Raw genomic sequence first — 54,777 nt, forward strand, 5'->3', positions numbered from 1 at the left:
TAGGCGAGGGCGAACGCGAACGCCTTCTCGTCCGACTCCCGCACCCCGGGCACGGCCGCGGCCATCACGGCCATCCCGAACATGGCGACGATGACGACGAGTGTGCGCGCCCGGTCCTGGGCCACGTTGGCGTACATCGTGAACATCACCCACGTCAACCAGAACGCCAGGAACAGCAGTCCGTACTCGCCCAGTGCCGCCCAGGACGGACCGGTGTGCAGCAAATGGGCCAGCTGCCCCACCCCCGCGACGACGATCAGGTCGAAGAACAGCTCCAGCCAAGAGGCGTGGCGTTCGTGGACGGGTTCGTCCACCGCGTCGAGAGAATCCGGCATAGCGGAATTATCCACACAAACAGCACGCTTGGCGTGGAGTCTCGCGTGCCGTTTCTCCGCCGCGTTCTGGCATGTGCCATCTGCGAAGTCCGCACCCTGGACGGCGGTCATGGCCAAACCTTCACGGAGCGGGTTCGCCGGATTGATGAATCCGCTGACCAGACACGGCAGTTGACGTATGGTCACCCAATGGACGGAGCGCAGTGGTTGGCCTCCTGTCACCGAAAGCCGAGCGACGCATATGCCGCATGGGACCGGTCGCCGTATCTGGCGAAGCTCCCTGCGGGCCGCGACTGGGACGCCTTACGCGTGCAGCAGCCGCTCGGTCTGACGGTGTTGTGGGAGCTGGGCGATGAGGCGGACGCCGTGCCGGTGCTCGAGGAGCATGCCAAGCCGCGCCCGGTGTTCTACATCCTCACGCGCCCGGACCTGGCGGGCGCCCCGGTCTGGCCCGAGACGGAGGACGTGCGGATGCTCACCGCCGGCGAGGACCTGTCCATGCCGTCCCCCGACGCCGACGGCATCACGGGTGTGCGCCACCACTCGTTCCTGTGGCGCACCGCGCCGGACGGCAGCGGCAAGCTCGTCGACCCCGAACTCTTGCGCACCGCCCTGAAGTCGGCCCTCGACCCCGGTCGGCAGGCCGAGCGGATAAGAGCGGCCCGCGCCGTCTTCTGGGCGAGCAAGCGGCACAGCCACTGAGCTCCCCACTCCCTGGACACCCGCGCGGAGGGCCACCGCGGCGGACAACTGTACTGTGCACTGGTATTCAGTTGATCCAGGAAGGATGATCCGCCATCGCCACCAGCAGGACAGTGCAGATTCCCACCGCGGACGGCCGGGCCGACGCCTTCGTCGCCTTCCCGGACGACGGCGCCCGGCACCCGGGCGTACTGCTCTACATGGACGCCTTCGGCGTGCGGCCCGTGATCGAGGAACTGGCCCGCGAGCTGGCCGGGCACGGCTACTACGTGCTCGTGCCCAACGTCTACTACCGGCGCGGGGCCTCGCCCGTCGTCGAGCTTCCCGAGCACATCAGCGAGGAGAACCGGCCCGAGGTCTTCGGCAAGCTGATGCCGCTGCTCCAGGAGCACACCGCCGAGCGCGTCCTGAGCGACGCCGAGGCGTACGTCGACTTCCTCTGCGCCCAGCCCGAGGTCGCCGAGGGCCCCATCGGTACGACCGGCTACTGCATGGGCGCCGCGCTGGCGCTGCGCACCGCCGCGGCCCACCCCGACCGGGTCGGCGCCGTCGCCGGCTTCCACCCCGGCATGCTCGTCACCGACGCCCCCGACAGCGCGCACCTCTCGGCCGGCAAGGTCGCCGCCCGCGTACACCTCGGCCTCGCCGAGGGCGACCTTGCACCCGAGGCCGTCGCCGAGCTCAACAAGTCCTTCGAGTCCGCCGGGGTCGAGCACTCCATCGAGCTCTACCCCGGCACCGTCCACGGCTTCACCATGGCCGACACCTCCGCCTTCTCCGCGGAGGCGCTGAAGCGCCACTGGGACCGGCTGCTGCCACTCCTCGACGACGCCCTGCGGGCCGGCTGAGAGCTTCACACGGTACGGGCGCGGCGTCCGGCGGCGTACACACTTCGCCGCCGGCGCCGCGCCCAGCCGTCAGTACTCCTCCGCCGCTCCCAGATACTGCTCCGCGAACGCCGTCGCCGCCGCCCGCGACGTGCACAGGCGGCGCAGCCTGGCCAGCGTCGTGCCCGTGCGGAACGGGTCACCGAACGACGCTCCGTGGTAGACCTCCGACAGCCACTGCGAGAACTCCTGGTAGTCCCATACGCGCCGCAGACATGCCTCGCCGTACCCGTCGAGACCGCCGCTGTCACCCGCCGTGTGCGCCACGATCGCGTCCGCCAGGAGGAACGCGTCGTGCAGGGCGAGGTTGAGGCCCTTGGCCGCGATGGGGGCGACGAGGTGGGCGGCGTCCCCGGCCAGGAAGAGGCGCCCGTACGTCATGGGTTCCGTGACGTAGTCGTGCATGTCGAGGACGCGCTTCTCGATCAACTCGCCCTCGGTCAACGGCATGGCACCCTCGGCGGCGAGGCGCCGGCGCAGCTGCGTCCACACCCGTTCGTGCGACCAGTTGTCCGGGTCGTCGCCGGGCGGACACTGCAAGTAGTAGCGGGTGACCTCGGGGCTGCGCGGCATCTGCCCGGCGAAGCCCTCCTCGTGCATGCCGAACAGGACGCGGTCCGCCGACGGCGGCGCCTGGGCGAGCAGCGCCAGCCACCCGATGCCGTAGTCGTGCCGCGCGACCCGGACTCGGCCGGCGGGGATCGCCTCGCGCGTCACCCCGCGGGCCCCGTCGCACCCGGCGACGAACTCGCAGTGCAGCAGCCTCCGTTGACCGGTTTCGCCGCAGGTGTACGAGACACTGGGGCGCTCGCCCTCTAGGTCGTGCAGGCGTATGTCGCGGATGCCGAAGCGGATGTCCCCGCCGCGCACGTCGGCGTACTCGCGCACCAGATCGGTCACGAGCAGCGGCTGGGGGTAGACGAAGTGGTGGTGTCCGGTCAGTTCGGTGTACCCGAAGCGGTGTCGCTCGCCCGCGAAGCGGAACTCGCACGCCGTGTGCCGCTCCGCGCGCTTGAGCAGTTGCGCGGCGAGTCCACGCCGGTCAAGGGCCCGCACCGCCCACTCCTCGATGACGCCGGCCCGCGGCCGCCGCTCGATGAACGTACGGCTCTCGCACTCCAGGACCACGCAGCCGACGCCCGCGGCCCGCAGGACGTTCCCGACGGTGAGCCCGGCGGGGCCCGCGCCGACGATCACCACCGAAGTCCTTTGCGAAGACGACGAGTTGGGGCCGGTCTCCGCGTCGGTCATGCGGCCCATTATGGGTCAGGTGACGTCCCCGCGGTCCACCGTCTCCGCGCCCTCCAGCGGCGCCCGCTCCAGGAACGCGACCGCGTCGGGCTTGCGCTCCCTCAGGCGTCGGAAGCCGGCGGCGGTGAGGGTGCGGCAGCGTGTGTCGCGTTCGGCGAGGACCTTGCGGGTGCGGCGGGGCGGGAAGTCGGCGGGGGTGAGGGCGGCGCCGGGGCCCGCCGACCAGGTGCGACGGGTCGCCGTGACCGTGTCGGTGGTGTCGGCGCACACGGCGAGCCGTCCGGACTCCACGTACCAGAGGACGATCCGGTCGAGCGGTACCGTCTGCGGCGGCGCGACGGACTCGCCGGCCGCCAGGTCCAGGGTGTCGAAGGCCTCGGCGAGCGCCGCGCGCAGGCCGGGGTCGGCGGCACCGAACAGATCGCAGTCCGCGAGCGGCACGGGGGCGTCCGGGTCGAGCCCGATGCCCGTGAGCAGCTCGTCCTCGCAGGCCTCCAGAGCCCGGCCGAGGTCGGGGAACTCGTCCGTGGTGCGGGTCAGCGCCTGCCGCTCGTCCGGGTCGGCGAGCACCATGCGCAGGTCGCGCGTGCGCAGCTCGTCGGCGAGACCGCGCAGCAGGTCGGCGGCGACCGGTTCGATGCGGCCGACGCGGGTGAGGTCGAGCACGAACCAGCCGACGGCGTCCGGGAGTTCGAGGGCGGCGCGCAGGGTCTGCTCGGCGGTGGCGAAGTCCAGATCGCCCTGGAGGACGTGGACGCGGATCCGCTCGGTGCGGGCGTCGAGTGCGGCCCGCTGGGCGCGGGTGCGGTGTCGCAGGGAGCGCAGCGGCGTGGGGTGCAGGGAGCGCGGCGGCAGCGGCCGGCGCTCGGGAGCCGTGGCACGCATCAGGTGCAGCCCGAACTGGTCGGAGATCAGGTGGCAGGCGGCGATGCCGCGCACGCTGTTGCCCTTCTCCTCAAGGGGCGGGCTGAACACGCCGATCCCGAACTGGCTCGGCAGCGCCACCCCGATTCCGCCGGACACCCCGCTTTTGGCGGGCATCCCGACGCGCAGCATCCACTGCCCCGACGCGTCGTACATGCCACAGGTGGCCATGACGGCGAGGACGTGCTGGGCGTGCCGGCTCGCGACGACGCGTTCGCCGGTGACCGGGTTGATGCCGCCGCCCGCGAGGGTCGCGTGCATCACGGCGAGGTCGTCGCAGGTGACGAGGACGGAGCACTGGCGGAAGTAGACGGCGAGCTCCGCCTCGACGTCTCCGGTGAGCGAGCCCGCGTTGTGCATGAGGTAGGCGAGGGCGCGGTTGCGGTCGCCGGTGGCGCACTCGGAGGCGTACACGGCCTCGTCGACGGCGAGGGTCCGCCCCGCGAAGGCGCCGAGCCCGCTCAGGATGCGCTCGAAGCGGGCCTTCGGGGTGTCGCCCGCGACGAGTGAACTGGTCACGATGGCACCGGCGTTGACCATCGGATTCGGTGGCCGCCCGGTGCCGGCCTCCAGGCGGATCGAGTTGAACGCCTCACCGCTCGGCTCCGCACCCACCCGCGACAGGACGTTCTCCAGGCCGTGGTCGGCGAGCGCGAGCGCGAACACGAAGGGCTTCGACACGGACTGTGCGGTGAACCGGACGTCCGTGTCCCCGCTCCCGTAGACCCGCCCGTCGAGGGTGCACAGGCTGAGGCCGAACAGGCGCGGGTCGACGCGGCCGAGTTCCGGGATGTACGAGGCGGGCTCGCCGTCGTTCAGATCGCGCAGCCGCAGCCGCACGCCGTCGAGGAGTGCGGTCAGCGGATCGTGTGCGGAGGCTTCCGGCTCGTGTCCCATCCCGTCCATCGAAGCCCATGAGGTGCGTCGCTGCCTGTCGAAAACCTCTGTTCCCCGCCTGTCCGAGGCAGCAGAGTGAGCGCATGACCGACAGCGATCACAAGAACGATCTCCTGCGCTATCTCCAGGAGGCCCGCGACGCCCTGCTGTGGAAGCTCGACGGGCTCTCCGAGTACGACGCCCGGCGCCCGCTGACGCCCACGGGCACGAACCTGCTGGGCCTGCTCAAGCATCTGGCCGGGGTGGAGCTGGGCTACCTCTGCGACACCTTCGGCCGGGCGCACGGCGAGCCGCTGCCCGACCTCACGGACGCCGCGGACCAGAACGCCGACATGTTCGCGACCGCCGACGAGTCCCGCGAGGCGATCATCGAACGCTATCGGCGGGCCTGGGCGCATGCGGACGCCTCGGTCACGGAGCTACCCCTGGACACCGTCGGCACGGTGCCGTGGTGGCCGAAGGAGCGCAACCAGGTCACGCTCCACCACGTCCTGGTCCGGGTCCTCTCCGACACGCAGCGCCACGCGGGCCAGGCCGACATCCTCCGCGAGGGCCTGGACGGCCTGATCGGCTACCGCCAGGACAACGACAGCCTGCCCCCACTGGAGTGGGAGCGGCACCACGCCCTCCTGGAGGAGATCGCCCGCAAGGCCGCCGACAGGCCCTAGTTCGGCGCGTGCTGCGCCGCGAGTCGAACCGGCGCGTTCTGCGCCCCGTATCCCTCGTACCCGCCCTCGCGCTGGGCCAGTTCGAAGAAGACACGTCCCACGGTGCGGGTGTAGCAGTGCCGGAAGGTGCCGTGGGCGTCGCGGTCGTAGAGGATGCCGAGTTCCTGGTACGTCTCCAGCTCGCCGGGGGCGAACTCGAAGCGCGCGGCCAGGTCGTCGTAGTAGTTCCCCGGCATCGGCAGCAGGTCCCCGCCCGCCGCGCGGAAGCGGCGGGCGGCCGCGACGACATCGCTGGTGGCGAGGGCGATGTGCTGGGCCCGGTCCTGGTCCTCACCGGGACCTGGGCCCGCCCCGAGGGCGATACGGACCGCGCCGTCGGCGGTGGCGACGGCGCGGCTGCGCAGCAGTCCGTACGGATCGGCGACGTCGACGCTCGCCCGTGGTTCGAGGCCGAGCACGCTGCGGTGGAACAGGGCGGCCTCGTCGAACTGGTGCCAGGGCTGGGTGAGCTGGAGATGGTCGATGCCGGTGATGTCGGTCTCGGCGGGCCGCTCCCCCGTGGGCTCGAAGTCCCGGATCCAGCTGGGGAGTTCGGGGCGGTCGGTGGCGCAGAAGAAGAGTTCGGTGCCGTCGGGCGCGGCGACGGCATCGAGGAGTACGTCGCCGGTACCTCGGCGGCGCGGCAGAACGGGGGCGAGCAGGGCCTCCGCGCGGCGGGCGGCGGCGGCCGGGTCGGGGGACTCCAGGCCGACGGCGGCGAGGACGGTGCCGTCGCGGCGCGCGGCGGGCCCGGTGTTGAGCAGCACGCGGGCCTCGCCCTGCTCCCACAGGTCGACCGGCTTGCCGCGGTGGCGTCCTGTGCGGGTGAAGCCGAGGGCGGCGAGGAGGTCGGCGGCCGGGGCGACGTCGGGGGTGACGAGTTCCGTGAAGGCGACACCGGTGGGCACCACGGGCGCGGGCAACTCGCCCTGCCCCACGACCTCCTGAAGGCCGACCGCCTCCTGAAGGGCGAGCAGCGAGCGCAGCGCGTCCACGGCCGCGGGCCCCGCCTCGGCCTGCCGGAACACGTCGTTGAAGATCTCAAGGGACAGCGGCCCCCGGTACCCGGCCCGCAGCACGTGCCGCAGCAGGCCCGCGACGTCGAGGTCGCCCTGTCCGGGGAAGCAGCGGTAGTGGCGGCTCCAGCGCAGGACGTCCATGTCGAGCAGGGGCGCGTCGGCGAGCTGGAGGAAGAAGATCTTGTCGCCCGGGATGTCCTCGATACCTTCCAGGTCCTTGCCCTCGGTGCCGCGGGCGAGGATGTGGAAGCTGTCGAGGCAGGTGCCGAGCGCCGGGTGGTCGGCGGCCTCGACGATGCGCCAGGCGTGGTCGTACGTGTTGACGTGCCGGCCCCAGGCGAGCGCCTCGTAGGCGACGCGTACGCCGAAGTCGCCGGCCCGCTCGGCGAGTCGGCGCAGTTGCTCGGCGGCGAGCGCGTCGTCGCCGATGGAGAGCGGCGAGACGCTGGAGCAGACGAGCACGGTGTCGGTGCCGAGGCGCTGCATGACCCGGAACTTGTGCTCGGCGCGCCGCAGGTTCTGGGCGAATACGTCCTCGGGCACGGCCTCCATGTCGCGCATCGGCTGGTACAGGTCGATGCTCAGGCCGAGGTCGGCGCAGCGGTCACGGACCTCTTCGGGGGTGAGGGGGCTGGCGAGCAGGTCGTTCTCGAAGATCTCGACGCCGTCGAAGCCCGCGCGGGCGGCGGCGGTGAGCTTCTCGGTGAGCGATCCGCTGAGCGAGACGGTGGCGATGGAGGTGCGCACGGGGCTCCTTCCGGAGGGGGCGGGTCGGCGGGGCGGGCGGCGGCGGGGGTTGAAAAGATCGGGGCTCTGCCCCGTACCCCGCTGCTCAATCGCCGCAGGGGCTTAATGAGCTCAATCGCCGCAGGGGCTTCATCAGCTCAATCGGCGCAAGGGGTTGATGTGGCTGTTTGCAGCGTGCCCTCCGCGCCCGCCAGTTCGGCGAAGTGGGTGAGCATCCGGGCGGCGTCCGGCTCGCGCCCGGTGAAGAGGCGGAACGCGTCGGCGGCCTGGAAGACGGCCATGCCGCCGCCGTCGAGGACGGCGCAGCCCAGGGCGCGGGCGGTGCGTACGAGTTCGGTCTCCAGCGGCCGGTAGACGACCTCGGCCACCCACAGGGCGGGGTGCAGCAGTTCGGCGGGGAACGGGAGGCCGGGGTGGGCGGCCATGCCGGTGGGGGTGGCGTGCACGATGCCGTCGGCCTCGGCGAGGTGCGCGGCGAGTTCGTCCGGTCCTGCGGGCACGGCGCGGCCCTCGCCGAAGTGCCGGTTCAGGGCGGCGGCGAGGGCGGCGGCCCGCTCCGGCAGCGCGTCGACGAGCACGATGCGGCCGGCGCCCAGGGTGAGCACCGCGTGCGCGACGGCGGCGCCCGCTCCCCCTGCGCCGAGCTGGACGACGCGCTCCATGCGGGCCTCGGGCAGTCCGCGGGCGAAGGAGGCGGCGAACCCGGTGACATCGGTGTTGTGGCCGATGGCGCGGCCGCCGTCGAAGACCACGGTGTTGACGGCGCCGAGCGCCGCGGCCTGCGGCGACAGTTCGTCGAGGTGCTCGATGGCGAGCTGCTTGCAGGGGTGCGTGATGTTCAGACCGTCGAATCCGACGGTGCGGGCGGCCCGCAGCAGCTCCCCCACGTCCTCGGGCCGTACGCCGAGTTCGCCGATGTCGAGGCGCCGGTACAGATACCGCAGGCCCTGTCGGTCGGCCTCCCGCTCGTGCAGGGCCGGGGAGAGCGAGGGACCGATGCCCTCGCCGATCAGACCGACGAGATAAGAGTCCTGGGGAGAGTCCTGGGGCACGGGGGTCCTCCTGGCCGAGCGTCACGCTTAATGTACGAACTGGTTCGTTACTCATATCAAGCCCCGCCCCCTCCTGGGAAGGGCCGCACGGCAAGGGACTGATCCGAACAGGTCCCCGAACGGCTCCTACAATCGCCGGATGACCACTGTCGAAGAGCCGGCGCGTCGCGCGGGGCGCATCCGCGACGCGGCCCGCACCAAGGCCGAGATCCTCAAGGTCGCCACGGAGGAGTTCGCCCGCGCCGGGTACACGGGCGCCCGCGTCGACGAGATCGCGGCCCGCACCCGCACCACGAAGCGGATGATCTACTACTACTTCGGCGGCAAGGAGCAGCTGTTCACGGCCGTCCTGGAGCGCAGCTACGCGGTGATCCGGCACGCGGAGCGGGACCTGGACGTCGAGGACCTCGACCCGGTCGCCGCGATCCGGCGGCTCGCCGAGCTGACCTTCGACCACCACGAGCAGCACCCCGACTTCATCCGCCTCGTGAGCATCGAGAACATCCACGACGCCGAGCACATCACGGCGTCGGAGACGATCGGCTCGCTCAACTCGCCCGCGATCGACGTGATCGGCCGGATCCTGGAGGAGGGCCGGGCCGAGGGCATCTTCACGGCGGACGTGGACGCGGTGGATCTGCACGCCATGATCAGTTCGTTCTGCTTCTTCCGGGTCTCCAACCGGCATACGTTCGGCGCCCTGTTCGGCCGCGACCTGACGGCGCGGGACCGCCGCGAGCACTACCGCACGATGCTGGGCGACATGGTGATCGCGTACCTGACGGCGGGCGGCGAGCGGCGCTGATCGGCGCGTACGTCCTCGTCGCAACCTCTTGACAGGCGGGAAACACGGGCGCAACATCGCTGGCCATCAGCTACTAACTATCCAGTGGGTTAATTAATCCGGCCGACTCCGGTCCGCCGGGTTGATCCGCCCAGCCCTCAAGGAGCCCGCGTGTCCGTCCCCGCAGCCTCGCCGCGCGCACCACAGGGCCAGCCCCGCAAGGCGGCATTCGCCGCCTGGAGCGGCAGCGCCCTCGAGTACTACGACTTCTTCATCTACGGCAGCGCCGCCGCGCTCGTCTTCCCGAAGGTGTTCTTCGACGAGTCCGATCCGGCCGACGCCACCCTGCTCTCGCTCGCCACGTTCGGCGTCGCGTACGCCGCGCGGCCCGTCGGCGCGTTCTTCCTCGGTCACATCGGCGACCGCCTGGGCCGCCGCAAGATCATGGTGTTCACGGTCGTCCTGATGGGCCTGTCGACGTTCCTGATCGGCTGTCTGCCCACGCGCGAACAGGTCGGCGGGTTCGCGCCGTTGCTGCTGGTGCTCTGCCGCATCATGCAGGGAATCTCGGCCGCCGGTGAGCAGTCCAGTGCCGGTTCGATGACCCTGGAACACGCGCCGGAGGACCGGCGCGCGTATTTCACCAGTTTCACCCTCAACGGAACCCAGGCCGGGCAACTCCTCGCCACCATCGTCTTCCTGCCGATCGCGGCGCTGCCCGAGGACCAACTCCTGTCCTGGGGCTGGCGGATCCCCTTCTGGCTGAGCCTCGGCGTCGCCGTCGCCGGCTACGTCATCCGGCGCTCGCTGGACGAGACTCCCGAGTTCGCCCGCAAGGCACAGTCCGGCGAAGTCGCCAAGATGCCGCTGGCGGTGCTCTTCCGCGACCACTGGGTGGACGTGCTGCGCGTGATCGGCGGCGCGATGGTCGCGTCCGTGAGCACCATCTTCACGGTGTGGGCCCTGTCGTACGCGACGAGCGACGCGGTCGGCATGGACCGCTCCGCGATGCTGTGGGTCGGCGCGCTCGCCAACCTCGTGGCGCTCGCCGCGATCCCGCTGTGGGCGCGTCTCGCCGACCGCATCGGCCGCCGCCCCGTGTTCATCACGGGCGCCGCGGGCAGCGCGCTGCTGATGTTCGGCTACCTGTGGGCGATCTCCACGGGCTCGTACGCGCTGACGTTCGTGCTCGGCATCCTGGCGTTCGGCGTGGTCTACAGCGCGGCCAACGCCGTGTGGCCGGCCTTCTACGGCGAGATGTTCCCCACCCGCGTACGGCTCTCGGGCCTGGCGATCGGCACCCAGATCGGCTTCGCCATCTCCGGTTTCGCGGTGACGTTCGCGGCGCAGATCGCGGGCCCGGGCGGCGACAACTGGGGCGCGGTGGCCCTCTTCACGGCGGCGCTGTGCGTGCTGCCGGTGGTGGCGGGGCTCACGGCGCGTGAGACGGCGAAGGTACCGACCGCGCAGCTGGGCGAGCGGGACGCGGATACCGCCCCGCTCAAGGAGGCTCCGGGCGCGGCGGTCTGACCGCGTCCGCCGCCGGCGCCGGGCTTCACGGAGTGGGGGTCCGGCGCTCTCCTGTGCCGATGCCCGCCTTGCGCGCGGCGCTGTGCAGCGCCGTCAGGGCCACCAGCAGTACGCCCATGTCGTCGAGGTAGATCGGGTCCGGCAGCAGGTCGATCGGGGAGATCGTGTAGACGACCGCGGCCCAGAACAGCGCCTTGTTCTGCAGCGGGATGCCCGCGTCGGCGAGCAGTTTGCGCGCCTTGAAGACCCGGACCAGGAGCACGGCGGCGGCCACCAGCATCGCGAGTGCCGCGATCGCGCCGACAACGATCCACGCGGTGCTGTCCATCTTGGTCCCCCTCGAGCCGAAAGAGCGAGTACTCCCAGGCTAGAGGGTACGGAGCGGGGCCTCCCCCACGTGCGACGTACGGCTCGCCGGGCGAGGATGTGATCCGAACACACAAGCGGGGGTCGTGAGGAGGAGGGGCCGGCAGTGCTGATCTTCGTGGCCATGATCCTTGGAGGGATCGGCGTGGTCTGCATAGGCATCACGGCGCGGCGGATGGTGACGGGCGATGTCGCCCTCGGCCCGCCGCTCCTGGCACTGGTGACGGCCTTCGCCGCGGCCGCCCTGATGCTGGCCGCGACGGCCCTCGGCCAGTGACCCGGGGCGCGGTCCCCCGCGGACCTCAGGTCTCTTCGTCGTCCACCACGTGCATGGCGGCCTCCTCGGCCGATGCCGCGCCCCCGCCGTAACCGGCGTCCCTGGCCAGCATGTCCTTCTCGGCGTCCTCATGGGCGCCCTCGTCCGGTGCGACCAGGCGGCCCGCGCGCTCCGTGCCCACCTCTGAGTCCTGAGGTTCGCCGTCGCCTTCGTTCAGATCGCCCACGCCGTCGCCGTCCTCCCCACCGGACTCCAGCGTCTCGTACGCGTCGACGACGGGGTCGGGCCGCTCCTCGGCGAGGCGCTCGTCGAGCGTCTCGCCGGCCTGCCGCTCCGCCGCCGTGTTGCCGCTGTGCTCGACGGCCAGTGGGCGCTCGGGCGGCGACCATCCCTCGTCGTACGGGTCGACGCCACGGTCGTTCAGGGTGTCCTCGACCTCGAGGATGCCCTCGTCGTCCCGCACGTCGGGGCCCGAGGGCTGATACACCTCGTCGCCCATGGCCGAGGAGTCGCTGCGCTCGGTCATGTCGAATCTCCTCGTGTCGTCGTCTGCGTGCTCCGTGTCACATATCCAGCGTGCACCCATAAGCGCCGCCCGGCCGCTTCGGGGGGGGGCCTCGCGCGCGTGCGCGACAATGCGCCCGCGCGCCGGGCCTGTCCCGCCGACGCCACCGGTTCGGGGACAGCACTGTCCCTCGGGGGTGGGGCCGACGGCCGAATGCTCGGGTCCGGCCGCGATGGCGGGAAGGGATCCTCTGTCCATCCCATCGATCCGACGGAACGAGGTCGTCGCATGCGCCGCACCGGATTCCTCTCTCTCGCCGCCGCCCCGCTCCTGGCCTTCGCCCCCATGGCCGCACCGGCCCAGGCCCTGACCGTCACGGAGCCCGCAGCGGACTCCGTGCACACAGCGGGCGCCAGCATGTTCGTCACCTGGCACAATCCCACCGGCCAGAAGCTGGACATGTGGCTCGTGCGGGGCGATGCCGACCGCGTCGTACGGCTCGCGTCACGGCTGACCGCGGCGCCTCGCAGCGAGACGTCCACCGTCCTGCCCAATGTGCCGGACGGCAACGGCTACGCGATCGAGCTCGTGAGCCGCGACGGCGCCGAGCACGGCTTCAGCCCGTCCTTCGCCGTGGGCTGACCTCCTGCCGCGCCTCGTCCCGCGCGCGCAGCGGCAGCACACCGACGACGAGTCCGGCCGCCGCCGCGACCATGCCGGTGACCACGACGCCCGGCCAGCCGCCCGCGGCCCACGCCACGGTGCCGACCAGTGAGCCGAGCGCGATCCCGAGGAAGCGCAGCGTGAAGTACACGGTGTTGAGGCGGCTGTGCACGGCCGGGTCGAGGGCGAACAGGACGGTCTGGCAGACGGCCTGGCCGCCCCACACGCCGACGTCGAGCACGATCACGCCGACGACGAGCGCCACGAGCGAGCCGCCCCCGGCGGGCAGCATGACCAGCCAGCCGACCAGCACGAGCGCGGTCAGCAGGGCGATCGCCCCGCGCCTGCCGAGCCGTTCCGCGCTCCGGCCCGCGTACGGCGAGGCGAGCGCGCTCACAGCGGCGACGAGGCCGAACATCCCGGCGGCGGTCGACCCGAGCCCATAGGTGTCCGTGACCAGGAACGTCAGGGTCGTCCAGAAAGCGCCGAACGCGATTCCCACCAGCGCCCCCGACACCACGACCCGCGCCACGAGTGGATGGCCGGCGAGGCCGGGCAGCGAGGCGAGCGCCGCCCGGTACGAGGCGGGGGCGCGCCCCTGCGTCCTGGGCAGCCGGCGGGTGAGCACGCCCATGAGCACCAGCGTGAGCAGGCAGGACGCGACGTACACGGTGCGCCATCCGGCGATCTCGGCAAGGGCACCGGCGTACGCGCGCGAGGCGAGCACCCCGACGAGCAGGCCGCCCTGCACCGCGCCGACGGTGCGGCCGCGGCCCGGCCCGCCCGTGCCGTCGTCCGCCAGGGCGACCGCGAGCGGGGTGATCAGCTGCGGCACCGGCGAGCACAGCCCGACGGCGAAGCTCGCCACCACGAGGAAGGTCACCGAGGGGGCGAGGGCGCAGGCCGCGAGGGCGACGGCGGAGGCCGTGCCGAGGGAGAGGATGATGCGGCGCCTGTCGTGGCTGTCGCCGGCCGGGACGACCAGCAGGATGCCGAGCGCGTAGCCGAGCTGGGTGGCGGTCGGCACCGCGCCCAGCGCGTCGGGGGATGTGCCGAGGGAATCGGCGACCGGGCCGAGGATCGGCTGGCAGAGGTAGACGTTCGCGGCGGTCGCGGCGCAGGTGACCGCGAGGAGGACGGTCAGGGCTTGGGTTCTGGGAGGTGCGGCGTTCACATACCGCGACGTTAGGGCGCCGATCGATGGCACACTTTCGTCATCTGGCCAATACCTATCGAGAGTGCGCCATGTACGGCAAGAGCGAGAATCGGGACGACTACCAGGACGTGCCGCGGCCCCTGGCCGCGATGGCCCGTGACCTGGCCGACGGGCATCACATCCCGCCGCACCAGCACCGTCGCGCTCAACTGATCTACGGCATGACGGGCGCCATCACCGTCACCACCGGGCACGGCACCTGGGTCGTCCCCGCCACTCGCGGCGCGTGGCTTCCGGGCGGGCTCATCCATGCGATGACCTGCGCGGGAGCCGTGGCCATGCGGACTCTGTACATCGCCACCGACACGGCCGTGAGCCTGCCCGACACGCCCACCATCGTGTCGGTCTCGCCGCTGCTCCGCGAGCTGATCGACGAGGCGACCCGGATCCCGGTGGAGTACGACCGCGAGGGCCGCGACGGCGTCCTGATGAACCTCCTGCTGCACGAGCTCGCCCCGCATCCGGTGCCCGCGCTGCACCTGCCGACGCCGAAGGACGACCCGCACCTGGACGCGCTGTGCGCGGCGATCCGGGAGCGGCCGGACGAGCGCTGGACCACGGCGCAGGCGGCCGCGCACACGCATCTCAGCGCGCGCAGTCTGCAGCGCCGGTTCGCCGCCGCGACGGGAATGAGCCTGGCCCGCTGGGTCCAGCAGGCCAGGCTCATCCACGCGGTGACGCTGCTCGCCAGGGGCGTGCCCGTCACGACGGTCTCCGGAGCGGTCGGCTACGCGACGCCCAGCGCGTTCACGGCGATGTTCCGCCGAGCGCTGGGCACACCGCCGACCGCGTACTTCACGTGAGTACGCACGCGTACGTCACGTGAGCACGCACGCCTACGTCACGTGAGCGCGTACATGTACGTCACTTGAGAGCGACCAGCGACGCCAGGCCCATCAGGCCGACGAGGACGCCGCCGCAGAGGCCGACGCAGCGCGCCTTCAGGCGCTCGTAGCGCTTGTCGTACTCGGTGCGCAGCTCCGCGGCCCGCGCCACGATCTGGCCGAGCGCGGCCCGGTGGAAGACGAGGCGCTCCTCGACGAAGACGCGCCGCACCTCCTCGCGCTGCGCCCCGGTGAGCCATTCGAGCCGGTCGGTGAACGCCTCGGCCTGCGTATGGGCCTCGGTGACCTTCGAGTTCCACAGCAGATAGCCCTCCATCTGCTGGATTCCCGCGCTCACGTCGTGCTCGGTGCCGGTCATGCGGACGCGTCCTCGTGCCGGTTCTCGGCGTGGTCGAGGGCGGCGACGCCGGGGTGGTGCAGGTCGAAGGCCGGTGACTCTGAACGGACGCGGGGCAGGGTGGTGAAGTTGTGCCGCGGCGGCGGGCAGGACGTCGCCCACTCCAGCGAACGGCCGTAGCCCCACGGGTCGTCGACCTCGACCTTCTTGCCGTACTTGGCCGTCTTCCAGACGTTGTAGAAGAACGGCAGCATCGACAGGCCCAGCAGGAACGCGGAGATCGACGAGATCGTGTTCAGCGCGGTGAAGCCGTCGGCCGCGAGATAGTCCGCGTAACGACGCGGCATGCCCTCGACACCCAGCCAGTGCTGCACCAGGAACGTCCCGTGGAAGCCGACGAACAGCGTCCAGAACGTGATCTTGCCGAGACGCTCGTCGAGCATCTTGCCGGTCATCTTCGGCCACCAGAAGTGGAAGCCGGCGAACATCGCGAAGACGACGGTGCCGAACACCACGTAGTGGAAGTGCGCCACCACGAAGTACGAGTCCGAGACGTGGAAGTCCAACGGCGGGGCCGCCAGGATGACACCGGTGAGACCACCGAACAGGAACGTCACGAGGAAGCCGACCGACCACAGCATCGGTGTCTCGAAGGACAGGGAGCCCTTCCACATCGTTCCGATCCAGTTGAAGAACTTCACGCCCGTTGGCACGGCGATCAGGAACGTCATGAAGGAGAAGAACGGAAGCAACACACCACCGGTGACGTACATGTGGTGCGCCCACACCGTGATGGACAGACCGGCGATCGCGATGGTGGCGCCCACCAGGCCCGAGTAGCCGAAGATCGGCTTGCGCGAGAACACCGGGATGACCTCGGAGACGATGCCGAAGAACGGCAGGGCGATGATGTACACCTCCGGGTGCCCGAAGAACCAGAAGAGGTGCTGCCAGAGCAGCGCGCCGCCGTTGGTGGCGTCGAAGACGTGGGCACCGAACTTGCGGTCCGCCTCCAGGGCGAACAGCGCGGCCGCGAGGACCGGGAAGGCCAGCAGGACCAGCACACCGGTCAGCAGCACGTTCCACACGAAGATCGGCATGCGGAACATCGTCATGCCGGGCATGCGCATGCAGATGATGGTCGTGATGAAGTTGACCGAGCCGAGGATCGTGCCGAAGCCGGAGAAGGCCAGGCCCATGATGGCCATGTCGGCACCGATGCTCGTCGTGTGGATCGCGTCCGACAGCGGCGCGTACATGAACCAGCCGAAGTCGGGACCGCCCTGCGGGGTGAGCAGTGCGGCGGCCGCGATCAGCGAGCCGAACAGGTAGAGCCAGTAGGCGAACATGTTCAGCCGCGGGAACGCGACGTCGGGGGCGCCGATCTGCAACGGCATGATCCAGTTCGCGAAGCCGGAGAACAGCGGCGTCGCGAACATCAGCAGCATGATCAGGCCGTGCAGCGTGAACGCCTGGTTGAACTGCTCGTTCGCCAGGATCTGCAGGCCGGGGCGGGCCAGTTCGGCGCGCATGAAGAGCGCCATGATGCCACCGACGACGAAGAACGCGAACGAGGTGATCAGATACAGCGAGCCGATCGTCTTGTGGTCAGTGGTGGTGAGCCACTTGATCACCACCGCACCGGGTCGCCGCGCGTGTGCGGTCTCCGAATCCGGTGCCTCGGCACTCGCCGCCGCGCTCTCCAGGGACGTCATCAGGTAGTCGCTTCCTTGGCCGGTGTATGACAGGACACCACCACGACTAGCGGACGCCGGAACGGGAAGCGGGGACACGCGCGCCCGCGTGTCCCCGGTTCCCTCGAATGCAGCAGCGGACCGTCAGTGCGACAGTCGGATGTCGTGCTGTACGACGCCCAACGTGTCCTCCACCCTGACCAGTTCGGCGCGCGGTGTGTGCTGCGACGCAGAGATCACGAGGGTGTGGGTGCCCGCGGGCAGCCCCTCCACCGCGTAACTCCCCTGGTTCACCGCGGCCTTGGCGAGCCGCTTGCCGCGGGCGCTGATCACGGTGATCCAGGCGGGGCAGCCCGCGGGATGCTCGGCACACTCCACCCGACCGGTGACGCGGGCCCGGCCCACGGGCTCCGGCTCGCGACGCTGCTGTGGGACGTCGGCCTGCGGCGTCGGTGCCGGCTTGGGCGCGGCGGCCGGTCGAGCCAGAGCCTGCGGTTGCGGCTGCGGTTCCGGTCGCGGTTCGCCCCAGGCCGCCATCACCGCGCGCGTGCGGCGCTGCATCGGGGACGTGGGCCGCTGCGCGGTGCCGTTCCCGGTGGCGACGGGCAGGCCTGCCTGCTCGGCGTACGCGGCGAGCGTCTCGTCGAGGGCGTCGAGTTCGCGCAGCGCCGTGTGCAGGCGCTGGGCGCGCTGCCCGGACCTGGCCGGGGCCAGTTCGCTGCGCAGCTCCCGCAGGAGCGGGCTCACCCTGCGGTACGTGCCCTCGGGCTCGCCGGTCGCGAAGAACCGGTCGAGTTCCTTGAGGGACGCGGTGACCGTGGCGGTGACGAGGCGGGCGCGTTCGACGAGCCGCGGCGGCAGATCCACGTCTATGTCGGCGGCCGAGGCCAGGGCGCGGGCGTGGCCCGTGGCGGAGGTCAGCAGGGCGACGCGGTGCTCGGCGGCCGGGCCGCTGACGCCGACCGGCATGCGCACGAGCGGCTTGGCGACGGCCTGCACCTGGAGCAGCGCCGCGTCCACGGCGCGCGCGGCGCCCCGCAGCCGCACCGGGGTGTCGGGCTGCGTCCAACGCTGCTCGACCTGCGCGACGACCTGCGCCAGTACGTCGACGTAGCCGCGCTCGGCCTCCTGGACGACGGTGCGGCGGGCCAGCGGGAAGATCAGCGCGGCGCAGGCGGTGGCGACGAGGACGCCGATGCCGTTGTCCAGGAGCCGCTCGCCGAGGAGGTGGTCCATGCCGCTTTCCGGCGTGGTCATGGCGTACAGCTGGCACAGGGCGACGACGAGGCCGACGACCCAGCAGGCGTAGGCGCGGGCCATGCCCCAGGCGCCGAAGGTGAGTCCGGCGACGATGATCGCGAGCGTCCAGTAGACGTGGTCGCGGCCGACGAGGTGGACGAGGAGGATGCCGAGGACGGCGCCCACGACGGTGCCGACCATGCGGTGGCCGAACTTCCGCAGCCGCTCGTGGGTGGTGTTGGTGCCGAACAGCGTGATCATCACGCCGACGAGGCCCCAGTAGAAGCGGTGCGGGTCGATGGCGTCGGAGATCGGTACGACGATCGCGGCGGCCACGGCGGCGTGCGCGGGGACCCGGATGTACGGGATGGCGCGGCGCCAGCCGGACTCGGTGGTGCCGGCGAGCGCCTTGCGGGTGGGGCCCGCGGAGCCGGGCAGCCGGTTGTTCTCCAGGGCGACGGTCGGCTTGAACGGCACCTCGGCCTTGCCCGCGACGGCGCTCGCGCCGAGCGTGAGCCAGTTGTGCAGGGCGCGGGCGAGGGAGTCGAGGAGGTGACCGACGCGGCGCGCGAGCACCGCGGCCTCCACGTCCTCGGCGGGGGCGGCCGGGTCGGCCAGGACCGCCTCGGCGCGCTCCTGGATGTGGGCGGCGGCCGGCTGAAGGCCCTCCGCCTCGCGTATCGGGGTGTCGCGGGCGAGCACGAGGCCCACGGCGAGCGCCTCGCGCAGCTGCTCGGGGACGGGCAGCCGGGTCAGTTCCTGGACGGCCTGGCCGATGCCGCGCAGCGCGAGCTCGGCGTCGAAGAGGTGCCGGTGCAGAAGCTCGGCGGCGTCCGGGTCGGCGGCGACCTCGGGCTGGGCGAGGCGGCCGTCGATCGTGACGGTGGTGATGTTGAGGCGGCGCAGCGAGCGGTCCATGCGGCGCACGGCCCGCTCCTGGTCGGCGTCGGGGTCGACGGCGTCCACGGCGGCGTCGGCGACGCGCCGCGCCTCGACCACGAAGGCGCGCTGGGTGCGCAGCAGGTCCTCGCGGGGCATCGGGTAGCACAGCAGGAGCCGCGTGACGAGGACGGCGGCGGCGGACACCAGGGCGACCGCGAACGCCTTGCCGACGAGCGCGACGGGGATGCCCGCGAGCATGCCGACCATGAAGCCGTTGAACAGCATCATGCCGGTGACCAGCGGGATGGACCCGAACCTGGCGAGCAGGAAGGTCACGGCGAGGGCCGCGATCATCAGCACCATCTGCGGCACGCGCTCGCCGTTCATGGTCGCGCACAGCCACAGCGCGGCGGTGTACGGGAACGGCATCCACAGGATCGCGCGGGCGAGGCGGTCCCAGGTGTTCTCGGCGACCGCGAAGGCGCTCATCAGGCCCATCATCCCGGCGACCATCATGCCGATCATGTCGGGGATGCCGAGCGCCTCGGCCATCGCGTAGCCGACGGCGAGCGCGGTCACCATGGCGACGAGGGTGCGCCAGCCGGTCTGCAGCTGACCGAGACCGGGGTCGGCCGCGAGGACCCAGTCCCACCATCTGCGGGGCCCGGCCACGCGGTGGGGTGCGAGGTCGGCTCCTGGCGGGGCTTCGGTCGCGACGGCGTGCTGGTCCGGCAGGGTGCCCGGGGTGGTCAACTGGCCTCCGATTCGATGGCGTTCAACAAGATGGCGAGCGCATCCCGCGCGGTGGACACCGCACGCTCCGGGTCGTCGACGGCGCCGCCCTCGAGCGAGGCCAGCAGGGCGGCGGCCATTCGCTGCCGCCCCGTTTCGAGCAGGGCGCGTCCCGCGGGCGTCAGGGAGGTGTCGACGGCGCGCCGGTCGTCCTCGCAGCGCCGCCGCTCGACGAGCCCGGCCTCCCCCAGCTTCTGGAGGAGCACGGTGACCCGAGGCTGTGCCATGCCGGTACGGGCGGCGAGCCCGGTCACCCGGGACGGCCCGTCCTCCAGCGCGTCGAGCAGCACGACCTGGCTGCGCGTGAGCCCGAACTCGCCTTCCCTGAAGAGGGACTGCCCGAGCTGGGCGATCCCCCGCAGAAGCCCTCGGGCAGCGCCTTCGATGCGCTGGGCCTCGGTGGCGTCGACGGGCCCCGGAGATAGATGCATATAGAAAGAATATACATGAGCCCTACACGGGACCGATGCGCGGGGGCTGGGTGGGCAGATCAAGCCCCTGCGGCGCTTGAGGCGCGGGTACGGGGCAGAGCCCCGATCTATCGAGCCCCGCCGGCGCTTGACGCGCGGGATCCGGGACCGAGCCCCGATCTATCGAGCCCCACCGGCGCTTGACGCGCGGGATCCGGGACCGAGCCCCGATCTATCGAGCCCCACCGGCGATTGAGGCGCAGGGTCCGGGGCAGAGCCCCGATCTATCGAGCCCCGCCGGCGCTTGAGGCGCAGGGTCCGGGACCGAGCCCCGATCTATCGAGCCCCACCGGCGCTTGAGGCGCAGGGTCCGGGACCGAGCCCCGATCTATCGAGCCCCGCCGGCGCTTGAGGCGCGGGGGCCGGGGCGGAGCCCCGTGACCGCAACCACGCGTGGCCGCACGCACCGCATCCCGCGATAGACGTATCCGCCCCGCCACCCGCTCCCGCCGGAGCCCACCTGGTGCGAGGATCCTCGTATGGACGGGGGGATCCTCGAGCGGGATCTCGAACTGGGGCGACTGGCCGACGCCGCCCGGGACGCCGCACGCGGTGCCGGTTCGGTCACGCTCGTCCTCGGCGAGGCCGGCATCGGAAAGTCGTCCCTGGTCCGCGCGCTGCCCACCGTGCTGCCACCCACCGCCCGCCTCCTCGTCGGACACTGCGACGACCTGGCCACCGGCCGCCCGCTCGGCCCGCTGCGCGACCTCGTCGGCAGCGTGGGCGCCGATCTGGCCCGCGCCGTACGCGACGCCGGCGACCGGCACCGGATCTACGAGGCACTGCACGCCGAGCTGGCCGGCGCCCCACGTCCCGCGGTGCTCGTCGTGGAGGACGTGCACTGGGCGGACGAGGCCTCGCTGGACGCGTTGCGGTATCTGGTGCGCCGCATCGAGCGGCTGCCCGCCGTGCTCGTGCTCACCTACCGGGACGACGAACTGGGGCGCGGGCATCCGCTGCGTCAGCTGCTCGGCCAGGTGTCCGGCGCGGCGCGCGTGCACCGCCTGCCGCTCGCCCCGCTGTCGCGCGCGGCCGTGGGCAGCCTGTGCGCGGCGGCCGGGCTCGATCCGGCGCAGGTGTACGCGGTGACGTCGGGCAATCCGTTCTTCGTGGCCGAGGTCGTGGCGGCGGGCGGCACGGGCGTCGTGCCGCCGACCGTGGTGGACGCGGTGCACGCCCGGCTGCGCCGCCTCGACGACACCGCGCGGGACGCGCTGGAGCAGCTGGCCGTGGTGCCCTCGGCCGTGGAGCAGTCACTCGTCGACGCGCTGCTGCCGGGCGGCTTCGAGGCGCTCGCGGCGGCCGAGCAGGGCGGGCTGCTCGTGGTGGCGCCGGACCGGGTGGCGTTCCGGCACGAGATCATCCGTCGCGCCGTGGCCGACTCGCTGCCCGCGGCCCGGCGGATCGCGCTCGACCGGGCGGTGCTCGCCGCGCTGGTGGCCGAGCCGGGCGCCGACCGCTCCCGGATCGTGCACCACGCGGCGGCGGCCGGCGACCTCGACGCGGTGGCGCGGTACGGGCCCCGGGCCGCCCGTGACGCGGCGCGGGCGGGCGCGCACCGGGAGGCCGCAGCGCACCTGCGCCTCGTCCTGCGCCGGCGCGAGCGCCACGGCGCCGCCGAGCTGGCCGATCTGCTGGAGCAGTACGCGATCGAGAGCTACACCATCGGCGACTCGGACGCCGCCGTCACCGCGCAGCGGGAGGCGGTGGAGCTGCGCCGCGAACTCGGCGAGCCGCGGGCGCTCGGCGCGGATCTGCGCTGGCTGTCGCGGATCCACTGGTGGGCGGGCGACGCGACGGCGGCGGAGGCGGCCGCGCGCGAGGCCCTCACGGTGCTCGAACGGGCCGGTGACGACCGGCTGTTGGCGCTCGCCCTCAGCAATACGGCGCAGCTGCGGATGCTGTCGGACGCGTACGCCCAGGCCGTCGAGTACGGCGAGCGGGCCATCGCGCTGGCCCGCAGGGCAGGCGATCCGGCGATTCTCGCGCACGCGCTCAACAACGTCGGCGCGGCGCGCTGGCGGGACGGGGACCCGTTGGGGCAGCGGCAGTTGGAGGAGAGCCTGGCGGTGGCTCTGGACTCGGGCGAGGTGGAGCACGCGTGCCGCGCCTACGCCAACATCGTGTGGTCACTCATGGACGATCTCCGCTTCACCGAGGCGGACCGGCACCTCTCCCCCGCCATCGACCTCGCCGACCGCGCCGAGCACCTCGGTTTCCTCACCTATCTTCAAGTCGAGCTGGCGCTGCGGAAGTTCGCGGCGGGCGACTGGGCGGAGGCCGAGCGGTACGCGCGCCTCGGCGCGGACGTCTTCCCGCCCGCCCGCTGCCCCGCACTCACCGTCCTCGCACGCGTCCGGGTGCGGCGCGGCGAGCCCGGGGGCGGTGAACTACTCGACCAGGCCTGGCGGATCGCGGTCGGCACCGATGAGCTGCAGCGCCTCGGCCCGGTCGCGGCGGCCCGCGCGGAGGCCGCGTGGCTGCGCGGCGACCGGGCAGGCGTGCTCGCCGCCGCCGGGCAGGTGTACGAGCGGGCCCGGCGGCTCGCCGCACCGCAGCGCTACGAACTCGGCTACTGGCTGACGCGGGCGGGCAGGCCCGCACCGCACGACGGCGCGACCCACCCGTACGCGCTCCAGGCCGCGGGCCAGTGGGACAAGGCCGCGGAGCTGTGGCACACGGCCGGCTGTCCGTACGAGGAGGCGGCGGCGCTCGCGCAGAGCCCCGACCCGGCCGTCAAGCTGAGCGCGCTCACCGCCCTGGACGCACTGGGCGCGGCGCCGCTCGCCCGCCTGGTCCGCGCCGAACTCCGCGATCTCGGCGTACGCCACGTCCCCCGAGGGCCGTACGCGGCAGCGCGCGGCAACCCGGCGGGGCTGACCGGCCGTCAACTCCAGGTGGTGCGGCTCCTGATGGAGGGGCTCACCAACGCGGAGATCGCCGAGCGCCTCGTCCTCTCGGTGCGCACGGTCGACAACCATGTACGCGCGGTCCTGGAGAAGCTGGACGCGCCCACCCGGCGCCGGGCCGCCCAGCGGGCGGCGGAGATCGGGCTCACGGCGTCCGGCGAAACGTAGGTACCCACCCGGCCGAGGTGGGTGTCGGCCACGCATGCCCGACCGGACGCAACGCCCGTAGAACGGGGCGAACGACACCCACTCGACTCGGGGGACCGCATGACCACCACACCCGAACAGGCCGCGCGCCGCGAACTGACCGGATTCCAGGGGACGTTGACAGGCCCCACGGACTCCGGGTACGAGGAGGCCCGCGCCGTCTACAACGCGATGATCGACCGGCGTCCCGCGCTCGTCGCGGGCTGCGCCGACGTGGACGACGTGGCGAAGGTGATCGCCTTCGCCCGCCGCCACGAACTTCCGCTCGCGGTGCGCGGCGGCGGCCACCACGGCGCGGGGCTCGGCACCTGCGAGGCCGGCGTGGTCGCCGACCTGGCGCCCATGAACTCCGTCGAGGTCGACGCGGCCGCCCGTACCGTGAAGGTCGGCGGCGGCGCCACCTGGGGCCTGGTCGACGCGGCGACGCACGAGCACGGTCTGGCCACGCCCAGCGGCATCATCTCCACCACCGGCGTCGGCGGCCTCGCGCTCGGCGGCGGCCTCGGGCACCTCACCCGGCGCTACGGCCTGACCGTCGACAACATCCTGGCGGCGGAGGTCGTCCTCGCCGACGGCACCCCGGTGCGCGCGGACGCCGACACCAACACGGACCTGTTCTGGGCGATCCGGGGCGGCGGCGGCAACTTCGGCGTCGTCACGTCCTTCACGTTCCGGCTGCACGAGGTGGGCACGGTGGTGGCAGGGCCGACGTTCTGGCCCGCCGAGCAGAGCGCCGAAGTCCTCGCCGCCTACCGCGAGTTCCTGCCCGCCGCGCCCCGCGACGTCAATGGCTTCTTCCTGTTCGGGTCCGTGCCGCCGGCCGCGCCGTTCCCCGAGGAGCTGCACCTGCGGAAGGTGTGCGGGGTCGTGTGGTGTCACACGTCCGGGGATCCGGAAGCGGCGGACCGTGCCATGGCGCCACTCCTGGGTGAGCTGCCCGCGCCGCTGCTGCACGCGGTCGCGCCGATGCCGCATCCCGTGATGCAGTCGATGTTCGACGGCCTGTACCCGCCGGGCGACCAGTGGTACTGGCGGGCCGACTTCGTCCGCGAGATCCCGGACGACGCCGTGGAGCTGCACGCCAAGTTCGGGCCGCAGACGCCGTCCATGCAGTCGACGATGCACCTCTACCCGATCGACGGGGCCGCCCATGACGTCGGTCCGTCCGACACCGCGTTCAGCTACCGGGACGCACGCTGGGCGAGCGTGTTCGCGGGCGTCGACACGGACCCGGGCAACGCCGATCTGCTGCGGCGCTGGACGGTCGACTACTTCGAGGCGCTCCACCCGTACTCGGCGGGCGGCGCCTACGTGAACATGATGATGGACGAGGGGCAGGAGCGGGTGCGGGCGAGCTACCGCGGCAACTACGCCCGCCTGGCCCGCGTCAAGGCGGCCCTCGACCCGGAGAACGTGTTCCGCAACAACCAGAACATCCAGCCGGACCCGGCCGCACGGGACAACGTCCGACCGTAGCGGGGCGCGGCTCCTCGACTCGCCGCCCGGCCGCCGGAAACCTAGCGTGATCGCATGTGCTGGAGTGCGACGGCCGATCTGGTGGCGGGTGGCGCGATCACCGCGGTGGGCGTGGGGTGTGTGACGCGAGCGGTACGGGCCCGGCCGCGGGCCGTGCCGCTCGCGGCGTTGCCGCTGCTGCTCGGGGCGCATCAGATCATCGAGGCGGTGATCTGGAACGACGGCGGTGGCAGCGGCCCCACCGTCCTCGCGTGGGCGGTGATCGCGCTGCCGTTGCTGCCGGTGTGGGTGCCTGCGAGTGTGTGGTGCGCGGTGGCGCCACACACTCGCCGTCGGCTGATCGTGCCGCTCGCGGCGGGCATGGTGACGTCGGGGGCGCTCGCGTACGTGCTGGCGACGAGCACGGTGACCGCCGAGGTCCGCGGACACACGATGGGCTACTCGATCGGCCTGCCGCATGCCGGCTGGCTCCTGGCGGGCTATCTGGTGGCGACGATCGGTTCGCTGCTGCTGTCGGGCGAGCGGGGTCCTGTGCTGCTCGGTGTCCTGGCGGCGGTCGTGGCGGCAGTGTGCGCGGCGCTGTGGCGCTGGGAGTTCATCTCCACGTGGTGCGCCGGCGCCGCGCTCTGCTCGGTGGCCCTCTACTGGTGGCTGGGCCGCGATTCCCGGACGGTCAGCCGCAGTTGAGGTTGCTCACCGGGCTGATCTGCTGGCCCTGAGCGGGGCCGCTGTTCCAGAAGAGGATCACCCGGTGGTCGTGCACGCCCGCGCACCCGGCGCTGAGGGTGGCGCTGCCGCTGCCGACCCACGTCTGCTCGGCGTCGTCGGCCCAGCCGTACCAGCGCGAGCTCTGCAGCACCGCCTTGAACGTCCAGTTGCCGGCGCAGCCGGTGCTGTTGGCGGTCGCGGTGATGGTGCCGGGCGGACCCTGGACCGGGATGCCGGGGTCGGAGTTGCAGCCGTCGGCCGCGACGGCCGGGGTGTGCGAGGTGGCGAGTCCCGCGAGGGTGAGGACCGCGGCGGCGAGCACCGAACGAATGACGCGCTTGGTGTGGTTCATGGGTCCACGGCTACCAGCCGCCCGCCGCCGTCGGCACCGGCCACGCGGTCCGCGTCCCCCTAAGGGGTCAGTGGTTGGGGAGCCGGGCTGCCGTCACTCGGTGATCGTCACACACGGCAGGCCGACGCTCTCCCCACCGCGGAACCCTTCGGCGCACAGCCGCGTGCCCGGCGCGAAGTGCCGCTGTGGGTAGGCCTGGTCGCGGTAGGTGCGGAACGCGTCGACGTCCTCGACCTTGGTATTCGCGGACCAGCCGTCGGTGGTCCACACGCGGGCGCTGATGCGGTGCGGCTGGTTGGTGTTGATGACGGACACCTCGACGCGGCCCAGGTACGTACCGGAGTCGTAGGTCTCGATGCACACGGCGTTGTTGCACCACTTGCCGTCGGCGGCGGCCGGCTGCCCGGCGGCGATGACGCAGCCGAGGGCGGCGACGGCCGCGGCGAGCGAGGAGAAGGTCTTCTTGACGGCGGCCCGCATGGTGTCCCGCATGGGTGACTCCCTGTGTCTCGTACGACGTGGTGCGCGGAGCCGGATGTCCGCGCGTCGCGCGCATCAACGTCGTACGCGACCAGGGGTTACGCCTCCTTCGCCCGGACGGTGAGCTCCCCGTCGCCCACCTCGACCCGGATCCCGCCGCCCGCCGCGATCTCGCCGTCCAGCAGCATCCGGGAGAGCCGGTTGTCGACCTCGCGCTGGATGGTTCGGCGCAGTGGGCGCGCACCGTATTCGGGCTGGTGGCCGCGCCGGGCCAGCCACTCGACGGCTTCGGGGGCGAACTCGATGGTGATGTCCTGGGCGTGCAGGCGGCGCCGGGTCTCTTCGAGCAGCAGGTCGGTGATACGGACCAGCTGTTCGGTGCTGAGCCGCCGGAAGATCACGATCTCGTCGACGCGGTTCAGGAACTCCGGGCGGAAGTGCTCCCGCAGCGGGCGCATCACCTGTTCGCGGCGTGCGGTCTCGTCGGCTTCGGTGCCGTCGACGCGGAAGCCCAGTGCGGCGCCGCGTCCGGCGATGGCCTCGGAGCCGAGGTTGCTGGTCATCACGATGACCGTGTTGGTGAAGTTCACCGTGCGGCCCTGTGCGTCGGTGAGGCGGCCGTCGTCGAGGACCTGGAGCAGTGTGTTGAAGACGTCGGGGTGTGCCTTCTCCACCTCGTCGAGCAGGACCAGGGAGTACGGGTGCCGGCGCACGGCCTCGGTGAGCTGCCCGGCCTCCTCGTGGCCGACGTATCCGGGCGGCGCGCCCACGAGCCGGGAGACGGTGTGCTTCTCCTGGAACTCGCTCATGTCGAGCCGGACCATGCGCTCCTGGCTACCGAAGAGTGCCTCGGCGAGGGCGCGGGCCAGTTCGGTCTTGCCGACGCCTGTGGGGCCGAGGAAGAGGAAGCTGCCGATGGGCCGGTCGGGGCTGGCGAGCCCGGCGCGGGAGCGCAGGACCGCCTCGGCGACGGCGGTGACGGCCTCGTCCTGGCCGATGACGCGCTCGTGCAGATGCTGTTCGAGGCCGAGGAGGCGCTCCTTCTCCTCCTTGGTGAGGCTGCTGACGGGGATGCCGGTCTGCCGGGACACGATCTCGGCGATGTCCTCTGCGGACACCTCGACGATGTGCCCGTCGCCGGGTTCGGGATCGCGGGCGCTCTCGATGCGGCCGGTCAACTCGCCGATGCGGTCGCGCAGTTCGGTCGCCCGCTCGTACTGTTCGGCGGCCACCGCCTCGTCCTTGTCGCGGGTGAGGTCGTCGACCTCACGTTCCAGGGCGCGTACGTCGGTGGGCTTGGTGCGGTCGCGCAGCCGGACGCGGGCGCCCGCCTGGTCCATCAGGTCGATGGCCTTGTCCGGCAGGAAGCGGTCGGTGAGGTAGCGGTCGGAGAGGTCGACGGCGGCGAGCAACGCCTCGTCGGCGTACCGGACCTGGTGGTGTGCCTCGTAGCGGTCGCGCAGGCCGCGCAGGATCTCGACGGCGTCCGCCGCCTGCGGCTCGGGCACCAGGATCGGCTGGAAGCGGCGGGCGAGCGCGGCGTCCTTCTCGATGTGCCGCCGGTACTCCTCCAAGGTGGTGGCGCCGATGACGTGCAACTCGCCGCGCGCCAGGGCGGGTTTGAGCATGTTGCCCGCGTCCATCGAGCCGCCTTCGGAGCCGCCGCTCGCGCCCGCGCCGACGACGGTGTGCAACTCGTCGATGAACACGATGAGTTCGTCGGGGCGGGCGCGCACCTCGTCGATGATGCCGTTCAGGCGTTCCTCGAAGTCGCCGCGGTAGCGGGTGCCCGCGACGATGCCCGACAGGTCGAGCGAGACGAGGCGGCGTCCGCAGAGTGTCTCGGGTACGTCGCCGTCGGCGATGCGCTGGGCGAGGCCCTCGACGATCGCGGTCTTGCCGACGCCCGCGTCGCCTATGAGCACGGGGTTGTTCTTGCCCCTGCGGGAGAGCACCTCGACGGTCTGCTCGATCTCCTCGTCGCGGCCGATGACCGGGTCGAGGAGGCCCTGGCGGGCCCGGTCGGTGAGGTCCTCGCCGAAGCGGTCCAGGTTGGGGGTGGCTGCCGTGGTCCTCGTCTGCTGGCCGCCGGGCCGGGGTTCGGCCGAGCCGGGAGGCGGAGTCTGCGGCGCCGGGTCCGGGGTGAAGCGGGCCTGGTTGAGGAGGTGTCCCGCCGCCGAGTCGGGGTTGGCCGCGAGCGCGATCACGATGTGGTCGGGGCCGATGTAGGCCACGCCCGACTCCCGTGCGATCACATGTGCGTCGAGCAGGGCCCGCTTGACCGCGGGGGTCACGGAGAGGGACTGCGGGGTGCGGCTCGGCTCACCGCCGCCGGCGTGCCGGTCGATCTCCCCCGCCAGCCGGTCGGGGTCCGCGCCCGCCCGTGTCACGAGGGTGCGGGTGGGTTCGAGGGAGAGCGCCGCCCACAGCAGGTGCCCGGTGTCGAGGTCGCCCCGGCCGTGTTCGCTGGCGTAGTTCGCGGCGGTGGCGACGAGATGGCGGGCGGGCCCGCTCATCAGCCTGCCGATGTCGATCTGCCGTCGGCCACCGCCGAGGAACCGCGAGAAGAAGTCGCCGAAGGGGTCCTGTCCGTAGCCGTCGGACCCGGTGAATCCGCTGCTCATACCCATCCGTCCCGGCGCGCCCTGTCCGTATGCGACAGGGCTGCCTCGTTCGACGTCCGTCCGAGGTGCGCGTAGCCCGCTGTGGCGTGGATAAACGTGGTGGGCCGCACGAGACACCGGAGTCGGGTGAACGCCCGTCGTGTGGCCGCGGCGGTCCTGGCCGCGTTCATCCCGTGCGAACGTTGAACGGATGACGAACATCCCGCGAAGCCCGGCGGACGGGCCCGGCGGCCGGTGCGGCGGGTCCGTACCGTCGCGCGCATGGGATGGCTCGAGATCGCCTTCACCGCCGCGGGGCTGCTGATCGGTGCGGTGTCCATCGTCACGCCGTTCGCCGCCGACCGTCGGGCGCGGCGCAGCAGGCGGGTCGGGTTCCGCAAGCAGATGGACATCGCCATCGGGCACCACGGTCAGACGGGGGCGGACGACGCGCGGCTCGGGCTCTTCACCGACCTGCCCGAGATGCGCGATGCCACCCTCGTCCTGCTGCGGATCGAGAACGACGGCTCGCGGCACGTCGACACCGGTGACTACATCGACGCGTCGGACCTGTACGGGCTCACCGCCGAGTTCCCCGGGCGCAGCATTCAGGCGCTAGACGTCACCCTGCCCGAGGGACACGCCAACCTGTCGGGCTACTTCGAGCGTAGGCCGGGCCTGCTCATCGAGGCTCCCGGCAAGCTGCGCATCCCCAAGGTGCCCCTCAAGCCGGGCGCGTACTACAAGATCCTGGTGCTGCTCACGGGCGGCAACGAAGGCGACAAGGTCACGGTCACCGGTGACATCAAGGACGGCACGCTGCACGAGAACCACAGCCTCACGCCGGACGAGAAGCCCCCGGTGTTCAGCAGCCGGGCCCGGTGGACCACCGTCACACTCGGCGTCGCGCTGATCGCGGCGGCGGCCCTGCCGCTGTTCACACCGCCACCGCTGCCCGACGACTGCGAGTCGGGCAGGCTCCGGCTGACCGGGTCCACGGCGTTCGCCCCGGTCATGCGGGAGTTGGCGGAGAAGTACCGCGAACACTGCGGGGACGGGCCGCGGATCACGGTCGCCGCGCGCGGAAGCCGCACCGGAGTGCGCGAACTCGCCCTGTCCGGCGCGGAGTCGGGCAGCACGGCCGGTGTCATAGCCTTCTCCGACGGGCCCCGTCCCGCGAGCTACACCCGGCTCAGCGAGAGCCGAATCGCGGTGTCCCTGTTCACACTTGTCGTGCACGACGGCGTCCGGCTCGGCGACCTCTCCGTGGCCGACGTGCGGCGCGTCTACCGGGGCGAGGTCCGCAACTGGTCACAGCTGGGCGGGCCCGATCTGCCGGTCGTCCTGGTCAGCCGGACCTCCGGCTCGGGCACCCGGTCCGCGCTCACGGCGCGGGTACTCGCGGGCGCGGACGAGCCGCCCGCCTCCTCGGACGACTGCGTCAACCGCACGGCCCGCACCACCGCCCGCGTGCTGCGCTGCGAGTTGGACTCCACGGAACAGGTTCTCGACACCGTGGCCCACACTCCCGGCGCCCTCGGCTACAGCGAACTGCGCGCCGCGTCGCCGCCGGACGCGCCGAAGGGCCTGCACCGTCTCACCCTCGACGGCCGCGCCCCGGACCCGGACCGGCTCGACGCGGGCGGCTATCCGTACCGCGAGATCGAGTACGCGTACACCTACGGCCGCCCGCCCGCGGACTCGCTCGCCTCCAGCTTCCTCTCCTACGCCGTCGACCACGGCACGGGCAAGGGGGTCGTCGCCACACACGGTCACCTGCCGTGCGGGACACCCGTGGGGCTGCGGGTGTGCGGCAAGGACGACTGACGCGCAAGGCATCCCGCGGGCGACACCCACACCTCGCGGAACGTACAATTTGTGGGTGTTTCGGACGTGTCGTGCGTCCGGGAAGGCGAGGTGGCGTGATGGCCGGACCGACCCCGACCCGGCTGCACCGGGCCGCGCGGGTGCCCGTCGCGGCGGCGTTCGTGTGCGCGAGCCTGTTCTCCGCGGGACCCGCCGTGGCCGACGACGGCGACGCCAAGGACAAGAGCGCGCAAGAGCTGGCCGACGCGGCGAAGAAGGAACTCCTGGACGCGAAGTCCCTGCACCTGACGATGAGGAACGGCGCGGACGACCGGGACGCCCGCACTCCGTCGCTGGTCGACCTGCGTCTCGACGAGGACGGAAACTGCACGGGCGGGCTGCGCATGGGCACCGGCGGGGCCAAGGGCGGCAGTGTCGACCTCGTGAAACGCGGCGACGAGGTGTGGATCAAACCGGACGCCACCTTCTGGAAGGCGCAACTACCGGGCCGCAGCGGCCAGTTGGCCGCCGACCTGATCGGCGACCGCTATGTGCACGGCAGCACCGACGACCCGATGCTCGAAGGCCTTGCCGGCACCTGCGACCTCGACTCGTTCCGCGAGCACCTGAAGGACGGCTCCGACCGTGCCACCGAGGGCGAGCTCACGAAGGGCGACCAGAAGAAGGTCGCGGGCACCGAGGTCGTGCCGCTGACCTCCGGCGACACCAAGGAGCGCATCACCCTCTACGTCACCACCGACGCGCCGCACCGGCTGGTGCGGGCCACCGAGAAGGGATCGGGCGAGTCCCTCTCGATGACGCTCACCGACTACGGCAGGCCGGTGCCGAAGAAGACGCCGTCCGCGGAGGACACCATCGACGTCTCGGATCTCCGGAACACCGACCCGTCGCAGGCTCCGCACGCCGCCTGACACCGACGCCGGGCTACGCCTAGCGTCAGCGACCGGCGGCGACCGCATCTGGCCCGGTGGAGCGCTGCGGCGCCGCGGAGTCGCCCGCGGGCTTGGACCTCGCCAACCACAGACCCGTGAACACGGCGGTGACCAACGTGATCGCGCCGGCCGCGACGAACGCGCTGTTGAGGCCGGCCTCGAAGGAGGCGCCGCCGGATTGCCGGGTGCGGACAACGGCTCCGAGTAGCGCCACTCCGAGCACCGCGCCGATCTGCCGGGTGGTGCTGCTGATTCCGGAGGCCAGACCGCCCTCCTGCGGCGTGACCGCTTGGATCGCGGCGCCCGTCAATGGGGACATGACCAGGGCGAAGCCGATGCCGGCGAGCCCGAGCCGCCACCACACGTTCCCGTAGCCGGTGTCGGCGTGCACCATTCCGAACGCGAGGAGGCCCAGGCCGGCCAGGGCCATGCCGGTGGTGACCACGACCCGGAACCCGTGCCGGGCGGCGAGCCGGCCCGCGTAGGGGCTGACGATCACCATGGCGAGGGAGACGGGGAGGGTCTGCAGGCCGGCGCGCAGGATCGAGCTGCCCTGGACGTAGACGAAGAACTGGGAGAAGAAGAACGACGAGCCCATGAGCGCGAACCCGACCACGACCATGGCGGTGTTGGACACGGTGAACAGCCGCTGCCGGAACAGCCGCAGCGGCAACATCGGGGCGGGGTGACGCACTTCCACGGCGACGAAGACGGCGAGGAGGACCGCCGCGGCGGCGAAGCTGCCCAGGATGACCGGCGCCGTCCAGCCGCGGGCGCCGCCCTCGATCAGTCCGTAGGTCAGCGTCCCCACCGCCAGAACGGACAGCACCGTGCCCGGGATGTCGATCGCGGGGGCACCCGGATTCCGGGACTCGCCGAGGTGGCGCAGGCCGACCAGCAGCAGGACCACCCCGATGGGCACGTTGACCAGGAAGATGGCGGGCCAGCCGAAGGCCTCCGTCAGCACACCGCCGGCCACGGGGCCCGCCGCCAGACCGATTCCGCTGAATCCGGCCCACAGCCCGATCGCCTTGAGCCGTTCCTGCGGCACGGGATGGGCGGCGACGAGCAGGGCCAGCGAGGCGGGGCTCAGCGCCGCGGCCCCGATGCCCTGCAGCACCCGGCCGGCGATCAGCCAGCCGAGCGAGGGGGCGAGGGCGCACAGCACCGACGCGGCGGTGAACACCATCACGCCCGACAGGTACACGCGCTTGCGGCCGAACCGGTCGGCGAAGATGCCGCCGGACAGCAGCAGCATGGCGACCAGGAGTACGTACGCGTCGACGATCCACTGCAGACCGGTCAGCTGCGTGTGCAGCCGGTGCTGCATATCGGGCAGCGCCGCTCCAACAATCGTGTTGTCGAGCAGGACCATGAACTGGCCCAGGCAGGTCACCGCGAGCAGCACGATCCGGCTCGATCGGCTGCCTACGACCGCAGGCGGTACAGCCATGTGGGTTCCCCTCGATCGGTCATTCACCTAACGCAGCCGACGGCTGCGTTAGGTGAATATAGGGAGGGTCGCCCCACAAACGCAAGTGCTGACTGCGTTATGGTGACGGCATGAACGAGCCACAGCGAGCCCGGCGGCCCGGCGGGCGCAGCGCCCGCGTCGGCGCGCAGGTGCACCAGGCCGTCACCGAGCTGGTCAGCGAGCGCGGCTACGGAAACTTCACCGTGGGCGAGGTCGCGGCCCGTGCGGAGGTTGCCGACAGCAGCATCTACCGCCGGTGGGGAAGCCTGGAATCCCTGCTCACCGATGTGGCGCTCACCCGCCTCAACACGCAGTCGCCGATGCCCGACACCGGGAGCCTCGACGGCGACCTGCGCACGTACGCGGCCCAAGTGGCCCGCGAGATCACCGGACCCGACGGTCCGGCGGTGCTGCACCTGGCCGTCGCCCTGTCGGGCAGCGGCCGGCAGGGCCTGGAGGCCGGCAACGCCCTCCGCGCCGAACGCACCCGGCAGCTGGAGTCCATGCTCGATCGCGCCCGGGAGCGCGGCGAACACTCACCGGACGCGCTCGACGTGCTGGATCACGTCCTCGCGCCGATGTACATCCGCGTCCTGTTCGGCATGGGCCCGCTCACGCCGGACTACGTCGACGGGCTGGTCGACCGGCTGCTCCAGGACCGTCAGGCGCCCTTCGGGTAGCGGACGAAGAGGATTCCCTGGACCTCGCCGTCCGGCGCGCCGTAGATGTGCGGGGCGTCCGCCGCCCAGTGGGCGTGGCCGCCGGGCCCCGCGGTCGTGGGCGCGTCCGGCGGGCCCACGACGGCCGCCCCGGAGAGCACCATCAGGCTCTCCGTGGTGCGCGGGACGTGGGCCGCGGATTCCTGGGTCGCCCCCTCGGCGATGGTGACGCGGAAGACGTCGGTGGCCGCGTCCGCGTCCTCGTACCGCTCGATCAGCACCGCGGTGACCGCGCTGCCGGAGACACCGGCGGCGCCCGCGCCCACGCCGGGCGGCGGGTCGTCGAGGACGGCGCTGAGCGGGCGGCCGAGCGCGGTGGTCAGGGCGTAGAGGGTTTCGAGGGTGGGGTTGCGGCGGCCGGTCTCGAGTTCGGAGAGCGTGCCCTTGCCGACGCCCGAGCGGCGCGCGAGTTCGGACAGGGACAGACCACTGTCCACGCGCAGCCGCTTCAGCCTGCGCCCCACTTCGTCACCAAGCCCCATCGCCCGGCCCCCTCCCGCGCCCGTCGGCGCGTGTTGACGTGTCGCCATCCGCGTCCTTAGTGTTCCACAAACAGAACGTTCCGTTCATGGAACGCTTTGCGCGCTCGCTCCACCCTGCCTCCCCCAGCCTTCGGAAGTGACACCCGCATGTCCTCGCTCGCCCGCATACGCGCCCTCGCACCACCCTCGGCCGTGGCGGCGGGGCTCATCGCGACCACCGTCGGTGTGACCAGCGCGGCCGCCATCGTGTTCACCGCCGCGCGGACCGCCGGTGCGGACGCGCGGGAGGTGTCCTCGTGGATGCTGGCGCTCGGCGTCGGTATCGCGGTGACCACCGTGGGCCTGTCGCTGCGCAACAAGGCGCCCGTACTCACCTCCTGGTCGACGCCGGGAGCCGCGCTCCTCGCCACGAGCCTGAGCGGGGTGTCCATGGAGAAGGCCGTGGGCGCGTTCGTGTTCAGCGCCGTGCTGACCGTGGTGAGCGGTCTGACGGGGTGGTTCGCGCGGCTCATGGACCGGATCCCCGTGCCGCTCGCGTCCGCCCTGCTGGCGGGTGTGCTCCTGGACTTCGGGACGGGGCTCTTCGCGCAGATGGGCAGGCACTTCGGGATCGCGTTCCCGGTGTTCGCGCTGTATCTGCTCGCCCGCCGGCTGCTGCCGCGCTACGCCGTGGTGGTCGCGCTCGCCGGTGGCGTCGTGGCCTCCGTCCTCACCGGTGGCTGGCACCTGGAGCGGGTCCAACTGTCGCTCGCGCAGCCGGTGTTCACGACCCCCGAGCTCGACTGGAAGGTGCTCATCAGCGTCGGTGTGCCGCTGTTCGTGGTCACCATGGCCTCGCAGAACTTGCCGGGCGTCGCCGTGCTGCGCACCTCCGGGTACGAGGTGCCGATCTCGCCCGTACTGACCTGGACCGGTGTCGCGCAGGCGGTGCTCGCACCGTTCGGCGCGTTCGGCCTCAACCTCGCGGCGCTGACCGCCGCGATCTGCACCGGCGAGGAGGCGCATCCCGACCGGAGGCGGCGCTATCTCGCGGCCGTGTGGGCGGGTGTCTTCTACCTGTGCGTCGGCCTGCTCGGCGCGACCGTGGCCTCGCTGCTCGGCGCGATGCCGCACGCGCTGGTCCTGGCGGTCGCCGGGGTGGGCATGCTCGCCACGATCGAGTCCGCCCTGGCCGGCGCGCTGTCCGACCCGAAGTCCCGGGAGGCGGCCGTGGTCACCTTCCTCGCCACGGCTTCCGGTGTGACGCTGCTGGGCATCGGGTCCGCGTTCTGGGGGCTGCTCGCGGGCGTGCTCACCACGGTCGTCGCGTCGGTGGCTCGGCGCCGTCCCGCGCCGTCGGCGCCCGCAGCCCAGCCGGTCACGGCGTCGTCGCGCACACCCGAGCGAACCTCCGCGTAACCTCCGACCACACCGCGAAGGACGCCCCTTCCTCGGCCACCGCCGCGGCGTGCAGCCGGTCCCGGTCGAAGCCCTGCCGGACCAGCCGCTCGGCGTCCCATCCAGCGATCCGTGCGGCCTCCGCCTCGGGGTGAAACTGGACGCCCCAGGCCCGCTCCCCCACCCGGAACGCCTGGTGCGGGCAGGCCTCGGTGGATGCCAACCAGGCGGCGCCCGGCGGCAGTTCGGTGATCTGGTCGACGTGCCGCTCGATCGCGGGGACCGTGGCGCCGAGCCCGTGCAGCAGCGGGTCGTCGGCGGCCTCGGGCCGCAGCCGTATCCGCGTGCTGCCGTACTCGGGCCGCCCGTGACTCCCCCGCACGCGGCCGCCCGCGACATGGGCGAGCAGTTGACCGCCGAGGCAGATACCGAGGACGGGTGTGCCCCCGTCGAGGGCCTGCGCGGCGAGGCGGCGGGTGGCGGGCAGCCAGGGCGCGCGTGCGTCGTCGTCCGGCAGGAAGCCGCCGCCCAGCACCAGCAACGGTCTGCCGTTCAGTGCCTCGGGCAACGCCTCGCCCTCGTACGGACGCAGGACCTCGGGCGCGAGGCCCGCTTCGCGCAGCCAGTCGCCGACCCGGCCGGGGCCGCCGCTCTTGGTGTTCTGCACGACCAGGACGGGAGCAACTGCCGTGGTACTCATCCGCGTTCGCCTCGTTCCGTACGTCGACCGGAGTCGAGCCCTGCGTTTGACCGGGGTCGATCCCTGCGTTGATCAACGCAGCAGACCAGCGCGCGAGGCACCACGTCAACGGTCCCGCGGTCGTCCTACGCTGAGAAGCATGTCAGCACTCGCAGCCGCCGCCACCCGCTTCACCGGCCGACCGGCCATCGCCGAGCACCGTGTGTCGTCCCACCTCGGCGAGGTCACCCTCGACGACGGCCGCGTGGTGATGGTGAAGCAGGCCGACAATCCGGCGGCGGTGCGCGCGGAGGCGGCCGGGCTCCGGTGGCTCGCGGCGGCCGAAGCGGTGGCGGTGCCCACGGTGCACGGACACGACGAGCGGTGCCTGGTCGTCGACCGGGTCACGCAGGGCCGGCCGACCGAGGACGCCGCGGTGCGCTTCGGCGCGGACCTCGCGCGGCTGCACGGCGCCGGAGCCCCGGCGTTCGGCGCGGCCCCGCCCGAAGGGCCGACGGACGCGTACATCGGGCTCGCCCCCATGCGCAATGTGCCGGGCGACGACTGGCCGCGCTGGTACGCCACCCACCGGGTGCTGCCCTACCTGCGCGAAGCCGTCGACGCCGGCACCCTCTCCCCCGCCGAGGCGAAGCCCATCGAGCGGGTCTGCGAGCGGCTGCCCGAACTCGCGGGCCCCGCCGAGCTGCCCGCCCGGCTGCACGGCGACCTGTGGAACGGGAACCTGCTGTGGGGCGCCGACGGCGCGGCCCGGCTCATCGACCCGGCCGCGCACGGCGGGCACCGCGAGACCGATCTGGCGATGCTGCACCTGTTCGGCGCACCACACCTGGACCGGATCGTCGACGGCTACGAGCAGGCCGCGCCGCTCGCCGACGGCTGGCGCGACCGCGTCCCGCTGCACCAGCTCTTCCCGCTCCTGGTGCACACGGTGCTGTTCGGCCGCGGCTACGCCGAGCAGGCGATCAACGCGGCCCGCCCCCAACTGACGTAGCGGCTACGCCGTCGCGAACCGTGTGAGCACCGCCTCCGGGCGTACGCCGGGCAGCGCGGCGCGGAACGTCCGGTAGTAGCCGAGCTCCTCCTTGCTGCGCAGTTCGGGTGCCCCGTCCTCGGCGGCCGCCGTCGCGAACTCCTCGTCCGTGATGCGGCTGTCCCACAGTGGGCTCAGGACGCTCTCCGCGCCGCTGCCCGTGCCGAACTGCTCCTTGCGCCGCCACAGCAGGTGCTCCGGGAGCCAGCCCGCGAAGGCGCGGCGCAGGTGCCCCTTCTCCATGCCGTCGGCCTCAAGTGCCTTGACGGGCGCGGGCAGTGACATGGCGTGCGCGATGACGTCCCGGTCGAGGAACGGGACGCGTGCCTCCAGGCCGTGGGCCATGGTGACACGGTCGCAGCGCTGGAGGTTCAGGCCGTGCAACGCGCCTATGGTGCGGCGCAGTTCGGCGTCCAGCTCGTCGGGGGCGGCGTGCCGTTCGTGGTAGTAGCCGTATCCGGCGAAGAGTTCGTCGGCGCCCTCGCCGGTGAGGACCGCCTTGACGTGCCGGGAGGCGAGTTCGGACAAGAACCAGTTCGGGACGGCGCTGCGGATGAGGCTGGCGTCGAAGGACTCCACGCACCCGACCACCTCGTCGAGCACACGGGCCGCGGCCTCGGCGTCGAGCACCGCTTCGTGGTGCTCGGTGCCCAGGAACGCGGCGGCGTCCCGCGCGGCGAGCAGGTCCGGGGAGTCCTCCGTGCCGACGGCGAAAGTCTTGAGGCGGCGGCCCTGGCGGGCGTACTCGTCGGCGGCGACCGCGGCGACGAGGCTGGAGTCGAGCCCGCCGGACAGGAACACACCGACCTCGACGTCCGCCATCAGATGCCGGCGGACGGAGTCGGAGACGGCCTCGAAGGTCGCCTTCTCGACGACCTGCTCGGGCACTCCGCCCCAGGTGTCGGTCGTCACGCCGGGAACCGGCTCCGCGAACCGGCGCAGCCCGTCCTCGGGCGTCCACCAGTGTCCGGGAGGGAAGATCTCCGCGTTCGGCTGTACGTCGGGGTGGAACGCGCGCAGCTCGGACGCGAAGTGCACGGCGGTGTCCGTGCGCGCCCAGTACAGGGGCTTGACGCCGATGGCGTCGCGGGCGGCGACGAACCGGCCGCCCGGGGTGGCCGCGCACAGCGCCCACATGCCGCGAAGCCGGCGCAGGCCCGCGGGCCCGTCCGTGCGCAGCACGGCGAGCGCCGCCGCCGAGTCGGAGGAGGATCCGAAGGCCTCGGTGGGCAGTTCCTCGCGCAGTGTTCCGTGGTTGTAGATCTCGCCGTTGCACACGAGCGACCAGTCGTCGTCGCCGTGGGTGCCGCCGAGGGGCTGGTGGCCGCCGTCGAGGTCGACGATGGAGAGGCGGCGGTGGCCGAGCCAGGTGTGGCCGCCGACCCTTCGCGTTCCGCTGTCGTCCGGGCCGCGGTGGGCGAGCCGGTCGAGCATCCCCTTCGCCGCCCCGTCGGCGCACTCGGTGTCGAGACTTCCGTGTTGGCTGTGTATGGCTGCGATTCCGCACATGTGGATCGACCATAGGGCGGTCCGTGCGAATGGAACAATGCGAGTTGCTCTATACGCACGCCGCTGTGGCAGTCTTGCCTCATGGCAGCGGAGAACCTGAGCAGCGTGCACCGCGCGCTGGACGTGCTGCGCGCTCTCGCGCAGGGCCCGATGGGCGTACAGGAAGTGGCCCAGGCGGTGGGCCGGGAGAAGACGCAGGTGTCACGGACGCTGAAGGTCCTGGCACAGGAGGGGTTCCTGGAGCGGGACCCGCGCACACTGCGCTACCGCGTCGGCTGGCAGCTGCTCGCGCTGGCCTCGTCGGCGGGCGAGGAGCGGCTGTACGGGGAAGCGCCGCCGGTCCTGCGGGATCTGGTGCACCGCGTCGGGGAGCCGGCCTATCTGACGGTGCTGTCCGGGCACGGTGTGGTGACGGTGCTCACCGAGCGCACGTCGCGCGGGCTTCAGGCGCACGAGTGGATCGGCCGCACCTCGCCCCTGAACTGCACGTCCGCGGGCCGCGCCCTGCTGTTCGGGCTGCCCGACGACCAGGTGGCGGCGCTCCTGACGACAGAGAACGGGGCGCCGCTGCCGGGCACGGACGCGGCCCCCCGTGACACATCGGCCGTCCTGGAGCGGCTGCGGGCGGAGCGGGCGCGCGGCTTCGCGGTGGCGGCGGAGGAGATGGAGCCGGGCCTGACCGCGGTCGCCGTCCCGGTGCACGACCACCGGGGCGATGTGGTGGCGGCGGTCAATGTGTCGGCGCCCGTGTTCCGGCTGCCGCCGGAGGCGCTCCCGCAGGTGGCGGAGGCGGTGGTCACGGCGGCGCACCGGCTGTCGGCCCGGCTCAACGGCGCGCCGCCGTCCGCGTGACTTCAGGAGATCCGGGCGACGCCCGAGTAGATGCCGCTCGGCTCGGGCTCGGGGGCGGGCTCGTCGCGGAACCATTCGGTGGCGGTCACCAGGCCCGGCTCCACGAGGTCGAGCCCCTTGAAGAACCGGGCCACCCCGTCACGGGTGCGGAAGCCCAGCTGGATCCCGGCCTTGGTGTACTGGGCCACGACCTTCTCGACCAGCTCGGGGAAGATGTCGCTGGAGGCGTTGGACAACACCAGGTGGCTGCCGGGCGGGAGCTCGGACACCAGCCGGGAGACGATGCCGTACGCCTCCTCGTCGTCCGGGATGAAGTGCATCAGCGCGATCAGGGACAGGGCGATCGGCCGGTCGAAGTCCAGGACGGTACGGGCGTGTTCGAGGATGGCGTCCGGCTCGCGGACGTCGCCCTCGATGTAGTCCGTGGCACCCTCGGGGCTGCTGACGAGCAGCGCCTGCGCGTGCCGCAGCACGATCGGGTCGTTGTCCGTGTAGACGACCTTGGCCGTCGGGACGACCCGCTGCACGATCTGGTGCAGGTTCGGCGCGGTCGGAATGCCGGTGCCGATGTCCAGGTACTGATCGACACCCTGTCCGGCGAGCCAGGCGGCGGCCCGGTGCATGAACTCCCGGTTCTGCCGCGCCGCGTCCCGCGCCTCGGCCGGCAGCTGCTCGCCGACGGCCTCGTCGACGGGGTAGTTGTCCTTCCCGCCGAGCAGCCAGTCGTAGACCCGCGCGGGGTGCGCCTGACTGGTGTCGATACGGGGCCGGGGAGCGGGGGTTGTCATGAGGACTCTCCAACGTCGCTGAGCGGGCGGGGCGATGCGTGTGACCTTCCCGCAGTCTTTCATGCCAACTCCCGGCATTCACTGCGGAGTTGCAGGTCACGGCGGGTACGCGGCCGACAGCGCACGGTACTCGCGAGCCTCCCGCGCCCCGCGTTCCCTCCTACTCTTGATCACCCAACCATGGTCCACCCCGAGGAGCCACCGTGCGTGACTGGCAGTCCGAGCTCGACCTGGAGCCACACGGTGAGGGCGGCCACTTCCGCCGCGTCTACACGAGTCCGCACGAGGTGTCGACGCCGTACGGCCCCCGCCCCTCGGCGACATCCATCTACTACCTGCTCGACGAGCGGCAGCCCAGCGGCCTGCTGCACCGCAACCGCAGCGACATCCTGCACTTCCTGATCGACGGCGGCCCCCTGGAGTACGTGACCGTCACCCCTGACGGCGCCCTCCACCGCACCGTCCTCGGCCCGGACGACGAGCGCTTCCTCCTGGTGCCCGGCGGCCACTGGAAGGCCTCGCGCCTGTTCGACGGCGCCCGTAACGGCCTGGTGGCGGAGGTCGTCACCCCGGGCTTCGACTACACGGACCACGAGTTCGCGACGCGCGCCGTACTGGAGGAGTTTCCGCACCTCGCGGAGGAGCTGCGGGATTTCGTACGCGCATGAGCCGAGGTCAGCCGAGGGTGCGCACAGGGCTCCCCGCCAGGTACGCCTCGATGTCCTCGACGGCGCCCTGGAAGAAGCCCTCGTAGTTGCGGCGCGTGACGTAGCCGAGGTGGGGCAGGCCGAGGAAGTTCGGGGCGGTACGCAGGGGGTGGTCGGCCGGGAGTGGTTCGGTGTCGAAGACATCGCTGCCCGCGCCGGCGATCCAGCCCTCGCGCAGCGCCCGGAGCAGGGCCTCCTGGTCGACGATCGCGGCGCGTGAGGTGTTGACCAGGTAGGCGGTGCGACGCATCCGGCGCAGTTCGTCGGCGCCGAGCAGTCCGCGGGTGCGGTCGCCCAGGACGAGGTGGACGGAGACGAAGTCGCTGGTGTCGAGGAGTTCCTCCTTCGAGGCGGCGAGGGTGGCACCGGCCTCGGCCGCCCGCTCGGCGGTGAGGTTCCGGCTCCACGCCGTGACGTCCATACCGAAGGCGGCGCCGACGCGCGCGACCCGCGCCCCGATCTTGCCGAGGCCGAGCAGGCCGAGCCGGCGGCCGTGCAGGTCGGCGCCGAGCGTGGACTGCCAGGGGCCGCCGTCGCGCAGGTTGCCGCCCTCGGTGAGGACGCCGCGGGCGAGGCCCAGGATCAGAGCCCAGGTGAGCTCGACGGGCGGTTCGGGGTTGCTCGCGGTGCCGCAGACGGTGACGCCGTGCGCGGCGGCGGCGTCGAGGTCGATGGACGCGTTGCGCATGCCCGACGTGACGAGGAGCCGCAGCTTCGGCAGGCGCGCGATCAACTCGGCGGGAAACGGGGTGCGTTCGCGCATCACGACGACGATCTCGCACTCGCCGAGCAGCGCGACGAGCTCGTCGTGAGTGTCCCGCGTGTCGATATACCGATTCAGGTACGTGACGTCCACACGGTCCGACAACCGGTCCCAGTCGGCCAGTTCACGGGCGACGCCCTGGTAGTCGTCGAGTACAGCGCACCGCAACATGCTCACATCACTCCCGAATCGAAGATCGTCCGAACACCCTAGCCGGGAGCTTTGGTACGGACTTTCGCTCAGTCCCTTGACGCCCCTTGACCTCACCCCTTAAATCAACTCTTGAACAGAGCACATCAAGCGCAGCCTTCTTGCCTTCACTTTCTGGCGTGCCGCGGGACGGCACGACCCCCTACCCGAAGTGATGTGATGCCCCATGCGCAGCTCCCTCCGCCCACTGAGCCGCAGACTCCCGCTGGGTGCCGCGGCCCTGCTGTGTGTCGCCGCGGCGTTCGTCCCCAGCGCGAACGCCGCCGGCACCGACGACGCACACACCACGGCGGTCACCTTCTCCGACGACTTCAACGGGCCCGCGGGCTCGGCAGTCGACGGTTCGAAGTGGGTGACCGAGACCGGAGACAACGTCAACAACCACGAACGGCAGTGGTATACGGCGGGCAACAACAACGCCGCACTCGACGGCCAGGGCAACCTGGTCATCACCGCCCGCAAGGAGAATCCCTCCAACTACCAGTGCTGGTACGGCACATGCCAGTACACCTCGGCGCGCCTCAACACGTCGGGGAAGTTCGAGACGACGCACGGCCACGTCGAGGCACGGATGAAGATCCCGCGCGGGCAGGGCATGTGGCCCGCGTTCTGGATGCTGGGCAGTGACATCGGCTCGGCCGGCTGGCCCAACTGCGGCGAGATCGACGTCATGGAGAACGTGGGCAAGGAACCGTCGACGGTCCACGGCACCATCCACGGCCCCGGCTACTCCGGTGCCGGCGGGATCGGCGCGGGCCACTCGCTGCCGGACGGCCAGGCCTTCGCGGACGCCTTCCACACGTTCGCGGTGGACTGGACGCCCAACAAGATCACCTGGTCGGTGGACGGCACGGTGTACCAGACCCGTACGCCCGCCGATGTCGGAGGCAACCAGTGGGTCTTCGAGAAGCCGTTCTTCCTGATCCTCAACCTCGCCGTGGGCGGGGACTGGCCGGGCGACCCGGACGCCGGCACACAGTTCCCGCAACAGCTGGTGGTGGACTACGTGCGGGTGAGCACGTGAGTACGTAAGGGCACGCGAAGGGGCCCGGCGCACGTGGCGCCGGGCCCCTCCTCTGTCGGTTTCGGTCAGGCCGACGTGCGGCACTCCGGGTGACCCCAGCCGTCGGGGTTCTTGGCGATGTCCTCCCCCGCGGCGTACGAGCGGCCGCAGCGGCAGCGGCCGGGGAACTTCGCCTTGAGGGTGCGCGAGGAGGAGCCGGAGGAGGCGCGCTTCGCGGGCGCCGACTTCGCCCGCGGGGGCTTCGCCGAGGAGGGGCTGGACGGCGGCGGCGCGGGTGAGCCGAGCGCGCTGCCCGCGTCCTGCTGGGCGACGGCGGCCTGGCTGGCGGCGCGGTCCGCGAAGTCGTTGAGCGGGTCGCCGTCGACCTGGTGCGCGGGCACGTACTTGAACTCGACCGCGCGGCCCTCGAGCAGCGCGTCGATCCGCTGCACCAGCTCCTGGTTGGCGACGGGCTTGCCCGCCGCCGTCTTCCAGCCCTTGCGCTTCCAGCCGGGCAGCCACGTGGTGACCGCCTTCATCGCGTACTGCGAGTCCATCCGCACCTCGAGCGGCACATCCGCGGGCAACGTACTCAACAGCCGCTCCAGGGCGGTGAGTTCGGCGACGTTGTTCGTCGCGGTGCCGAGCGCGCCGGCCTCCCACTGCACGGGCTTCTCGTCACCGTCGGCGACGACCCAGGCCCACGCCGCGGGTCCGGGATTTCCTTTGGACGCGCCGTCACACGCGGCGATCACACGTTCTGCCATGCCCCCGATCATGCCAGGTCCAGGTCAGTGGTCGCGGTCAGTGGTCGCGGTCGACGTCGAGATCGACGCGGACGGTCATCAGGTCGGCGCCGAGGCCGCGGACGACGGCACTGTTGAGGCGCGGCAGGGCCGCGAGGCGGGCGCGGGTGTCGTCCTCGGGCAGCAGGTGCGCGGTGCCGCTGTGCCAGTGGCCGCGCAGGCGGACGCGGACCCGGGGGTCGGCCTGGATGTTGCGTACGTACTGGGACTTGAACCCGGACTCCGAGACGAGCCAGAACGCTCCGCCGACGCGCCGCCCGCCGACCGGGGTGCGGCGCGCGAGCCCGGACGTGCGCCCGGTCGTCTCCAGGAGGACCTGCGTGGGCAGGCGCCGGGTCACCGGGTTGGCGATGTGGCGCTGGAAGGTGGTGACGAGCCGGTGCTTGGTCTCGTGGAAGCGCGTCATGGGCGCACTCTAGACCGGGCGCCGGCCGGGAACGCCGGGAAAGAGGAAGCCCCGGCCGTGACGGGGGACCACGGCCGGGGCGGCTTTGAGTGGGACACGGATGGCGGTCGCCTCTCGGCGGGGGGGCTCCGCAGGGCTTCAGCCGAACGATCTTCCCTGCGGGCGATAGGTAGGGCCCGGGGACACTGTTCCATCCGTGTCCACGTCTGGGTCAACGGGCCGGGTGGCAGGGTTGTTCCCGGCGGTGCCGGGACGGGGCGTGAGGTGTGTCACGACTGGTACCGCTCAGTGACCGATCGGCCCGACCGCGGCCGGCCCTGACGAGAGGAACGTCGATGCCCGAGCTGCGCGCGGCCCGCGAGGACGACCATCCCGTGCTCGTACGACGGGTCCAGGAGTGGTGGGGCGACTCGCGCACGCCGCAAGAGGCGCGCGAGTTGTCGCTGCTGCTCCCCCGTCTGTTCCTCCAGTTCTTCGCGCGTACCAGCCTCGTGGCGGAGGACGCTTCGGGTGTGCGGGCGTTCCTGGTGGGCCTGTACGCCGCCGATGACGACACCTCCGCGTACATCCACTTCGTGGGAGTCGACCCGGCGCTGCGGGGCTCGGGTGTCGGGCGGGGGCTGTACGAGGAGTTCTGCCGGCGGGCGGAGCGGGCCGGCCGGAAGGACGTGCGGGCGATCACCGCGCCGGGGAACACCGGGTCCATCGCCTTCCACCGGGCGCTGGGGTTCATGGTGGAGGCGGGTGACCGGGAGGTGGACGGGGTCGCGGTGCGCGCGGATTACGACGGTCCGGGGCAGCACCGGGTGTGCTTCAGGCGACCGTTGTGAAGGCCGGCCGGGTCTCTCGTTCTAGGCTGCGACGATGATCTTCCGTCCGGTTTCCCGACGTCTGTCGGCTCTGTGCCTCGCCCTGACCGCCGCGTTCGCGTTGTCCGCCTGCTCGTCACCGGACTCCGCGGGGCGCTCCCCACGCGTCCAACGGCCGACGCCGGACGCGCAGTTCGACTACCAGATCGGCGGCGCGTACAAGCCGTCCGCGGGGGTACGGGCCGTGTCGCGCGACCGCGGCGACGCGCCCGCCCGCGGGCTCTACAACGTCTGCTACGTCAACGCCTTCCAGGCCCAGCCCGACGCGCTGAAGTGGTGGCGGGCCCACCACGACGACCTGCTGCTCCGGGACGGCGAGGGGAAGTTGGTGATCGACGAGGACTGGCACGAGCCGCTGTTCGACATCTCCACGAAGACGAAGCGGGCGCGTCTCGCGAACATCGTGGGCGGCTGGATCCGGGGCTGCGCCGACGACGGATACCAGGCCGTCGAGCCCGACAACCTCGATTCCTACGAACGCTCCGACGGGCTGCTCACCTCCTCCGACGCGGTCGCGTTCGCTCAGCTCGTCGCGGACCGGGCGCACGGGTCCGGGCTCGCGGTCGGTCAGAAGAACACCGCGGAACTCCTCCCGAAGCGCCGCGAGATCGGGTTCGACTTCGCGGTGACCGAGGAGTGCCAGGCCTACGACGAGTGCCGGGGGTACGCGGCGGCGTACGACGACCGGGTCTTCGCCGTGGAGTACCGCGAGGCCGAGTTCAAGCGGGCGTGCCGCGCGTGGGGCGACCGGCTCTCGATCGTGCTGCGCGACATGGACGTGCGGCCCGCGGGCACGAAGGGGTATGTGCGGCGGGCCTGTTGAACGGCGGCGGGGTCAGGCCTTCCGGGTCGGGCAATTCAGCGCGTCTCAGGCTTTCCGGGTCGGGGCGTTCAGCGCGTCGAGGCGGCGCCTGATCGCGTCGAGGGCGCCGGGGCGCCGGCCCGGCACCTGTTCCCGCAGGGCGGTCAGCCCGGCGGCGTGACCGCGGGCCCGGTCCGGGTCGCGGACCTGTTCGAACTGGTGGTGGGCGCGGTCGACGGCCGCCTCCACGTCCTCGTCGGAGGGCGACTCACCGCGTGCGATCCGGGCGTGCGCCACGGCGATCCACAACTCGCAGCTGCGCCCCGGCTCCTCGGCCAGCCGAGCGAGGTCCGCGCGCACCTCCATCCAGTGCACCACCTGCGAGGACCGCATCCCATACACCCGCAACGCCTCCCCTTCCCACGCGGCAGCGATCGACGCGGCCTCCCCGTGCCGCCCGGCCTGCACGGCAGCGAGCAGCAGGGCGTGCGGATCGGGTGCGGCGGGCGCCGCGGGTGCCGCCGGCGCGACGGTGGGCATCGGCGGAGCGACGACCACCGGCGCGGCCTCCGGGCCGGGCGGGACGGGGGTGGGCGTTGTGACGGAGGCCGCGGGGACGGGGGATGGGCTGACGGCAGCGGCAACCGGGGCCGACGCCGGGGCCTTGGCAAGCTGCACGGCCGGCCCGGGTGAGGGGGCCGGAGTTGAAGTGGGGGGCGGGGCCGACAGCGACCCCGAGGCGGCTGCATCGGCAGACGTCGGAACCGAGGGCTGAGACGCAACCGCCGCCGGAGCCACCACCGAAACCGAAGGCGAAGCCGTGTCCGGCATCGCCCCTGGACCGGGTGCCAGGCTCACTGCGGGCTCCGTCCCCGAGGCGCCAGTCACGGCAGGCGCCGGAGGCAGCCCCGGCCCCGAAGACTGTGCGGGGGCCGAGGTCACGACCGGGTTCGGAGTCGCCACTGCTGCAGGCCCCGAACCGGAACGCGATGCCGGGGCCTGGACCGACTCGGCCCCCCACGTCGGGGCCGGGTCCGGTCCCTGTTCCGGATTCAAGTCCGGAACCGGTATCGGGGTCGAAGCCGGAGGCGGGACCGGAGCCGGGGCCGGGGTCGTCGGCGTCGGCGTCGTTGCCGAAGTCGGTGTCGCGGCGGTAGGCGTTTCCGTGGGCTCCCGGTCAGTGGGGGGCGCCGCGGGTGTGGGCTCCGGCGGAAAGCCGGCCGCATGGCTGTTCGCCGTCGCAGGTGTGGGCTTGGGCGGGTCAGCGGCCGCATGGTTGTTCGCCGACGCGGGCGCGGGGGCGGGCTGACCGGCCCCAGGCGTGTTCGCGGCCACGTGGCCCGACCCCAGTGCCACGAAGAGTGCGTCCGCGGGGCCCGCGTGGGCCGCGGCCGTTTCGTGGAGGTCGGGTGGGGTGGGGCGGGCACCCGTGCGCCAGATGTCCGCGTAGGCGCGGAGGTACGTGGGCGTGAGGGTGGTGCGGCGGGGCGGGGGCGGCAGGACCCGGCCGAAGACGCTGGTGCCGTGGCCGAGGCCGAGGCCGCTCACGCCGACCTGCTTCCAGGCCTCCGCGTCGGCCACGAGGTCGACAACGACGGTCGTGGTGTGCGGGCGGCGCAGCATGAGTTCACCGGTGAGCCAGTGCCAGGGCAGCGCCGTGTAACGCAGCGTCGACGGGGCGGTGCGAGCGAGGGCCAGGTGCAACAGGCGCTGGCGGTGGTCGAGGTGGAGCTGACCCGCGACGTAGAGGTGGAGCGGGCCCGGCTGCGCGGCCGCCGTGCGCAGGCGGGTGAGGACGGCCTGCGGGTCGAGCGGGTCGGCGAGTTCGACGACGGACGCCGCCGCCGTGCCGGTGAGCACGCTCGGCGGGACCGCCGCGAGCGTGGGCAGCACGGAGACCGCGTCGATGAGGCCCACCTTGCCGGCGGGCGCGGCCGCGAGGAGCAGCGCCGTACCCGGCTCGGTGGAATGTGCCTCGTTGTTGCCTTGCGCGTTGATCACCACAGCAGAACCGTAACCGCAACACAGAGCGTCGCGCTGCCGTCACGGAACCCCAAGTGACCCCGCAGCAGTCGGTTTTCAGCCCTTTTTGCCCGAAGGGTGCCCGCAGCGCAGCCGGTCTCCCGTCACCGGGGCCCCCTCCACCATGCTGCGGTCGTACGTCACTTGCGTCACACCGCGATCGTCCCCGCCGACGGCAACGCGGAAGACGGGACCGAATCCGGCCACGGAGCGCAGCTTCGCGCCGGGCAGCGCGGCCGCCAGGGAGGGCGCGAAGCGGGCGCGTTCGGGATCGTACGTGACGACGGTGGGTCCGCTCGGGCGGCTGCTCGGGGCGGGCGCCTCGGTCACGTTGAAGCCACTCTCACGCAGCCCGTCGGCGATGCGCGGGTCATCGACCTTCACCTTGGTCTCCTTGGGCGGCATCCCGACCGGGACCGGACCGCCGGACTTCCGCGTGGACGTCAGCGGCCGGTCCGCACGCAGCGCCCCGAACATCCGCTTCGCCCGCTTGTCGTCCCACAGCAGCGACGAGCCCCACGTGGGGTCCCGGTAGTCGAAGTTCGAGATGGGTACGGTGGCGAACTCCGTCTGCCGCGGCGTGAGGTCGCGCAGCTTCCAGGCCAGGGACATCAGCGTACGCGCGTCCGTGTGGCCGTCGGTGCGCACATGTGACATCAGCGCGCGGGCCGTACGGGCGGTCGCCATCGGTTCCTTGAAGACCTTCGCGTCGGACAGCCGCGCCAACATGCCGAGCAGCATCTTCTGTTGGCGGCGGACCCGGCCGAGGTCGCCGGGCGGGTTGAGGTGCCGGGCGCGGACGTAGCGCAGAGCGTGCGTGCCGTCGATGTCGTGGGTCCCCGCGGCGAGCTCGAGCCCCGAGTTCTCGTCCCGCAGCGGGGTGTCGCTGCACACCTCGGCGCCGCCCAGCTCGTCGACGGCCGCCACGAATCCGCGGAAGTCGGCCTCCATGTAGTGGTCGATGTGAACGCCGGTGGCGCGTTCGACGGTACGCACGGTCAGGTCCCGGCCCCCGTGCGCGTACGCCCCGTTGATCTTTCCGCTGTGCGCGGGGTGGTCGTGCCGGGCGAAGCGGACGAAGGAGTCACGGGGCAGGGAGACGACGCTGAGGCGGCGGCCGTCGGCGGCGATGTGCACGAGCATCAGCACGTCGGTGCAGCCGCACTGCTGGCCACCGACGTGCAGCCGCTGGATCTCCTGGCGGGACATTCCGCTGCGGCGGTCGAGCCCCGCGACGAGCAGGTTGGTCCCTCTGCCCTTGCCCACGCCCTGGCGGGTCTCGTGACCGGCGGTGGGCGCGGATCCTCCCGCCGCCGGTCCGGCCCCCGCGGGCGCTGCCCCCGCGAGCGTGGTGATCAGCAGGGCGGCCGAGGCCACCGCGTGGCGGCGGCGGAGACGGTGCTGAAGGGCCATGGAGTACCTCCGTCGAGCGGATGTCGGGGCGGGTGCGACCTGACCCCTTTACCCCGTATCGCCCCTCCCGTTCCACCACGCCACGCCTGATTCACCGTCATGTACGCATGGTGGCCTCCCCCGTCGGAACCAATCGCCACAGCGACGTCACCTCCGCCGCGCGTGCGGCGTGCAGCCGGCCAGGCCCGCCGACCCGGACGAGGACTGAGCGGCCGCGCGCAGCCGTCAGCGGTACCCGGTGACGTCGGCCGGCTTGCCCGCGTCCTGTACCTCGACGAGGTAGCGCCAGGAGTCGGGCCTGCTGCCGTCGAGGTCGGTGAAGCCGTAGACCTTGGCGAGGCCGCCGCTGGACTGGGACGTCCCGTTGAACCGGGAGACGTCCGGGTCGGCGGCGAGCGCGGCGACGGCGCGGCCGACATAGCTGGTCGTTTCGGAGATGGCGAAGTGCGGCTCGACCTTCACCGCGTCGTGCCAGTTCTCCTCCGTGACGTCGAAGTGGCTGAGCATGATCTCCGAGCGCATCCAGCCGGGCGTGAGGGCGACGGCGGTGGCGCCGCGCGAGCCGAGTTCGTGGCCGAGGGCGAACGCCATGCGCAGGACGGAGCTCTTGGCCAGGTCGTAGAAGAAGGACACGCGGTAGTTCGTGCTGTTGTACTCGGCCGTGCCGTCGGTGACCTCGACGACCAGGCCGCCGGGGGTGCGCAGCAGCAGCGGCAGCGCGAAGTGGCTGGTGATGGCGTGCGTCTCGACGGCGAGGCGGTGCAGCCTGAGCCCGTTGTCGAGGTCGTGCTCCCAGACGGGCTTCTCCCAGTCGAAGAGGTTCTCGCCGCCCCAGATGTCGTTGACGAGGATGTCGAGGCGGCCCTGTTCGCTGTCGATGCGCTCGACGAGGGCGCGCACCTGGTCCTGTTCGAGGTGGTCGGTGGGTACGGCGATTCCCCGGCCGCCCGCGGCGGTCACGAGGTCCGCGGTGTCCTCGATGGTCTCGGGGCGGTCGTACTCGGAGCGGCGGGCGCGGGTGCTGCGACCGGTGACGTAGACCGTGGCACCGGCCGCGCCGAGTTCCACGGCGATGCCGCGGCCCGCGCCGCGGGTGGCTCCCGCGACCAGGGCGACCTTGCCGCGCAGGGGGTGTTCGTCCGTCGCCGGGTGGGCGGTGTCAGGCATGAGGTCGTCTCCCGTTGCTTCCAGGTGTCTCGTGGTGCTGCCGGATGGCTCGCTCTCACGAGCATGTCCCGAAATCCCGACACCCCTTGTCCTGCTTTCGGTGGGACTTTGCATGGGCTTTCGGTGGGGCCTTGCGCGGACGATCAAGCCACCTACCTACGGGGCAGGCGCTGATACCCTCGGGGGTATACCAGGGAGACAGGAGAGACATGAGCACCACCCTCGCCCCCGCCGAGCTGCACGGCAGGGCCGCCGACGACACCCTCGTCCTCGATGTGCGCGCGCCCGCCGAGTACGCCTCGGGGCACGTGCCCGGCGCCCTCAACGTGCCCTCGGAACTCATCGACGAGCTGCTGCCCGAGCTGCGTGACGCGGCCGGACGCCGCCGGATCGTCGTCGTGTGCGCGGCCGGCCACCGCTCGGCCACCGCCTGCGCGAAGCTCGCGGAGGCGGGCGTCGACGCCGTCGGGCTCGACGGCGGCACGCAGGCCTGGACCGCCGAGGGGCTGCCGGTGGACACCGCGGCCCGCCCCGAGCGCGCCGTCTGGGCGATGGACCGCCAGGTCCGTTTCACCGCCGGTTCGCTGGTCCTGCTCGGCCTCGCGCTCGGCCGCCGCGCCCCGAAGGGCCGGCTGCTCGCCGCCGGCATCGCCTCCGGTCTCGTCTACTCCGGCGTGAGCAACACGTGCGGCATGGCGGCGATGCTCGGCAAGCTTCCGTTCAACCGGCCCGCACCGGGCGCGCTCGACACCGCGCGCGCGGCCCTGCGCTCGTGAGCGGAACGGGCGACCCGGAGGCGATGGATGCCGTCCTCAAGCGACTGCGCCGCGCGCAGGGGCAGCTGACCGGCGTCATCGCGATGATCGAGGCGGGCCGCGACTGCAAGGACGTGGTCACCCAACTGGCCGCCGTTTCGCGCGCGTTGGACCGGGCCGGATTCAAGATCATCGCATCCGGCATGCGGGACTGCATGAACGCCACGGACGGCGAACAGCCGCCGCTCAGCGAGGACGAGCTGGAGAAGCTTTTCCTGTCCCTGGCGTGACGGGGGCATCGGGCGCGTCGCACCGCTGTTGGGGTGCGGCGCGCCTCTTCTGTGCGCTGAGCCCCTTTGGGGTGGCACGTCCCAGCAGGACGACGCCCGCGAGCGTCACGATTCCGCCGGCCGCCTCCACGGGCGTCGGCGTCTCCCCCAGTCACAGGTACGCGACGACAAGGGCCACGCCCGGCACCAGGTACAGCGCGGCGGTCGCAGCCGTCACCGTCAGCCGGGCCACCGCGTGGCCCCGCACCACCCGTGCGCCGTTCCGTGCGGGCGGTGTACCGGGCAGGCACCGCCGGGCACCCCGATGTCGCGTGGGTGTTGGACCGGCTCAGCGAGGCCGCTTCCGGCCGGACCCGCTGAGCCGGTGACCTCAGGCGGCCCGCCGCGTCAGTGTGCCGTGGCGCCGCACGAGGTCCGCGTAGCGGTGACCACTGCCCTTGATGGTGCGCTGCTGCGTCGCGTAGTCGACGTGGACGAGGCCGAACCTCTTGTCGTAGCCGTACGCCCACTCGAAGTTGTCGAGCAGCGACCAGGCGAAGTACCCGGCGAGCGGGGCGCCTTGACGGATCGCACGGGTGCAGGCCGCGAGGTGCCGCACCAGGTACGCCTCGCGTTCGGGGTCGTCGACCGTGCCGTCGGGACGTACGACGTCGGGGTACGCGGAGCCGTTCTCGGTGACGTACAGCTTGCGGGCGCCGTAGTCGTGGGTGAGGCGGAGCAGCAGGGCCTCGATTCCGCCGGGGTCGATCTCCCAGTCCATGCCGGTGCGCGGGAGGCCGGGGCGTGCCACGGACGCGGCGTACGGGGCCGGGCCCGAAGGATCGTCGGCGACGGCCGAGGAGAAGTAGTAGTTCAGGCCGAGCCAGTCGAGCGGCTCGGACATGACCTGCACATCGCCCGCCTGCTCGGGGAGTTGGACCCCGTACACCTCCAGCATGTCCGCCGGGAAGCCGCGGCCGTGCACCGGGTCGAGCCACCAGCGGTTGGCGTGGCCGTCCATGCGGCGGGCGGCGGCGACATCCTCGGGCCGGTCGGTGGCGGGTTCGACGTGGGCGAGGTTGTTGACGACGCCGACCTCGGCGCCCGGCACGGCGGCGCGGATCGCCTGTGTGGCGAGGCCGTGGCCGAGGAGCAGGTGGTAGGAGGCGCGGACGGCGGCGGTCAGGTCGGTGAGCCCTGGAGCCATCCGGCCTTCCAGGTGGCCGATCCACGCCGAGCACAGCGGTTCGTTCAGCGGCGTCCAGTGCTTCACACGGTCCCCGAGACGGTCCGCGACCACGGCGGCGTACGCGGCGAAGTGCTCGGCGGTCTCCCGCACCGGCCAGCCGCCCCGGTCCTGGAGCGCCTGCGGCAGGTCCCAGTGGTAGAGCGTCACCGACGGCGTGATGCCCGCGGCGAGCAGCGCGTCGATCAACTTGTCGTAGAAGTCGAGGCCCTTGGGGTTCACCGGCCCGTCGCCGCCGGGCACGACGCGCGGCCAGGCGACGGACAACCGGTAGGCGTTGGTGCCGAGTCGCCGCATCAGGCCGATGTCCTCGCGCCACCGGTGGTAGTGGTCGCAGGCGATGTCGCCGTGGTCACCGCCGTCGATCTTCCCCGGTGTGTGCGCGAAGGTGTCCCAGATGGAGGGCGCCCGGCCGTCCTCGGCGACGGCTCCTTCGATCTGGTACGCCGATGTGGCCGTGCCCCACAGAAAGTCGTGCGGGAAGGCGGAGACATCAAGAGGCGAGTGAGAGTCGGACACGAAGTTCCTTTCAGCAGCGGTCACTTGACGGCGCCTGCGGTAAGTCCGGTCACAAGGTAGCGCTGGAGCAGTATCAACCGATCACGAACGGCAACTTCCGGGCCAGCGCTCCGAGTTCACCCTTCTCCCGCTCCGTCACGGGCCGACGCCCGGTCCCGACGAGCAGCACGTCCGCGTCGCTCCACGACGCGGGGAACACGGCTCCCGCGATCTCCTCCAGGAGCCCCCGCGAACGGGCCAGCCCTTCCACCGGAGGCCCTTGCACACCCGGGAGTCGGTGGATCAGGTCGAGGTGGTGCAGGGTCCACTCCAGGACGTACGCCGTGAGGTAGTCGCCCACCGTGAGGGCCTGCCCCTGCGTGCTCACGACGGCGTCCGGATCGGCGAGCCCGGCCGCCCGCCCCGCCGCGGACCCGACGTCGTCGAGGTGGAACGCGAGCAGCGCCGGGTCCTGGTAGGCGGCGGCGAGCCGGACGGTCAGCGCGTCGAGCAGGTCCTCGCCGGTCGGCGGCTCGTCGTCCACATGCCAGTACGTGACCGCGTCGACGGTCGGTTCCGTCGACGCGGGCGTGACCAGGGTGATCAGAACGTCCTGCGCGTCGATGACGAGGTGGCACACCAGGTCGCGCACCAGCCAGCCGGTACAGCCGGAGGGCCGCTCGAAGGCCTCTTCCGGAAGGTCGGCGACCGCCGCACGCAGTGCGGCCCAGGAGCGCGAGAAGAGTTCCGCCGAACGCGAGAAGTGATCCACGGCGGCACGCTAATCGGGACGGGGCCGACGGACAAGCGCATTTGGGGTGTGTGGTTCGATGCCGTCGAGGAGACCGATGGCGAGAGGGGTGTGCCGACGTGAGCGGCGAGACGTGCGCCAGGGCGCGGCAGAGCAGTGATCCGGCCGCCTGCGTCGAAGCCCTCCGGGCGGTGCATCACTCGGACGGCTGTCCGACCAACTGGCCGCAGGGTCCCACGGGTTGCGGGCACGCCCGTCGCCGTCGTGGGGCGGCTGTTCGTGGCGCCGTCCGCGCGTGGGCACTGGCTCGGCGCGGCGCTCCTGGACCGGGCCGCACGCCGTGCTCGACGTCGTCGCCACCGGCTCCGCCGCGATGGCGTTGCACGAAACGGATCGAGTGGAGGTTCCTCGCGCTGGGCCAACAGAAGGGCGGGGTGGGCGAGTTGGTGACCGTCAAGTGCTACTCGGCGCCGTCCGAGGACTGATCGCCCTGCGCCGGGCGGCTGCGGCGGCGCAGGGGCACCACGTCCATCGACGCCAACCG

General features: G+C 72.2%; 53 protein-coding genes (2 of these 53 running past the window's edge). 24 read left to right on the forward strand and 29 right to left on the reverse strand.

The genetic code is table 11. From position 1 onward, the window contains the following. Positions 1–335: the start of a low temperature requirement protein A gene (locus tag ACIRHA_RS14780; RefSeq protein ID WP_403844748.1), read on the reverse strand. Its footprint begins 946 nt before the window's first position; 335 of the gene's 1,281 nt are visible here — the first part of the coding sequence; the start codon lies at positions 333–335; the stop codon falls past the left edge of the window. A gap of 189 nt (positions 336–524) precedes the next feature. Between ACIRHA_RS14780 and ACIRHA_RS14785 the strand changes: the two genes are divergently transcribed. Both ACIRHA_RS14785 and ACIRHA_RS14790 read left to right on the forward strand, forming a co-directional pair. Then, on the forward strand, positions 525–1,037 hold the full coding sequence (locus ACIRHA_RS14785) for a hypothetical protein (protein WP_403844750.1): 513 nt from the start codon (positions 525–527) through the stop codon (positions 1,035–1,037). Positions 1,038–1,150: 113 nt separating this feature from the next. Further along, positions 1,151–1,885, forward strand: a complete 735-nt coding sequence (locus ACIRHA_RS14790) for a dienelactone hydrolase family protein (RefSeq protein ID WP_403844753.1) — start codon at positions 1,151–1,153, stop codon at positions 1,883–1,885. 69 nt (positions 1,886–1,954) lie between these two features. On the opposite strand, the gene ACIRHA_RS14795 is transcribed toward ACIRHA_RS14790, so the two are convergent. Then, positions 1,955–3,175, reverse strand: a complete 1,221-nt coding sequence (locus ACIRHA_RS14795) for a 4-hydroxybenzoate 3-monooxygenase (protein WP_403844756.1) — start codon at positions 3,173–3,175, stop codon at positions 1,955–1,957. Positions 3,176–3,190: 15 nt separating this feature from the next. After that, a complete protein-coding gene (glsA, locus tag ACIRHA_RS14800; protein ID WP_403844758.1) occupies positions 3,191–4,996 on the reverse strand; it encodes a glutaminase A in 1,806 nt (601 codons plus the stop codon). Between the two features lie 83 nt (positions 4,997–5,079). Between glsA and ACIRHA_RS14805 the strand changes: the two genes are divergently transcribed. Continuing rightward, positions 5,080–5,664 (forward strand): DinB family protein, encoded by a 585-nt coding sequence (locus ACIRHA_RS14805; protein WP_403844760.1) that lies wholly within the window; start codon positions 5,080–5,082, stop codon positions 5,662–5,664. Here ACIRHA_RS14805 and ACIRHA_RS14810 read toward each other — a convergent pair. After that, the gene (locus ACIRHA_RS14810; protein WP_403844762.1) at positions 5,661–7,469 is read right to left on the reverse strand and encodes a TIM barrel protein; all 1,809 of its coding nucleotides are present in this window, start codon (positions 7,467–7,469) and stop codon (positions 5,661–5,663) included. The genes ACIRHA_RS14805 and ACIRHA_RS14810 overlap by 4 nt on opposite strands. A 137-nt stretch (positions 7,470–7,606) precedes the next feature. After that, complete coding sequence (locus tag ACIRHA_RS14815; protein WP_403844764.1) at positions 7,607–8,521, reverse strand: shikimate dehydrogenase; 915 nt, start codon at positions 8,519–8,521, stop codon at positions 7,607–7,609. 139 nt (positions 8,522–8,660) lie between these two features. Here ACIRHA_RS14815 and ACIRHA_RS14820 point away from each other — a divergent pair, with 139 nt between their 5' ends. Both ACIRHA_RS14820 and ACIRHA_RS14825 read left to right on the forward strand, forming a co-directional pair. Then, entirely contained in the window at positions 8,661–9,326 is a 666-nt protein-coding gene (locus ACIRHA_RS14820) for a TetR/AcrR family transcriptional regulator (RefSeq protein WP_403844767.1), read from the forward strand. A gap of 150 nt (positions 9,327–9,476) precedes the next feature. After that, positions 9,477–10,835 carry an MFS transporter gene (locus ACIRHA_RS14825; RefSeq protein WP_403844770.1) on the forward strand — a complete coding sequence of 453 codons (1,359 nt, stop codon included), beginning with the start codon at positions 9,477–9,479 and terminating at the stop codon, positions 10,833–10,835. 25 nt (positions 10,836–10,860) lie between these two features. On the opposite strand, the gene ACIRHA_RS14830 is transcribed toward ACIRHA_RS14825, so the two are convergent. Continuing rightward, on the reverse strand, positions 10,861–11,163 hold the full coding sequence (locus ACIRHA_RS14830) for a YkvA family protein (RefSeq protein ID WP_403844772.1): 303 nt from the start codon (positions 11,161–11,163) through the stop codon (positions 10,861–10,863). Positions 11,164–11,307: 144 nt separating this feature from the next. On the opposite strand from ACIRHA_RS14830, the gene ACIRHA_RS14835 reads away from it, so the two are divergent. Further along, entirely contained in the window at positions 11,308–11,478 is a 171-nt protein-coding gene (locus ACIRHA_RS14835; protein ID WP_403844774.1) for a hypothetical protein, read from the forward strand. A 25-nt stretch (positions 11,479–11,503) separates the two neighbouring features. On the opposite strand, the gene ACIRHA_RS14840 is transcribed toward ACIRHA_RS14835, so the two are convergent. Continuing rightward, positions 11,504–12,004, reverse strand: coding sequence for a DUF5709 domain-containing protein (locus ACIRHA_RS14840; RefSeq protein WP_403844776.1), 501 nt, complete (start codon positions 12,002–12,004; stop codon positions 11,504–11,506). A gap of 267 nt (positions 12,005–12,271) precedes the next feature. Here ACIRHA_RS14840 and ACIRHA_RS14845 point away from each other — a divergent pair, with 267 nt between their 5' ends. Continuing rightward, a complete protein-coding gene (locus ACIRHA_RS14845; RefSeq protein WP_403844778.1) occupies positions 12,272–12,625 on the forward strand; it encodes a Ser-Thr-rich GPI-anchored membrane family protein in 354 nt (117 codons plus the stop codon). On the opposite strand, the gene ACIRHA_RS14850 is transcribed toward ACIRHA_RS14845, so the two are convergent. Then, positions 12,600–13,820: an MFS transporter gene (locus ACIRHA_RS14850; RefSeq protein ID WP_403844781.1), complete on the reverse strand. Its 1,221-nt coding sequence runs from the start codon at positions 13,818–13,820 to the stop codon at positions 12,600–12,602. The two genes, ACIRHA_RS14845 and ACIRHA_RS14850, sit on opposite strands and share 26 nt — an antisense overlap. Positions 13,821–13,846: 26 nt before the next feature. Here ACIRHA_RS14850 and ACIRHA_RS14855 point away from each other — a divergent pair, with 26 nt between their 5' ends. Next, positions 13,847–14,665, forward strand: coding sequence for a helix-turn-helix domain-containing protein (locus tag ACIRHA_RS14855; RefSeq protein WP_403844783.1), 819 nt, complete (start codon positions 13,847–13,849; stop codon positions 14,663–14,665). A 61-nt stretch (positions 14,666–14,726) separates the two neighbouring features. Here the strand turns inward: ACIRHA_RS14855 and ACIRHA_RS14860 are convergent, their stop codons facing one another. The 4 genes from ACIRHA_RS14860 to ACIRHA_RS14875 all read right to left on the reverse strand — a co-directional run bounded on the left by ACIRHA_RS14860 (position 14,727) and on the right by ACIRHA_RS14875 (position 20,082). Continuing rightward, positions 14,727–15,065 (reverse strand): hypothetical protein, encoded by a 339-nt coding sequence (locus ACIRHA_RS14860; RefSeq protein ID WP_403844786.1) that lies wholly within the window; start codon positions 15,063–15,065, stop codon positions 14,727–14,729. Beyond that, positions 15,062–16,759 carry a cytochrome c oxidase subunit I gene (ctaD, locus tag ACIRHA_RS14865; protein WP_403844788.1) on the reverse strand — a complete coding sequence of 566 codons (1,698 nt, stop codon included), beginning with the start codon at positions 16,757–16,759 and terminating at the stop codon, positions 15,062–15,064. Before ctaD ends, ACIRHA_RS14860 begins: the two co-directional genes overlap by 4 nt. 123 nt (positions 16,760–16,882) lie before the next feature. Further along, the gene (locus tag ACIRHA_RS14870; protein WP_403844791.1) at positions 16,883–19,612 is read right to left on the reverse strand and encodes an FUSC family protein; all 2,730 of its coding nucleotides are present in this window, start codon (positions 19,610–19,612) and stop codon (positions 16,883–16,885) included. After that, positions 19,609–20,082, reverse strand: coding sequence for a MarR family winged helix-turn-helix transcriptional regulator (locus ACIRHA_RS14875; RefSeq protein WP_403844794.1), 474 nt, complete (start codon positions 20,080–20,082; stop codon positions 19,609–19,611). Before ACIRHA_RS14875 ends, ACIRHA_RS14870 begins: the two co-directional genes overlap by 4 nt. Before the next feature lie 518 nt (positions 20,083–20,600). Between ACIRHA_RS14875 and ACIRHA_RS14880 the strand changes: the two genes are divergently transcribed. The 3 genes from ACIRHA_RS14880 (at position 20,601) to ACIRHA_RS14890 (ending at position 25,400) form a co-directional block, all read left to right on the forward strand. Beyond that, positions 20,601–23,198, forward strand: coding sequence for an ATP-binding protein (locus tag ACIRHA_RS14880; RefSeq protein WP_403844797.1), 2,598 nt, complete (start codon positions 20,601–20,603; stop codon positions 23,196–23,198). A 99-nt stretch (positions 23,199–23,297) separates the two neighbouring features. Further along, entirely contained in the window at positions 23,298–24,713 is a 1,416-nt protein-coding gene (locus tag ACIRHA_RS14885; RefSeq protein ID WP_403844799.1) for an FAD-binding oxidoreductase, read from the forward strand. 54 nt (positions 24,714–24,767) lie between these two features. Then, positions 24,768–25,400, forward strand: a complete 633-nt coding sequence (locus ACIRHA_RS14890; protein ID WP_403844802.1) for a DUF6629 family protein — start codon at positions 24,768–24,770, stop codon at positions 25,398–25,400. Here the strand turns inward: ACIRHA_RS14890 and ACIRHA_RS14895 are convergent. The 3 genes from ACIRHA_RS14895 to ACIRHA_RS14905 all read right to left on the reverse strand — a co-directional run bounded on the left by ACIRHA_RS14895 (position 25,387) and on the right by ACIRHA_RS14905 (position 28,877). Continuing rightward, positions 25,387–25,773 (reverse strand): hypothetical protein, encoded by a 387-nt coding sequence (locus ACIRHA_RS14895; protein WP_403844805.1) that lies wholly within the window; start codon positions 25,771–25,773, stop codon positions 25,387–25,389. The two genes, ACIRHA_RS14890 and ACIRHA_RS14895, sit on opposite strands and share 14 nt — an antisense overlap. 93 nt (positions 25,774–25,866) lie before the next feature. Continuing rightward, positions 25,867–26,265, reverse strand: coding sequence for a hypothetical protein (locus ACIRHA_RS14900; RefSeq protein ID WP_403844807.1), 399 nt, complete (start codon positions 26,263–26,265; stop codon positions 25,867–25,869). 86 nt (positions 26,266–26,351) lie between these two features. Then, positions 26,352–28,877, reverse strand: a complete 2,526-nt coding sequence (locus ACIRHA_RS14905) for an ATP-dependent Clp protease ATP-binding subunit (RefSeq protein ID WP_403844810.1) — start codon at positions 28,875–28,877, stop codon at positions 26,352–26,354. A gap of 261 nt (positions 28,878–29,138) precedes the next feature. Between ACIRHA_RS14905 and ACIRHA_RS14910 the strand changes: the two genes are divergently transcribed. Beyond that, on the forward strand, positions 29,139–30,683 hold the full coding sequence (locus ACIRHA_RS14910) for a PstS family phosphate ABC transporter substrate-binding protein (protein WP_403844813.1): 1,545 nt from the start codon (positions 29,139–29,141) through the stop codon (positions 30,681–30,683). Positions 30,684–30,781: 98 nt separating this feature from the next. Then, positions 30,782–31,594: a hypothetical protein gene (locus ACIRHA_RS14915; protein WP_403844815.1), complete on the forward strand. Its 813-nt coding sequence runs from the start codon at positions 30,782–30,784 to the stop codon at positions 31,592–31,594. Between the two features lie 25 nt (positions 31,595–31,619). Here ACIRHA_RS14915 and ACIRHA_RS14920 read toward each other — a convergent pair whose 3' ends face one another. Further along, positions 31,620–33,068 carry an MFS transporter gene (locus tag ACIRHA_RS14920; protein WP_403844818.1) on the reverse strand — a complete coding sequence of 483 codons (1,449 nt, stop codon included), beginning with the start codon at positions 33,066–33,068 and terminating at the stop codon, positions 31,620–31,622. Positions 33,069–33,178: 110 nt separating this feature from the next. Here ACIRHA_RS14920 and ACIRHA_RS14925 point away from each other — a divergent pair, with 110 nt between their 5' ends. After that, a complete protein-coding gene (locus tag ACIRHA_RS14925; protein WP_403844820.1) occupies positions 33,179–33,769 on the forward strand; it encodes a TetR/AcrR family transcriptional regulator in 591 nt (196 codons plus the stop codon). Here the strand turns inward: ACIRHA_RS14925 and ACIRHA_RS14930 are convergent. Beyond that, on the reverse strand, positions 33,751–34,290 hold the full coding sequence (locus ACIRHA_RS14930) for a helix-turn-helix domain-containing protein (RefSeq protein WP_403846459.1): 540 nt from the start codon (positions 34,288–34,290) through the stop codon (positions 33,751–33,753). The genes ACIRHA_RS14925 and ACIRHA_RS14930 overlap by 19 nt on opposite strands. A gap of 147 nt (positions 34,291–34,437) precedes the next feature. Between ACIRHA_RS14930 and ACIRHA_RS14935 the strand changes: the two genes are divergently transcribed. Further along, positions 34,438–35,688: a benzoate/H(+) symporter BenE family transporter gene (locus ACIRHA_RS14935; protein ID WP_403844822.1), complete on the forward strand. Its 1,251-nt coding sequence runs from the start codon at positions 34,438–34,440 to the stop codon at positions 35,686–35,688. Here the strand turns inward: ACIRHA_RS14935 and ACIRHA_RS14940 are convergent. Continuing rightward, the gene (locus tag ACIRHA_RS14940) at positions 35,648–36,367 is read right to left on the reverse strand and encodes a type 1 glutamine amidotransferase (protein WP_403844825.1); all 720 of its coding nucleotides are present in this window, start codon (positions 36,365–36,367) and stop codon (positions 35,648–35,650) included. The genes ACIRHA_RS14935 and ACIRHA_RS14940 overlap by 41 nt on opposite strands. Positions 36,368–36,506: 139 nt before the next feature. Between ACIRHA_RS14940 and ACIRHA_RS14945 the strand changes: the two genes are divergently transcribed. Further along, entirely contained in the window at positions 36,507–37,358 is an 852-nt protein-coding gene (locus ACIRHA_RS14945) for a fructosamine kinase family protein (RefSeq protein ID WP_403844827.1), read from the forward strand. A 3-nt stretch (positions 37,359–37,361) separates the two neighbouring features. On the opposite strand, the gene asnB is transcribed toward ACIRHA_RS14945, so the two are convergent. After that, positions 37,362–38,906 carry an asparagine synthase (glutamine-hydrolyzing) gene (gene asnB / locus ACIRHA_RS14950; RefSeq protein WP_403844830.1) on the reverse strand — a complete coding sequence of 515 codons (1,545 nt, stop codon included), beginning with the start codon at positions 38,904–38,906 and terminating at the stop codon, positions 37,362–37,364. 81 nt (positions 38,907–38,987) lie between these two features. Here asnB and ACIRHA_RS14955 point away from each other — a divergent pair, with 81 nt between their 5' ends. Beyond that, complete coding sequence (locus tag ACIRHA_RS14955; protein WP_403844832.1) at positions 38,988–39,758, forward strand: IclR family transcriptional regulator; 771 nt, start codon at positions 38,988–38,990, stop codon at positions 39,756–39,758. A 2-nt stretch (positions 39,759–39,760) separates the two neighbouring features. Here the strand turns inward: ACIRHA_RS14955 and ACIRHA_RS14960 are convergent, their stop codons facing one another. Continuing rightward, on the reverse strand, positions 39,761–40,546 hold the full coding sequence (locus ACIRHA_RS14960) for an SAM-dependent methyltransferase (RefSeq protein WP_403844835.1): 786 nt from the start codon (positions 40,544–40,546) through the stop codon (positions 39,761–39,763). 203 nt (positions 40,547–40,749) lie between these two features. Here ACIRHA_RS14960 and ACIRHA_RS14965 point away from each other — a divergent pair, with 203 nt between their 5' ends. Continuing rightward, positions 40,750–41,214: a cupin domain-containing protein gene (locus ACIRHA_RS14965; protein WP_403844837.1), complete on the forward strand. Its 465-nt coding sequence runs from the start codon at positions 40,750–40,752 to the stop codon at positions 41,212–41,214. A 7-nt stretch (positions 41,215–41,221) separates the two neighbouring features. On the opposite strand, the gene ACIRHA_RS14970 is transcribed toward ACIRHA_RS14965, so the two are convergent. Then, on the reverse strand, positions 41,222–42,187 hold the full coding sequence (locus ACIRHA_RS14970) for a D-2-hydroxyacid dehydrogenase family protein (RefSeq protein WP_403844840.1): 966 nt from the start codon (positions 42,185–42,187) through the stop codon (positions 41,222–41,224). Between the two features lie 205 nt (positions 42,188–42,392). Between ACIRHA_RS14970 and ACIRHA_RS14975 the strand changes: the two genes are divergently transcribed. Beyond that, positions 42,393–43,250: a family 16 glycosylhydrolase gene (locus ACIRHA_RS14975; protein ID WP_403844842.1), complete on the forward strand. Its 858-nt coding sequence runs from the start codon at positions 42,393–42,395 to the stop codon at positions 43,248–43,250. 65 nt (positions 43,251–43,315) lie between these two features. On the opposite strand, the gene ACIRHA_RS14980 is transcribed toward ACIRHA_RS14975, so the two are convergent. Together ACIRHA_RS14980 and ACIRHA_RS14985 are read right to left on the reverse strand one after the other, a co-directional pair. Next, positions 43,316–44,008 carry a ribonuclease H gene (locus ACIRHA_RS14980; protein WP_403844844.1) on the reverse strand — a complete coding sequence of 231 codons (693 nt, stop codon included), beginning with the start codon at positions 44,006–44,008 and terminating at the stop codon, positions 43,316–43,318. Between the two features lie 25 nt (positions 44,009–44,033). Beyond that, positions 44,034–44,441: a nitroreductase/quinone reductase family protein gene (locus ACIRHA_RS14985; protein ID WP_403844847.1), complete on the reverse strand. Its 408-nt coding sequence runs from the start codon at positions 44,439–44,441 to the stop codon at positions 44,034–44,036. Between the two features lie 335 nt (positions 44,442–44,776). Between ACIRHA_RS14985 and ACIRHA_RS14990 the strand changes: the two genes are divergently transcribed. Both ACIRHA_RS14990 and ACIRHA_RS14995 read left to right on the forward strand, forming a co-directional pair. Beyond that, the gene (locus ACIRHA_RS14990; protein WP_403844850.1) at positions 44,777–45,271 is read left to right on the forward strand and encodes a GNAT family N-acetyltransferase; all 495 of its coding nucleotides are present in this window, start codon (positions 44,777–44,779) and stop codon (positions 45,269–45,271) included. 34 nt (positions 45,272–45,305) lie between these two features. Beyond that, positions 45,306–46,133 (forward strand): endo alpha-1,4 polygalactosaminidase, encoded by an 828-nt coding sequence (locus ACIRHA_RS14995; protein WP_403844851.1) that lies wholly within the window; start codon positions 45,306–45,308, stop codon positions 46,131–46,133. A gap of 45 nt (positions 46,134–46,178) precedes the next feature. Here ACIRHA_RS14995 and ACIRHA_RS15000 read toward each other — a convergent pair whose 3' ends face one another. The 3 genes from ACIRHA_RS15000 to ACIRHA_RS15010 all read right to left on the reverse strand — a co-directional run bounded on the left by ACIRHA_RS15000 (position 46,179) and on the right by ACIRHA_RS15010 (position 50,714). Next, positions 46,179–48,116, reverse strand: coding sequence for a hypothetical protein (locus ACIRHA_RS15000; RefSeq protein WP_403844853.1), 1,938 nt, complete (start codon positions 48,114–48,116; stop codon positions 46,179–46,181). A gap of 75 nt (positions 48,117–48,191) precedes the next feature. Next, a complete protein-coding gene (locus tag ACIRHA_RS15005; protein ID WP_403844855.1) occupies positions 48,192–49,547 on the reverse strand; it encodes an LCP family protein in 1,356 nt (451 codons plus the stop codon). A gap of 225 nt (positions 49,548–49,772) precedes the next feature. Then, positions 49,773–50,714, reverse strand: coding sequence for an SDR family oxidoreductase (locus ACIRHA_RS15010; protein WP_403844858.1), 942 nt, complete (start codon positions 50,712–50,714; stop codon positions 49,773–49,775). Positions 50,715–50,923: 209 nt separating this feature from the next. Between ACIRHA_RS15010 and ACIRHA_RS15015 the strand changes: the two genes are divergently transcribed. Beyond that, positions 50,924–51,490, forward strand: a complete 567-nt coding sequence (locus ACIRHA_RS15015) for a rhodanese-like domain-containing protein (RefSeq protein ID WP_403844861.1) — start codon at positions 50,924–50,926, stop codon at positions 51,488–51,490. Positions 51,491–51,513: 23 nt separating this feature from the next. Then, the gene (locus ACIRHA_RS15020; RefSeq protein WP_403846461.1) at positions 51,514–51,759 is read left to right on the forward strand and encodes a metal-sensitive transcriptional regulator; all 246 of its coding nucleotides are present in this window, start codon (positions 51,514–51,516) and stop codon (positions 51,757–51,759) included. 370 nt (positions 51,760–52,129) lie between these two features. Here the strand turns inward: ACIRHA_RS15020 and ACIRHA_RS15025 are convergent, their stop codons facing one another. Continuing rightward, positions 52,130–53,503: a GH1 family beta-glucosidase gene (locus tag ACIRHA_RS15025; protein WP_403844863.1), complete on the reverse strand. Its 1,374-nt coding sequence runs from the start codon at positions 53,501–53,503 to the stop codon at positions 52,130–52,132. A 73-nt stretch (positions 53,504–53,576) separates the two neighbouring features. Next, the gene (locus ACIRHA_RS15030) at positions 53,577–54,254 is read right to left on the reverse strand and encodes a maleylpyruvate isomerase N-terminal domain-containing protein (protein WP_403844866.1); all 678 of its coding nucleotides are present in this window, start codon (positions 54,252–54,254) and stop codon (positions 53,577–53,579) included. 258 nt (positions 54,255–54,512) lie between these two features. Between ACIRHA_RS15030 and ACIRHA_RS15035 the strand changes: the two genes are divergently transcribed. Then, entirely contained in the window at positions 54,513–54,683 is a 171-nt protein-coding gene (locus ACIRHA_RS15035) for a hypothetical protein (protein WP_403846463.1), read from the forward strand. A gap of 10 nt (positions 54,684–54,693) precedes the next feature. On the opposite strand, the gene ACIRHA_RS15040 is transcribed toward ACIRHA_RS15035, so the two are convergent. After that, positions 54,694–54,777 carry the end of a sigma-70 family RNA polymerase sigma factor gene (locus ACIRHA_RS15040; protein ID WP_403844868.1) on the reverse strand. 849 nt of this gene lie beyond the right edge of the window, so only the last 84 of its 933 coding nucleotides appear in the window; its start codon lies beyond the right edge, outside the window; it ends in the stop codon at positions 54,694–54,696.

It is taken from the genome of Streptomyces sp. NPDC102360, from assembly GCF_044766085.1.
Lineage (GTDB): Bacteria > Actinomycetota > Actinomycetes > Streptomycetales > Streptomycetaceae > Streptomyces.

Bases quoted from the DNA above. Each gene is read 5' to 3' on its own strand.
- ACIRHA_RS14785 (WP_403844750.1), top strand. From the start codon at position 525: ATGGACGGAGCGCAGTGGTTGGCCTCCTGTCACCGAAAGCCGAGCGAC.
- ACIRHA_RS14795 (WP_403844756.1), bottom strand. From the start codon at position 3,175: ATGACCGACGCGGAGACCGGCCCCAACTCGTCGTCTTCGCAAAGGACT.
- glsA (WP_403844758.1), bottom strand. From the start codon at position 4,996: ATGGGACACGAGCCGGAAGCCTCCGCACACGATCCGCTGACCGCACTC.
- ACIRHA_RS14805 (WP_403844760.1), top strand. From the start codon at position 5,080: ATGACCGACAGCGATCACAAGAACGATCTCCTGCGCTATCTCCAGGAG.
- ACIRHA_RS14820 (WP_403844767.1), top strand. From the start codon at position 8,661: ATGACCACTGTCGAAGAGCCGGCGCGTCGCGCGGGGCGCATCCGCGAC.
- ACIRHA_RS14830 (WP_403844772.1), bottom strand. From the start codon at position 11,163: ATGGACAGCACCGCGTGGATCGTTGTCGGCGCGATCGCGGCACTCGCG.
- ACIRHA_RS14840 (WP_403844776.1), bottom strand. From the start codon at position 12,004: ATGACCGAGCGCAGCGACTCCTCGGCCATGGGCGACGAGGTGTATCAG.
- ACIRHA_RS14845 (WP_403844778.1), top strand. From the start codon at position 12,272: ATGCGCCGCACCGGATTCCTCTCTCTCGCCGCCGCCCCGCTCCTGGCC.
- ACIRHA_RS14855 (WP_403844783.1), top strand. From the start codon at position 13,847: ATGGCACACTTTCGTCATCTGGCCAATACCTATCGAGAGTGCGCCATG.
- ACIRHA_RS14860 (WP_403844786.1), bottom strand. From the start codon at position 15,065: ATGACCGGCACCGAGCACGACGTGAGCGCGGGAATCCAGCAGATGGAG.
- ctaD (WP_403844788.1), bottom strand. From the start codon at position 16,759: ATGACGTCCCTGGAGAGCGCGGCGGCGAGTGCCGAGGCACCGGATTCG.
- ACIRHA_RS14875 (WP_403844794.1), bottom strand. From the start codon at position 20,082: ATGCATCTATCTCCGGGGCCCGTCGACGCCACCGAGGCCCAGCGCATC.
- ACIRHA_RS14880 (WP_403844797.1), top strand. From the start codon at position 20,601: ATGGACGGGGGGATCCTCGAGCGGGATCTCGAACTGGGGCGACTGGCC.
- ACIRHA_RS14885 (WP_403844799.1), top strand. From the start codon at position 23,298: ATGACCACCACACCCGAACAGGCCGCGCGCCGCGAACTGACCGGATTC.
- ACIRHA_RS14890 (WP_403844802.1), top strand. From the start codon at position 24,768: ATGTGCTGGAGTGCGACGGCCGATCTGGTGGCGGGTGGCGCGATCACC.
- ACIRHA_RS14895 (WP_403844805.1), bottom strand. From the start codon at position 25,773: ATGAACCACACCAAGCGCGTCATTCGTTCGGTGCTCGCCGCCGCGGTC.
- ACIRHA_RS14900 (WP_403844807.1), bottom strand. From the start codon at position 26,265: ATGCGGGACACCATGCGGGCCGCCGTCAAGAAGACCTTCTCCTCGCTC.
- ACIRHA_RS14905 (WP_403844810.1), bottom strand. From the start codon at position 28,877: ATGAGCAGCGGATTCACCGGGTCCGACGGCTACGGACAGGACCCCTTC.
- ACIRHA_RS14910 (WP_403844813.1), top strand. From the start codon at position 29,139: ATGGGATGGCTCGAGATCGCCTTCACCGCCGCGGGGCTGCTGATCGGT.
- ACIRHA_RS14915 (WP_403844815.1), top strand. From the start codon at position 30,782: ATGGCCGGACCGACCCCGACCCGGCTGCACCGGGCCGCGCGGGTGCCC.
- ACIRHA_RS14920 (WP_403844818.1), bottom strand. From the start codon at position 33,068: ATGGCTGTACCGCCTGCGGTCGTAGGCAGCCGATCGAGCCGGATCGTG.
- ACIRHA_RS14925 (WP_403844820.1), top strand. From the start codon at position 33,179: ATGAACGAGCCACAGCGAGCCCGGCGGCCCGGCGGGCGCAGCGCCCGC.
- ACIRHA_RS14930 (WP_403846459.1), bottom strand. From the start codon at position 34,290: ATGGGGCTTGGTGACGAAGTGGGGCGCAGGCTGAAGCGGCTGCGCGTG.
- ACIRHA_RS14935 (WP_403844822.1), top strand. From the start codon at position 34,438: ATGTCCTCGCTCGCCCGCATACGCGCCCTCGCACCACCCTCGGCCGTG.
- ACIRHA_RS14940 (WP_403844825.1), bottom strand. From the start codon at position 36,367: ATGAGTACCACGGCAGTTGCTCCCGTCCTGGTCGTGCAGAACACCAAG.
- ACIRHA_RS14945 (WP_403844827.1), top strand. From the start codon at position 36,507: ATGTCAGCACTCGCAGCCGCCGCCACCCGCTTCACCGGCCGACCGGCC.
- asnB (WP_403844830.1), bottom strand. From the start codon at position 38,906: ATGTGCGGAATCGCAGCCATACACAGCCAACACGGAAGTCTCGACACC.
- ACIRHA_RS14955 (WP_403844832.1), top strand. From the start codon at position 38,988: ATGGCAGCGGAGAACCTGAGCAGCGTGCACCGCGCGCTGGACGTGCTG.
- ACIRHA_RS14960 (WP_403844835.1), bottom strand. From the start codon at position 40,546: ATGACAACCCCCGCTCCCCGGCCCCGTATCGACACCAGTCAGGCGCAC.
- ACIRHA_RS14970 (WP_403844840.1), bottom strand. From the start codon at position 42,187: ATGTTGCGGTGCGCTGTACTCGACGACTACCAGGGCGTCGCCCGTGAA.
- ACIRHA_RS14975 (WP_403844842.1), top strand. From the start codon at position 42,393: ATGCGCAGCTCCCTCCGCCCACTGAGCCGCAGACTCCCGCTGGGTGCC.
- ACIRHA_RS14980 (WP_403844844.1), bottom strand. From the start codon at position 44,008: ATGATCGGGGGCATGGCAGAACGTGTGATCGCCGCGTGTGACGGCGCG.
- ACIRHA_RS14985 (WP_403844847.1), bottom strand. From the start codon at position 44,441: ATGACGCGCTTCCACGAGACCAAGCACCGGCTCGTCACCACCTTCCAG.
- ACIRHA_RS14990 (WP_403844850.1), top strand. From the start codon at position 44,777: ATGCCCGAGCTGCGCGCGGCCCGCGAGGACGACCATCCCGTGCTCGTA.
- ACIRHA_RS14995 (WP_403844851.1), top strand. From the start codon at position 45,306: ATGATCTTCCGTCCGGTTTCCCGACGTCTGTCGGCTCTGTGCCTCGCC.
- ACIRHA_RS15005 (WP_403844855.1), bottom strand. From the start codon at position 49,547: ATGGCCCTTCAGCACCGTCTCCGCCGCCGCCACGCGGTGGCCTCGGCC.
- ACIRHA_RS15010 (WP_403844858.1), bottom strand. From the start codon at position 50,714: ATGCCTGACACCGCCCACCCGGCGACGGACGAACACCCCCTGCGCGGC.
- ACIRHA_RS15015 (WP_403844861.1), top strand. From the start codon at position 50,924: ATGAGCACCACCCTCGCCCCCGCCGAGCTGCACGGCAGGGCCGCCGAC.
- ACIRHA_RS15020 (WP_403846461.1), top strand. From the start codon at position 51,514: ATGGATGCCGTCCTCAAGCGACTGCGCCGCGCGCAGGGGCAGCTGACC.